This is a genomic window from Photobacterium galatheae (genome assembly GCF_000695255.1).
Classification (GTDB): Bacteria; Pseudomonadota; Gammaproteobacteria; order Enterobacterales; family Vibrionaceae; genus Photobacterium; species Photobacterium galatheae.
The window spans coordinates 57,672-115,342 of record NZ_JMIB01000005.1 but is presented as its reverse complement, the minus strand read 5'-3'; the positions used below and the strand labels follow the sequence as shown (position 1 = coordinate 115,342).

The 57,671-nt window shown below is 50.4% G+C and carries 61 protein-coding genes (2 of these 61 cut by a window edge); 10 read left to right on the top strand and 51 right to left on the bottom strand.

The window, feature by feature from the left end; all coding sequences use genetic code 11:
• The 5 genes from EA58_RS03875 to EA58_RS03855 form a co-directional block, all read right to left on the bottom strand.
• Positions 1-186, bottom strand: partial view of an FdhF/YdeP family oxidoreductase gene (locus EA58_RS03875; protein WP_036749117.1) — the start only. 2,088 nt of this gene lie to the left of the window's left edge; the window shows 186 of its 2,274 coding nt (coding positions 1-186); the start codon lies at positions 184-186; its stop codon lies beyond the left edge, outside the window.
• A gap of 369 nt (positions 187-555) precedes the next feature.
• Entirely contained in the window at positions 556-801 is a 246-nt protein-coding gene (gene moaD, locus EA58_RS03870; protein ID WP_036749114.1) for a molybdopterin synthase sulfur carrier subunit, read from the bottom strand.
• Positions 802-847: 46 nt separating this feature from the next.
• Positions 848-1,366 carry a molybdenum cofactor biosynthesis protein B gene (gene moaB, locus EA58_RS03865; protein ID WP_036749112.1) on the bottom strand — a complete coding sequence of 173 codons (519 nt, stop codon included), beginning with the start codon at positions 1,364-1,366 and terminating at the stop codon, positions 848-850.
• A 12-nt stretch (positions 1,367-1,378) separates the two neighbouring features.
• Entirely contained in the window at positions 1,379-2,383 is a 1,005-nt protein-coding gene (moaA, locus tag EA58_RS03860) for a GTP 3',8-cyclase MoaA (protein ID WP_284694869.1), read from the bottom strand.
• A gap of 245 nt (positions 2,384-2,628) precedes the next feature.
• Positions 2,629-2,814, bottom strand: coding sequence for a DUF2474 domain-containing protein (locus tag EA58_RS03855; protein ID WP_036749109.1), 186 nt, complete (start codon positions 2,812-2,814; stop codon positions 2,629-2,631).
• A gap of 527 nt (positions 2,815-3,341) precedes the next feature.
• Between EA58_RS03855 and EA58_RS03845 the strand changes: the two genes are divergently transcribed.
• The 3 genes from EA58_RS03845 to EA58_RS03835 all read left to right on the top strand — a co-directional run bounded on the left by EA58_RS03845 (position 3,342) and on the right by EA58_RS03835 (position 7,362).
• The gene (locus EA58_RS03845; RefSeq protein ID WP_051641887.1) at positions 3,342-5,216 is read left to right on the top strand and encodes a monovalent cation:proton antiporter-2 (CPA2) family protein; all 1,875 of its coding nucleotides are present in this window, start codon (positions 3,342-3,344) and stop codon (positions 5,214-5,216) included.
• A 451-nt stretch (positions 5,217-5,667) separates the two neighbouring features.
• Entirely contained in the window at positions 5,668-6,156 is a 489-nt protein-coding gene (locus EA58_RS03840) for a hypothetical protein (protein ID WP_152547931.1), read from the top strand.
• A 222-nt stretch (positions 6,157-6,378) separates the two neighbouring features.
• Positions 6,379-7,362, top strand: a complete 984-nt coding sequence (locus tag EA58_RS03835) for an LLM class flavin-dependent oxidoreductase (RefSeq protein ID WP_036749099.1) — start codon at positions 6,379-6,381, stop codon at positions 7,360-7,362.
• A gap of 1,005 nt (positions 7,363-8,367) precedes the next feature.
• On the opposite strand, the gene EA58_RS03830 is transcribed toward EA58_RS03835, so the two are convergent.
• Positions 8,368-9,288 carry a DMT family transporter gene (locus EA58_RS03830; protein ID WP_036749097.1) on the bottom strand — a complete coding sequence of 307 codons (921 nt, stop codon included), beginning with the start codon at positions 9,286-9,288 and terminating at the stop codon, positions 8,368-8,370.
• Positions 9,289-9,381: 93 nt separating this feature from the next.
• On the opposite strand from EA58_RS03830, the gene EA58_RS03825 reads away from it, so the two are divergent.
• Positions 9,382-10,284 (top strand): LysR family transcriptional regulator, encoded by a 903-nt coding sequence (locus EA58_RS03825; protein WP_036749096.1) that lies wholly within the window; start codon positions 9,382-9,384, stop codon positions 10,282-10,284.
• Positions 10,285-10,342: 58 nt separating this feature from the next.
• Here EA58_RS03825 and EA58_RS03820 read toward each other — a convergent pair whose 3' ends face one another.
• Genes EA58_RS03820 through EA58_RS03810 form a run of 3 tightly spaced genes read right to left on the bottom strand, consistent with a single transcriptional unit; the run spans position 10,343 to position 15,145 of the window.
• On the bottom strand, positions 10,343-10,678 hold the full coding sequence (locus EA58_RS03820; protein ID WP_036749094.1) for a hypothetical protein: 336 nt from the start codon (positions 10,676-10,678) through the stop codon (positions 10,343-10,345).
• Entirely contained in the window at positions 10,675-13,857 is a 3,183-nt protein-coding gene (locus tag EA58_RS03815) for an efflux RND transporter permease subunit (RefSeq protein WP_036749091.1), read from the bottom strand. Before EA58_RS03815 ends, EA58_RS03820 begins: the two co-directional genes overlap by 4 nt.
• Positions 13,858-13,870: 13 nt before the next feature.
• A complete protein-coding gene (locus tag EA58_RS03810; protein WP_152547930.1) occupies positions 13,871-15,145 on the bottom strand; it encodes an efflux RND transporter periplasmic adaptor subunit in 1,275 nt (424 codons plus the stop codon).
• 365 nt (positions 15,146-15,510) lie between these two features.
• On the opposite strand from EA58_RS03810, the gene EA58_RS03805 reads away from it, so the two are divergent.
• Positions 15,511-16,422 (top strand): AraC family transcriptional regulator, encoded by a 912-nt coding sequence (locus tag EA58_RS03805; RefSeq protein ID WP_051641886.1) that lies wholly within the window; start codon positions 15,511-15,513, stop codon positions 16,420-16,422.
• A 31-nt stretch (positions 16,423-16,453) separates the two neighbouring features.
• On the opposite strand, the gene EA58_RS03800 is transcribed toward EA58_RS03805, so the two are convergent.
• From EA58_RS03800 to yghU, 6 genes are all read right to left on the bottom strand, one after another.
• Complete coding sequence (locus EA58_RS03800) at positions 16,454-17,590, bottom strand: NADH-dependent flavin oxidoreductase (protein ID WP_235199554.1); 1,137 nt, start codon at positions 17,588-17,590, stop codon at positions 16,454-16,456.
• Between the two features lie 142 nt (positions 17,591-17,732).
• Entirely contained in the window at positions 17,733-18,662 is a 930-nt protein-coding gene (locus EA58_RS03795; RefSeq protein WP_235199553.1) for an AraC family transcriptional regulator, read from the bottom strand.
• Between the two features lie 52 nt (positions 18,663-18,714).
• Complete coding sequence (locus EA58_RS03790; protein WP_036749084.1) at positions 18,715-19,341, bottom strand: flavodoxin; 627 nt, start codon at positions 19,339-19,341, stop codon at positions 18,715-18,717.
• Positions 19,342-19,421: 80 nt separating this feature from the next.
• The gene (locus EA58_RS03785) at positions 19,422-20,351 is read right to left on the bottom strand and encodes an alpha/beta hydrolase (RefSeq protein ID WP_036749082.1); all 930 of its coding nucleotides are present in this window, start codon (positions 20,349-20,351) and stop codon (positions 19,422-19,424) included.
• Positions 20,352-20,414: 63 nt separating this feature from the next.
• On the bottom strand, positions 20,415-21,329 hold the full coding sequence (locus EA58_RS03780; RefSeq protein WP_036749080.1) for an alpha/beta hydrolase: 915 nt from the start codon (positions 21,327-21,329) through the stop codon (positions 20,415-20,417).
• 249 nt (positions 21,330-21,578) lie between these two features.
• The gene (gene yghU, locus EA58_RS03775; RefSeq protein ID WP_036749078.1) at positions 21,579-22,436 is read right to left on the bottom strand and encodes a glutathione-dependent disulfide-bond oxidoreductase; all 858 of its coding nucleotides are present in this window, start codon (positions 22,434-22,436) and stop codon (positions 21,579-21,581) included.
• Between the two features lie 217 nt (positions 22,437-22,653).
• Between yghU and EA58_RS03770 the strand changes: the two genes are divergently transcribed.
• Entirely contained in the window at positions 22,654-23,778 is a 1,125-nt protein-coding gene (locus EA58_RS03770) for a hypothetical protein (protein ID WP_036749075.1), read from the top strand.
• 105 nt (positions 23,779-23,883) lie between these two features.
• Here EA58_RS03770 and EA58_RS03765 read toward each other — a convergent pair whose 3' ends face one another.
• Positions 23,884-25,131 carry an SGNH/GDSL hydrolase family protein gene (locus EA58_RS03765; RefSeq protein WP_036749191.1) on the bottom strand — a complete coding sequence of 416 codons (1,248 nt, stop codon included), beginning with the start codon at positions 25,129-25,131 and terminating at the stop codon, positions 23,884-23,886.
• A gap of 549 nt (positions 25,132-25,680) precedes the next feature.
• On the opposite strand from EA58_RS03765, the gene EA58_RS03760 reads away from it, so the two are divergent.
• Positions 25,681-26,667 (top strand): zinc-dependent alcohol dehydrogenase family protein, encoded by a 987-nt coding sequence (locus EA58_RS03760; protein ID WP_036749188.1) that lies wholly within the window; start codon positions 25,681-25,683, stop codon positions 26,665-26,667.
• Positions 26,668-26,762: 95 nt separating this feature from the next.
• Here the strand turns inward: EA58_RS03760 and EA58_RS03755 are convergent, their stop codons facing one another.
• The 6 genes from EA58_RS03755 to EA58_RS03730 all read right to left on the bottom strand — a co-directional run bounded on the left by EA58_RS03755 (position 26,763) and on the right by EA58_RS03730 (position 31,835).
• Positions 26,763-27,149, bottom strand: a complete 387-nt coding sequence (locus EA58_RS03755; protein ID WP_036749073.1) for a hypothetical protein — start codon at positions 27,147-27,149, stop codon at positions 26,763-26,765.
• 91 nt (positions 27,150-27,240) lie between these two features.
• Positions 27,241-27,882, bottom strand: coding sequence for a hypothetical protein (locus tag EA58_RS03750; protein WP_152547929.1), 642 nt, complete (start codon positions 27,880-27,882; stop codon positions 27,241-27,243).
• A gap of 27 nt (positions 27,883-27,909) precedes the next feature.
• On the bottom strand, positions 27,910-28,653 hold the full coding sequence (locus EA58_RS03745; RefSeq protein WP_036749069.1) for a hypothetical protein: 744 nt from the start codon (positions 28,651-28,653) through the stop codon (positions 27,910-27,912).
• 560 nt (positions 28,654-29,213) lie between these two features.
• Positions 29,214-29,810, bottom strand: coding sequence for a cysteine dioxygenase (locus EA58_RS03740; protein WP_036749065.1), 597 nt, complete (start codon positions 29,808-29,810; stop codon positions 29,214-29,216).
• Positions 29,811-30,148: 338 nt separating this feature from the next.
• Positions 30,149-30,715: a hypothetical protein gene (locus EA58_RS03735; RefSeq protein WP_051641885.1), complete on the bottom strand. Its 567-nt coding sequence runs from the start codon at positions 30,713-30,715 to the stop codon at positions 30,149-30,151.
• 694 nt (positions 30,716-31,409) lie between these two features.
• On the bottom strand, positions 31,410-31,835 hold the full coding sequence (locus EA58_RS03730; protein ID WP_036749062.1) for a GNAT family N-acetyltransferase: 426 nt from the start codon (positions 31,833-31,835) through the stop codon (positions 31,410-31,412).
• Between the two features lie 158 nt (positions 31,836-31,993).
• Between EA58_RS03730 and EA58_RS03725 the strand changes: the two genes are divergently transcribed.
• The 3 genes from EA58_RS03725 (at position 31,994) to EA58_RS03715 (ending at position 35,254) form a co-directional block, all read left to right on the top strand.
• Complete coding sequence (locus tag EA58_RS03725) at positions 31,994-33,028, top strand: IS110 family RNA-guided transposase (protein WP_036749059.1); 1,035 nt, start codon at positions 31,994-31,996, stop codon at positions 33,026-33,028.
• Between the two features lie 397 nt (positions 33,029-33,425).
• The gene (locus EA58_RS03720; protein WP_036749056.1) at positions 33,426-34,487 is read left to right on the top strand and encodes a hypothetical protein; all 1,062 of its coding nucleotides are present in this window, start codon (positions 33,426-33,428) and stop codon (positions 34,485-34,487) included.
• A complete protein-coding gene (locus tag EA58_RS03715) occupies positions 34,487-35,254 on the top strand; it encodes a protein phosphatase 2C domain-containing protein (RefSeq protein WP_036749053.1) in 768 nt (255 codons plus the stop codon). Before EA58_RS03720 ends, EA58_RS03715 begins: the two co-directional genes overlap by 1 nt.
• Positions 35,255-35,729: 475 nt before the next feature.
• Here EA58_RS03715 and EA58_RS03710 read toward each other — a convergent pair whose 3' ends face one another.
• The 29 genes from EA58_RS03710 to EA58_RS03570 all read right to left on the bottom strand — a co-directional run.
• Positions 35,730-36,734 (bottom strand): contractile injection system protein, VgrG/Pvc8 family, encoded by a 1,005-nt coding sequence (locus EA58_RS03710; protein WP_036749045.1) that lies wholly within the window; start codon positions 36,732-36,734, stop codon positions 35,730-35,732.
• Positions 36,725-36,931 carry a tail protein X gene (locus tag EA58_RS03705; protein WP_036749044.1) on the bottom strand — a complete coding sequence of 69 codons (207 nt, stop codon included), beginning with the start codon at positions 36,929-36,931 and terminating at the stop codon, positions 36,725-36,727. The genes EA58_RS03710 and EA58_RS03705 overlap by 10 nt, the downstream gene beginning before the upstream one ends.
• Positions 36,906-37,307 (bottom strand): phage tail protein, encoded by a 402-nt coding sequence (locus EA58_RS03700; RefSeq protein ID WP_036749041.1) that lies wholly within the window; start codon positions 37,305-37,307, stop codon positions 36,906-36,908. The genes EA58_RS03705 and EA58_RS03700 overlap by 26 nt, the downstream gene beginning before the upstream one ends.
• Positions 37,307-39,409: a phage tail tape measure protein gene (locus EA58_RS03695; RefSeq protein ID WP_200872151.1), complete on the bottom strand. Its 2,103-nt coding sequence runs from the start codon at positions 39,407-39,409 to the stop codon at positions 37,307-37,309. Before EA58_RS03695 ends, EA58_RS03700 begins: the two co-directional genes overlap by 1 nt.
• A 103-nt stretch (positions 39,410-39,512) precedes the next feature.
• The gene (locus tag EA58_RS03690) at positions 39,513-39,782 is read right to left on the bottom strand and encodes a phage tail assembly protein (protein ID WP_235199552.1); all 270 of its coding nucleotides are present in this window, start codon (positions 39,780-39,782) and stop codon (positions 39,513-39,515) included.
• Between the two features lie 93 nt (positions 39,783-39,875).
• Complete coding sequence (locus tag EA58_RS03685) at positions 39,876-40,391, bottom strand: phage major tail tube protein (protein WP_036749032.1); 516 nt, start codon at positions 40,389-40,391, stop codon at positions 39,876-39,878.
• Complete coding sequence (locus EA58_RS03680; RefSeq protein ID WP_036749028.1) at positions 40,391-41,857, bottom strand: phage tail sheath C-terminal domain-containing protein; 1,467 nt, start codon at positions 41,855-41,857, stop codon at positions 40,391-40,393. The genes EA58_RS03685 and EA58_RS03680 overlap by 1 nt, the downstream gene beginning before the upstream one ends.
• Positions 41,858-41,945: 88 nt before the next feature.
• Entirely contained in the window at positions 41,946-42,527 is a 582-nt protein-coding gene (locus tag EA58_RS03675) for a tail fiber assembly protein (RefSeq protein WP_036749026.1), read from the bottom strand.
• Positions 42,524-44,317, bottom strand: a complete 1,794-nt coding sequence (locus tag EA58_RS20810) for a phage tail protein (RefSeq protein ID WP_051641883.1) — start codon at positions 44,315-44,317, stop codon at positions 42,524-42,526. The genes EA58_RS03675 and EA58_RS20810 overlap by 4 nt, the downstream gene beginning before the upstream one ends.
• Positions 44,314-44,922: a phage tail protein I gene (locus tag EA58_RS03665; RefSeq protein ID WP_036749024.1), complete on the bottom strand. Its 609-nt coding sequence runs from the start codon at positions 44,920-44,922 to the stop codon at positions 44,314-44,316. Before EA58_RS03665 ends, EA58_RS20810 begins: the two co-directional genes overlap by 4 nt.
• A complete protein-coding gene (locus EA58_RS03660; RefSeq protein WP_036749021.1) occupies positions 44,915-45,802 on the bottom strand; it encodes a baseplate assembly protein in 888 nt (295 codons plus the stop codon). Before EA58_RS03660 ends, EA58_RS03665 begins: the two co-directional genes overlap by 8 nt.
• Complete coding sequence (locus EA58_RS03655; protein ID WP_036749018.1) at positions 45,799-46,137, bottom strand: GPW/gp25 family protein; 339 nt, start codon at positions 46,135-46,137, stop codon at positions 45,799-45,801. The genes EA58_RS03660 and EA58_RS03655 overlap by 4 nt, the downstream gene beginning before the upstream one ends.
• Before the next feature lie 5 nt (positions 46,138-46,142).
• Positions 46,143-46,433: a PAAR domain-containing protein gene (locus EA58_RS03650; protein ID WP_036749015.1), complete on the bottom strand. Its 291-nt coding sequence runs from the start codon at positions 46,431-46,433 to the stop codon at positions 46,143-46,145.
• Positions 46,421-46,903, bottom strand: coding sequence for a hypothetical protein (locus EA58_RS03645; protein WP_036749013.1), 483 nt, complete (start codon positions 46,901-46,903; stop codon positions 46,421-46,423). The genes EA58_RS03650 and EA58_RS03645 overlap by 13 nt, the downstream gene beginning before the upstream one ends.
• A complete protein-coding gene (locus EA58_RS03640) occupies positions 46,903-47,571 on the bottom strand; it encodes a phage baseplate assembly protein V (RefSeq protein WP_036749012.1) in 669 nt (222 codons plus the stop codon). Before EA58_RS03640 ends, EA58_RS03645 begins: the two co-directional genes overlap by 1 nt.
• Positions 47,564-48,094 carry a hypothetical protein gene (locus EA58_RS03635; RefSeq protein WP_036749010.1) on the bottom strand — a complete coding sequence of 177 codons (531 nt, stop codon included), beginning with the start codon at positions 48,092-48,094 and terminating at the stop codon, positions 47,564-47,566. The genes EA58_RS03640 and EA58_RS03635 overlap by 8 nt, the downstream gene beginning before the upstream one ends.
• Positions 48,087-48,704, bottom strand: a complete 618-nt coding sequence (locus EA58_RS03630) for a phage tail protein (protein WP_036749009.1) — start codon at positions 48,702-48,704, stop codon at positions 48,087-48,089. The genes EA58_RS03635 and EA58_RS03630 overlap by 8 nt, the downstream gene beginning before the upstream one ends.
• A complete protein-coding gene (locus EA58_RS03625) occupies positions 48,667-49,020 on the bottom strand; it encodes a head-tail joining protein (protein WP_081819542.1) in 354 nt (117 codons plus the stop codon). Before EA58_RS03625 ends, EA58_RS03630 begins: the two co-directional genes overlap by 38 nt.
• A complete protein-coding gene (locus EA58_RS03620) occupies positions 49,017-49,343 on the bottom strand; it encodes a DUF2190 family protein (RefSeq protein ID WP_036749007.1) in 327 nt (108 codons plus the stop codon). The genes EA58_RS03625 and EA58_RS03620 overlap by 4 nt, the downstream gene beginning before the upstream one ends.
• Before the next feature lie 55 nt (positions 49,344-49,398).
• Positions 49,399-51,447, bottom strand: a complete 2,049-nt coding sequence (locus EA58_RS03615; protein ID WP_235199549.1) for a ClpP-like prohead protease/major capsid protein fusion protein — start codon at positions 51,445-51,447, stop codon at positions 49,399-49,401.
• Positions 51,371-52,897 (bottom strand): phage portal protein, encoded by a 1,527-nt coding sequence (locus tag EA58_RS03610; protein ID WP_051641881.1) that lies wholly within the window; start codon positions 52,895-52,897, stop codon positions 51,371-51,373. The genes EA58_RS03615 and EA58_RS03610 overlap by 77 nt, the downstream gene beginning before the upstream one ends.
• Complete coding sequence (locus tag EA58_RS03605) at positions 52,894-53,109, bottom strand: hypothetical protein (RefSeq protein ID WP_152547928.1); 216 nt, start codon at positions 53,107-53,109, stop codon at positions 52,894-52,896. Before EA58_RS03605 ends, EA58_RS03610 begins: the two co-directional genes overlap by 4 nt.
• On the bottom strand, positions 53,100-55,229 hold the full coding sequence (locus EA58_RS03600; protein ID WP_036749001.1) for a phage terminase large subunit family protein: 2,130 nt from the start codon (positions 55,227-55,229) through the stop codon (positions 53,100-53,102). The genes EA58_RS03605 and EA58_RS03600 overlap by 10 nt, the downstream gene beginning before the upstream one ends.
• Positions 55,229-55,735, bottom strand: coding sequence for a DUF1441 family protein (locus EA58_RS03595; RefSeq protein WP_051641880.1), 507 nt, complete (start codon positions 55,733-55,735; stop codon positions 55,229-55,231). The genes EA58_RS03600 and EA58_RS03595 overlap by 1 nt, the downstream gene beginning before the upstream one ends.
• A gap of 199 nt (positions 55,736-55,934) precedes the next feature.
• A complete protein-coding gene (locus EA58_RS03590) occupies positions 55,935-56,168 on the bottom strand; it encodes a C2 domain-containing protein (protein ID WP_036748999.1) in 234 nt (77 codons plus the stop codon).
• A gap of 105 nt (positions 56,169-56,273) precedes the next feature.
• Positions 56,274-56,585: a hypothetical protein gene (locus EA58_RS03585; RefSeq protein ID WP_036748997.1), complete on the bottom strand. Its 312-nt coding sequence runs from the start codon at positions 56,583-56,585 to the stop codon at positions 56,274-56,276.
• Positions 56,586-56,636: 51 nt separating this feature from the next.
• Positions 56,637-57,062: a M15 family metallopeptidase gene (locus EA58_RS03580; protein WP_036748994.1), complete on the bottom strand. Its 426-nt coding sequence runs from the start codon at positions 57,060-57,062 to the stop codon at positions 56,637-56,639.
• Positions 57,063-57,087: 25 nt separating this feature from the next.
• Positions 57,088-57,405 (bottom strand): phage holin, lambda family, encoded by a 318-nt coding sequence (locus EA58_RS03575; RefSeq protein WP_152547927.1) that lies wholly within the window; start codon positions 57,403-57,405, stop codon positions 57,088-57,090.
• Between the two features lie 106 nt (positions 57,406-57,511).
• On the bottom strand, positions 57,512-57,671 hold the 3' end of the coding sequence (locus EA58_RS03570; protein ID WP_036748989.1) for a hypothetical protein. The gene runs 512 nt beyond the window's last position; only the last 160 of its 672 coding nucleotides appear in the window; the start codon falls outside the window, past its right edge; it ends in the stop codon at positions 57,512-57,514.

Below are 57,671 nucleotides of genomic sequence, written 5' to 3'. Positions count from 1 at the left end.
CTTGTCCGGCCATGCGCACCCCGGACAATCAAAGCCATCCGGCTGATTGGTCCGTAAAAGTGTCATCGGGGCTTTCACGGTATCCATTTGCTGTCTCACAGCAATCGCCGTGGCTTTCAGCGCCCCCCATCCGCCTGCCGGCGCTTGATAGTTTTTCACACCCGGGACTTTCCGTTGTTTGACCATGTGCTCTCCTTACCCGCCAATCACCTCAAAAACGACGGGTGAATCAGAAACCGGCTCGCCAGAATACGAACCTCACGATGAAGATGTTTATTGGGTATAGGTACGGTGCTGGCTGACGTCAAGGCTGTGCACCCGGCCAGACATCAATGCTAACGCTGAAATAAAGCAGAGACAGATGAACCAAAAGTGTGGATCCATCATGGGTGATGAAAAATGGAGAAACAAAAAAATCGGCGCCTGTCAGTGCAAACAAGGCGCCGGGAAAATGATGTGCGTATTTTCCAAAAAGTGAGAGTTCGGAAGGTGATTCAGTCCTGTTCTGTCCGGATATCAACAGGTTCTGGACTGACCCGGATTCATTTTTGCATCTCAGCCTCCGGTCACCGGTGGGAATAGAGCCACTTCATCCCCGGATTTCAGCAGGTAATCAAGCGGCACCATGGTTTGATTCACCGCCGCCAGCAGCTTGCCCTTCTCCAGCGCCAGCGCCCAGCGGTCGCCCCGTTCAGCCAGCGCTGCCCTCAGTTGTTCAACGCTGTCGTAGTTTGCTTCCAGTTGTAACACATCACATCCCGTCAGTTCCCGGACCTGCGCAAAAAATAAAACGTGAATCATCATCTCTCCAAATCACACAACGGTCTGAAGCTTATCCGCGGTTTCATCACGCCACTGGCTTCAGATGCGGGACAAACTGACAGGGACGCGTCCGGGCATCCAATTGCGGGGCAATCAGTTGCTCCCATGCCAGACGGCAGGCACCGGTTGAACCCGGCATAGCAAAAATCAGCGTTCCATTGGCCATGCCAGCCAGCGCGCGAGACTGCAAAGTACTGGTACCAATATCATCCCAGGACAGGCGACGAAACGCTTCTCCGAACCCCTCAATGTCCCGGTCAAACAAAGGTTGCAGCGCTTCCGGCGTCGAATTTTTTGCGTTGAACCCTGTACCGCCATTCACCAGCACCACCTGCACTGTCTTTCCGGCGATCCAACGCGACACGATTTCACGAATCGCATATTTGTTATCCGGGACAATATATGATTCAACCACCTGATGACCAGCTTCGCGACTGACCTGCCGGAAATAATCACCGGACGTGTTATTACTGCTATCCCGGTGATCCGACACCGTCAGTACTGCCACACAGACGGGTATGAATGAAGATTCTGTTTTGCCCATGGTTGCCTCCTGTCAGCCGCCAATAAACGACAAGTTCTGCGTGATCCCTGTCTTGCCCTGATGTAAAAAGTGCGTTTGTTTTTTCTGCCCGAGGCTGCTGGCGATACGCGCCTGTAATTCAGGCAACTGGTCATCAGACGCCAGTAAATCGCGAAGGGGAACACCGTGATCACCAAACAGACACAGATGCAGGTTACCCTCCGCCGAGACCCGCAGTCGGTTGCAATTGGCGCAAAAGTGAGTGTCATAAGGCATGATCAGACCGATCTCTCCGGCATAATCCGGATGCGAAAACACCTGCGCCGGACCATCGCTGCGACCACGCGGCTGCAACTGCCATCCCATCTCGATGAGCTGGCGACGAATGACGTCCCCGGAAACATGGTGCCTGCGAAACAGATCACCGCCATCACCGGTTTCCATCAGCTCAATAAAACGTAACTGAATCGGGCGGGGACGTATCCAGTCTAAAAACGTTTTCAGTTGATGGTGGTTCATATCCCGCATCAGCACGGTATTCACTTTGACCTTTTCAAACCCGGCATCAAACGCTGCATCAATGCCAGCCATGACCTGATGAAATTTGTCCTGCCCGGTAATCGCATAAAACTGGCGGGCATCAAGACTGTCGAGACTGACGTTAATGGATGTCAGACCCGCTTTCCGCCAGGCCGCAACATCCCGGGCCATCCGGTAACCATTGGTGGTCATCGCCAGTTGTCGGATAGATTCGTTTTCACGGACCGCGGCAATAATGTCGATAAAATCGCGGCGCAACGAAGGTTCACCGCCGGTCAGGCGCACTTTATCTGTCCCGGCCATGGCAAACGCCCGAGTCACCCGACGAATTTCATCCAGCGTCAGAAAGCTTTTGTGATTGCCGTGACCTGGCCGGTAACCATCCGGTAAACAATACGTGCACCGAAAATTACACACATCCGTCACAGACAAACGCAGGTAATAAAATTGGCGCTGCCATGTATCTTCAAACTGGGCCACTGACACGATTTGATCCAGCGTCTGAAATAAATGAGGTGTACTCACGGCCCCCTCCTTTTCTCTTTCGTGATGCCGAAAAGAGAAATCAAATTTGTCCGGTCAAATCACCCGTCAGATCCATTTATTTTTATCTGACTGGCAATGAACATGAACAGGCTGAATAAAAGAAATCAAGATATGGATAATATCCTTTCCATCGAAAACAGTATCGATATCCTGATTCAGGCGGGTTGCAAATCAAATCTGATTTCAACTCAGCACCATCAATGCATTTTCATGCCGGCAGCCATCATGAATATCCGAATCAAGCTGGCGATTAAGGCTAAAGCCAGCACACTGCCCGCCCACAGGTAAGCCATCCAGAACCAGCGTTTCCAGCCATGTTCTGATTGATTCTGCGTGTTTTTTATCTCTTCAGAATGTTCGGTATGAACCACAGATAGTTTCATCTCAGCAACTCCTTCCATCAACAAATGATGAAATATTGATTGAAAACAACATCAGGTGTTATCGATTTATTTATCATTTTAGAGACTCGGATTGTCGCGTCAAATCACTGTTATCAATAGCCTCATCGACAGCATTGATGAGGCCATAAAAATGTCTGATTTCATGCCTTTTTCAACGAATCTCGCCCTCTTTATTTCAGATATAATTTGATGCGCGTCGACGACTGATTGCCCCAATGATTTGCCTGCCGTGTTCAACGCTGAACAACGGACAGTTACCCCGAAATTTTCCCCCGAAACAAAAGTCTTGAATGCAGAGAAATCGATTTCAAATCGCCATGGAACCAAGACAACATTTCTTGCTGAAAACATCTTTATTTGTCATAGCCCTGTATGCAAAAAAGACTTAAATTATCTGTTCTACACTCAAGAGAATCGCTTGTCTTTGGTGCCGCTGAACGATCAGACAGTGGACCTCCACCGGATGACACTGAGTTGCCGACATCGCTGCTGTTCAAGGAAAAAACATGACGGAATACCTGATCTATGCCTTTATTTATCTGATTGCTGCCGTCATCGCTGTGCCGCTTGCACAGCGTTTTGGGTTAGGGTCTGTACTCGGCTACCTGATCGCCGGTATTGTCATTGGTCCCATGGTTGGCCTCGTCGGTGAAGAAACCACCACCATTCAGCATTTCGCTGAATTCGGTGTCGTCATTATGCTGTTTCTGGTCGGTCTGGAGCTGGAGCCGAAATCGCTCTGGGCCATGCGTCACCGATTAATCGGTCTCGGTGGTTTGCAAATCGGTCTCACTGCTCTCGCCTTTACGGGACTTGGCATGCTGTTTCACCTACCCTGGTCACTGGCGCTGGCAATCGGGCTGATCCTTGCCATGTCTTCAACCGCCATCGTTCTGCAAACCTTTAATGAAAAGGGACTCGGCAAAACAGAAGGCGGAAAAAATGCCTTTTCCGTATTGCTGTTCCAGGATATTGCCGTCATTCCCATGCTAGCGCTGTTGCCCTTACTGGCACTGCCGGAACTGATTGAACAAGCGCAGGCTGCAACGGCCGCCGCCGCAGATCATCATGAAGAACTGAGTCTTGTCGCGGGCTTGCCCGGTTGGGCTTATGGTTTGGTGATTACAGCCTCCATCGCCTTTGTGGTTATCGGCGGCCATTATCTCAGCAGACCCTTGTTCCGTTTTGTGGCGAATTCTGGCTTGCGCGAAATTTTCACAGCCACGGCTCTGATGCTGGTTCTAGGTGTCGCAATTTTAATGAGTCTGGTGGGACTCTCTCCGGCCCTGGGCACCTTTCTGGCAGGCGTGGTTCTTGCCAACAGTGAATTCCGGCATGAGCTTGAATCCAATATCGATCCCTTCAAGGGGCTGCTGCTTGGACTTTTTTTTATCACGGTCGGTGCTGGCATCAACTTTGACATTCTGTTTGACGAATTCTTCACGGTGATTGGCCTGACGCTAGGGGTCATCGCTTTAAAAGCCTTTGTGCTTTATGGACTGGCTTTCATCTTCCGCATCCGAAACAGCAACCGCTGGCTGTTTACTCTGAGTCTGGCGCAGGCCGGTGAATTCGGTTTTGTGCTGATCAGTTTTACCGTCCAAAACCATGTCCTGCCCACCGGTTTAGCCCAAATCCTGTCGCTGGTGGTTGCCCTGTCGATGATGCTGACACCGGGGCTGTTTATTTTATTCGACAAAGTGATCCTGCCGCGTTTCGAGCAATCCTCCAATGAGCGCGAAGCCGATCAGATTGATGAACAAGGGACGGTCATCATTGCCGGGATCGGCCGTTTTGGTCAGATCGTCAACCGCCTGTTAATTGCCAATGGCGTCAAAACCGTCGTACTGGATCATCAGTCCTCTATTGTCGATACCATGCGGCGTATCAACACCCAGGCTTATTTCGGCGATGCAACCCGCCCCGATCTGCTCCACACCGCCGGGATTGAACAAGCGGCCATGGTCGTGATTGCCATGGATAACCCGGAAAGCAGCATCAATCTGGTGAAATACATCAAACACAGCTACCCCAAAGTCAAAGTGTTAGTCCGGGCCTATGACCGGGGACACATGTACCGGCTCCGTCAGGCCGGTGCCGATATCATTGAAGCCGAAACGTATCATTCCGCACTGGAAATTGGGGGTGCAGCCCTGCGGGAACTGGGCTATCCGCCCCGGCTGGCACAACAGCAGAAACTGGCTTACAAGCGGGTAACCGAAGAACTGTCAGCCAGCCTTTATGCCGCGTGGCTGGGCGAATCCGGTGGCGGTGAGCGCTTCGACAATAACTACCTCAAACTCTTCCTGCAATTTGAAGAACGCATCAAAGAAGAAATGGCGTTTGAGCGTTCGAATCATGAAAACGAAGGCAAGCCCTGAACTTAAAGTTTTCGAACAGGCGCACGACTCAATTCACACTGAGGTTGTCTCATGAAGCCATGCAAAGGCGTCTTGAGTCAGCCTGATTTCGGTAACAATTCTGACACCAATTTTTAAGGTGATCTCAACCGCAAAAACAATTGAAATTATTGATTGAGTTTATTCAAACAGACCTGAACTTAAGTTGATACACAGTGGAAAAACAAAGACTTTAAATAACAAAAAACCCAGTAACTGTTAGATGAAAAACAAAAAAGCATCAAAAGACAATTCCCGAAAAAAAATATCTCCTGAATTTTATTTTAAGACGTCTATAGTCAGAATAACTCCAGCAAACAGACCATTCATTCTGTTAAGCACGCCAATGAAGTGGAGTTCTGGCAATAGTTTTTATTCACCTGAAACATCAACGTGGTTTCTATCTGAATGACAATCTAAGGATAAGGAGATTATGATGACTCAAGCACTTACCAACTTAACAATCCAATCTGTTGATACTCGAGGCCCATTGTATGAGCGCGGCTGGGAATTCTACTCTGTTGATCTGAACTCTGGTGTGGGTGGGAAGTATATTTATGTTGGTTTCCAGAAAGACGATCAGACCAGCACCCCGATTACATCCGTGACATTCAAAGCTTATGATACCAAGCAAGATAACAGCATGCCGGGCTGGGAGTGGTCTCCAGATGATTTGAATGCAGGTGCGGGTGGTAAATATATTTATATGTACTGGAAAAAAGGTGAACCCAACAAACAACCGGTTACCAGCCTGATGTTTATGGTACTTGAAGAAAGCACTCCGCCAACCATGGGTGGCTGGGAAGTGATCCATCAGGATTTGAATGAGGGTTCAGGCGGGCCTTATATCTGGCCTTATTATTCAAATGAATTTTCTGGCAATCAGTTGAAATTAAAGGTCAATAAAAACAAACCCGCATAAATCACCGGTGATTTACTGAAATACTGTTGAACTGGACAGGTGCAATCAATTGATTTATTTGCACCTGTTTTCTTTTCCGATAATCTTTCATTCAGCTGCTTTTCACTATTTCGATCAAGCGCCACGCAAGAGACCTTCAAAGCAATATTCTGACCGTTTACCCGTTTCAAATAAACGGGCATAGTCTGAGATTCATACATCATTCATCAGAAAGAAGGGTCCATGACACTACCGCCACGCTCAATTCTTGATTTAGCGCCTGTTGTCGAAGGTGCCGACTTCTCAACAACTTATGCGCGTTCCGTCTCATTAGCACAGCATGCTGAACAATGGGGTTACAAACGGTTCTGGCTGGCTGAACATCACAACATGCCAGATATCGCCAGTGCTGCGACATCAGTATTGATCAGTCATATTGGTGCCAAAACATCGTCGATTCGTCTGGGTTCTGGCGGGATCATGCTGCCCAACCATGCGCCGCTGGTGATTGCCGAGCAATTCGGCACGCTGGAAGCCCTGTACCCGGGCCGGATTGACTTGGGTCTGGGTCGTGCGCCGGGGACCGACTACCCCACCATGCATGCGCTGAGACGTGACCCGGAACACATGGATCCAAACTTTGATGAACTGTTAGAAGAACTGCAATTTTTCATGGGTCCGATCTCGCCCAACCAACCAGTGAAAGCATGTCCCGGCGCCAATTCCGAAATCCCGCTCTGGCTGCTTGGCTCCAGCACTTACAGCGCCCGTCTGGCCGGCATCAAAGGGCTGCCATTTGCTTTCGCTTCTCACTTTGCACCGGATGCGATGATGAGCGCGATCCAAATCTACCGCGATCATTTCCAGCCTTCAGAGCAACTGGAGCAACCCTATGTGATGATTGGGGTGAACGTGATCGTGGCCGAAACGAATGAAGAAGCACAGTATCTGGGAACCACCGAGAAGCAGAAATTCCTCAATATGATCCGCGGGGTTCAGGGCAAGATCCCGCCACCGGTGTGGAGCATGGAATCTCTGTGGCTACCCCATGAAAAACAACAGATTGAAAAACAGTTACGGGAGTCAATCCACGGTGATCCCGAAACCGTACGCAGGCGTCTGCTGGATCTGGTCGAGCGCACCCAGGCCAATGAGATCATGGCCAATGCCCTGATCTTTGATCAGGAGAAAAAGCTGCGATCGTATGAGTTGCTGGCGGGGCTTTGATTGAGAGGCTATTTCCATCGGAGCGCTGAGCCTCCCCATACAAGCCCTACGAAAATTGGAATTATTTTATCAAAAAATCAATATCTTACCGTCATTCCCGCGCAGGCGGGAATCCATCGGGCACGAGATGAAAGTAATCTGCCAGAATCATTTTTCCCCTCATTTTCCGTGTCGTTCTTCCTCAAAAGTCACTGGGTCCCCGCCTTCGCGGGGACGACGGAATAATCGGGATTTATACCATTAAATTCAACAACTTAATCTCATTCCCGCGCAGGCGGGAATCCATCGGGCACGAGATGAAAGTAATCTGCCAGAATCATTTTTCCCCTCATTTTCCGTGTCGTTCTTCCTCAAAAGTCACTGGGTCCCCGCCTTCGCGGGGACGACGGAATAATCGGGATTTATATCATTAAATTCAACAACTTAACGTCATTCCCGCGCGGGCGGGAATCCATCGGGCACGGTTGAAAAGCGACATATCCATGAAAGGTTTTCCTCTTGGCGCCGTGCTCGTTTCTTTTCTTGAACGTCACTGGGTCCCCACCTTCGCGGAGACGACGAAATAATCAGGATCGATACCATACAAATCAACAGCTTATCGACATTCCCGCGCAGACAGGAATCCATTGGGCACGATTGAAAAGCGACATATCCATTAAAGGTTTTCCTCTTGGCGCGTGCTCGTTTTCTTTTCTTGAACGTCACTGGGTCCCCGCCTTCGCGGGGACGACGGAACAATCGGGATTGATACCATACAAATCAACGACTTACTGTCATTCCCGCGCAGTCGGGAATCCATCGGGCACGAGATGAAAGTAATCTACCAGAATCATTTTTCTCCTCATTTTCCGTGTCGTTCTTCCTCAAAAGTCACTGGATTCCCGCCTTCGCGGGGACGACGGGATAACCGGGATTTATATTATTTAATTCAACAGCTTAACTTCATTCCCGCACAGACGGGAATCCATCGGGCACGGTTAAAAACCAGACACCGCATTGCTGGACTCAAACGGCTCGGGCGACTTTCCGGAACGTTAGCAACCTAGGCAGCAGCAGCCCCAGAATCACAATCGCAATACCAACCAGCTGAAGCAGCGTCACGGTCTGCCCCATCATGTAGGCAGTCAGCACCGCAAAAACCGGAACGAAATTGAAGAAGAGTGCAGCCGTCGGTGAACCCAGTGCCCGGACACCATTCAGCCATAACAGATAACCGGCCACCGTGCCAAAGACACCAATGTACACCACCTCCATCATCCCGATGGAAGAACTGCCGAACAGCTCTGCAAACGGGCGGACTTCCGGTGTTGCCAGACACATCAGCCCGATCACGGTCGCGCCACTGAGCATGCCGACAAATGTGTATGGGATGACCGGCATCCAGCGGCTGATGCCCTGACTGCAGTAAGTGTAAAAGCTCCAGGCAAACATACCGCAGAAGATCATTTTATCGCCCTGATTGAATTCCATCTTGAGCAGCGCGTCCAAATGACCGTTGGTGATCACCACCAGCACACCAGATAAACTGACCACAAGACTGAGACATTGCAGCCACGTCGGCAACGTGCGCATCGCGACACAGGCAATCAGTGCAGTCGTCAGCGGACTGAGCGCCATAATCAGCGAACCGTTGGTTGCCGCCGTATGTTCAAGCCCGGTAAAGAGTCCGAGGTTCAGACCACCGACCCCTACAGCGCTGACAGCGACAACCCAGAGCCATTGCCTGGCGGTTAACACAAACCGCTCCGCCCCCATGACCAGAATGTACAGTGCCAAGCAGGCAGCCGCGATAGCGAAACGCCAGAAGACCAAAGTGAGCGCATGCACTTCATTCAGTGCGTTTTTGCCAATCGGGAAGCAGCTGCCCCAAAAGAAGGTGCAGATAATGAGCAGGACCACTGCTTTCAGTGTTGAAGATGAATTCATCGTTTCTCCAGATGACTTGTCAGAAGATAATCGCTAGTCTATTAGTTTCACTATATGGATAAACAGGCAATACTAAGACAGTAAATCCCAAAAATGAAATCTAACTATTCTCTCGACGATCTGCGTTGTTTTTGTACGGTGGCAGAACTTGGCAGCTTCAAACTTGCCGCAGAAAACCTCGGCATGCCCTTATCCACCCTCAGCCGACGAATCCGACAACTGGAAACTGATCTTCAACTGCGGCTGTTGAACCGGGATGCTCACCGCGTTTCGCTGACGCACACCGGCCAGCAGTACTTTGAGCGTTCCAGCGCCTTATTTGATGAGTTGAGTGATATCGGGGAAGATCTGCACCGGGATAAACATGAACCCAAAGGGAAGATCCGAATCAGTGCACCGATTAATGCCGGTTCACAGTTTCTGCGTGAAATCTTTTTCGACTTCCTGCTGCAATATCCGGAAATTCAGCTCGATCTGCAGTTTTCGAATACGTTAATCGACATTGAAGCGCAAGCCATGGATGTGGTCTTTCGGGTGGGCACCCCTGTGGTCGAGAACTGGATTGCCCGGCCACTGAAGGATATCCATTTCATTGTTTGCGCACATCCGGATTACCCGGTGCAAGCCATCACCCAGCCCGACATGCTGAGCGATCATCCGTCGATTGTCTGCCACCCGATGTCAACCTGGCAACTGCTGCACGCTGAAACCGGCAAAGCCTATGATTACCAGCCCGTGCTCGGCCTACGCTTAGAAGTCGATGAAATCCGGATGCTGACCCATGCAATACAGGCAGGATTGGGCATCGGCTATATTCCGGATTATTTTGCCCTTCCCATGATTGAGCAGGGTGAACTCAGTCGGGTGTTACCCGACTGGCAAAGTAAACCCAGAACTCTGTTTATGCTCTATCGCGACCGGGATCATCTCCCCATGCGAGTGCGTTTATTGGTGGCCTTTGTGATGGCTCGGTTCGAAGCCATGCACAGGACATAGAAATCAGGCCACACACTGCATTTAAAGGTTCAGTCGTGTGGCCTGTTCTCTGTTTGTGTCAGAAGACCGTGTTTCTGCGCCCTATTGTTTCTTGGACAGCTCTCAGACATGGCCCCCCTTGTCCGCTGGCATTCCCCGGACAACGCGCTCCGGCATCCGCCCGTAGCCACAAGGACAGCCCAGCCTGCTCCGGGATGTCAGAAACCGACAGCTGCGCTAATGCTGTCGTATCAAAGAGCTGGGTCCAGACACCGTCATTCTGCGATTGCACCGCCGGAGCAGCCTCAACAATCTGAAACAGCCGCTCAGGAGACAGCGCACACTGAATCACCGTCGTCAGACTGACCACACAATACACCAGGATGCCGAGGAGTGGTTCCTGCCAGTCATTCATCCGATCGCCTCTTGAACCGTTTCCAATTCGGCGGATTCTGTTGCTGCATCTGTCTGTGTCTGTCCGCGCTTCGCCAGCAGGTAATAAAACAGCGGGGTCAGCAAGAGTCCGAACACGGTCACCCCAATCATGCCGGAGAACACCGCCACACCCATCGCCTGACGCATCTCGGCACCCGCGCCGGTTGAATACACCAGTGGTGCCACACCCATGATGAAGGCAATCGAAGTCATCAGAATGGGACGTAACCGCAACCGGCTGGCTTCCAGAATCGCGTCTTTCACCGAGTACCCCTGATCCTGCAACTCTTTGGCAAATTCGACGATCAGAATGGCATTCTTGGTCGCCAGCCCGACCAGCACGATAAAGCCGATTTGCGTCAGGATGTTGTTATCGCCGCCGTAAAGCACCACGCCACTGAGCGCGGAAAGCAGGGTCAGCGGAATAATCAGAATAATCGCCATCGGCAAGCGGACACTTTCATACTGAGCGGCCAGTACCATAAACACCAGCAGGATCACCAGCGGATACACATAGAGATTGCTGTCTCCGGTGATCATCTGCTGATAGGTCAGTTCGGTCCACTCGTAATCCATCCCCCGCGGCAGGGTTTCAGCCAGAATTTTCTCAATGGCTGCCTGAGCCTCACCCGAGCTGTAACCCGGTGCCGGGCCGCCATTGATCTCTGCCGTCATAAAGCCGTTGTAATGCATCACGCGGTCCGGCCCGGCGGTATCTTTCACATGGATGAAAGAATCAATCGGCACCATGTCGCCCTGCGCATTCCGGACTTTGATCTGCCCGACCTGCGCCGCATCCTGACGATACGCCTGATCGGCCTGCATATTGACCTGATACGTCCGGCCAAACAGATTCAAATCATTGACATACGTCGAACTCAGATAGCCCTGAAGCGTCTGGAAAAGCATATCCAGATTCACGCCCTGCTGCATCGCTTTGGTTCTGTCGACTTCGATATCCAACTGCGGCACGTTCACCTGATACCCGGAGAAAACCCCAGCCAGTTCTGGTGTCGCCGCCGCCTTTTGCATCACCGCCATGGTGGCCTGATGCAAAGCCTCAAAACCCAGCCCGTTTCTGTCTTCAATCTGCAACCGGAAGCCGCCAATCGTGCCCAGGCCCATCACAGGCGGTGGCGGGAAGACCGCGACAAAGGCTTCTTCAATGCCGGCATATTGTTGATTCAGCCGGGCAGCGATCGCATGTGCGCTGGCAGTCGGATCCTGACGCTGGTCGAAATCATCCAGCATCACAAACACAATGCCGCTGTTGGATGCATTGGTAAATCCGTTAATACTCAGTCCGGGGAAGCCCAGCGTATTCGTCACCCCTGCCTGCGCCTGCGCCAGATCAGACATTTTTTCCAGCACCGCATCGGTGCGATCCAGCGAGGCCGCATTCGGCAACTGAGCAAAAGCAATCAGATACTGCTTGTCCTGCGCCGGAATATAGCCGGTCGGCGTGGTGGCAAACTGATAGCCCGTCAAGCCGAGTAAGGCCACATAAGCCACAGCGGCGATTGCACCGGCACGAATCACTTTACGCACCACCACACCATAACCATTCGACAAGGCACCGAAGAAGCGGTTAAACGGGTGGAACAGCCAGCGGCCAAACAGACGGTCCATGCCGCGGGTCAGCCAGTCTTTCGGGGCATCGTGCCCTTTCAGCAACAGCGCGGATAATGCCGGGCTCAGCGTCAGGGAATTGATTGCGGAAATAAAAGTCGAAATGGTAATCGTCAGCGCAAACTGCTTGTAAAACTGGCCGGTCAGTCCGGTCATAAATGCCGTCGGAATAAATACCGCCGCCAGCACCAGCGTGGTCGCAACAATCGGCCCGGTCACTTCGCGCATGGCTTTCACCGTGGCATCAACCGGAGACAAACCTTCGCTGATGTTCCGCTCGACGTTTTCCACTACCACGATGGCATCGTCAACCACGATGCCGATTGCCAGCACCAGACCAAAAAGTGACAGTGCATTGAGAGAGAATCCCATCAGCAGCATAAAGGCGAAGGTACCAATCAGTGAGACAGGCACCGCCACCAGCGGAATAATCGACGCCCGCCAGGTTTGCAGGAACAGCACCACCACGGCAACCACCAGAAGCACCGCTTCCAGCAGGGTCTGAATCACCGCTTCAATCGAGCCACGCACAAAGACCGTCGGATCGTAGGCGATTTCGTAAGACACGCCTTCCGGGAAATCTTCCGCCAGACGCGCCATCGTCTCACGGACATCATTGGAGATCTGAATCGCATTCGAACCCGCGGCCTGGAAAATACCAATGGCTGCGGCATCCTGATTGTCCAGCGTAGAGCGCAGCGCGTAAGAATCCGCACCCAGCTCAATCCGCGCCACATCTTTCAGACGGCTGATTTCACCCTGCTCACCCACGCGGATGATGATGTTTTCAAATTCCTCGACCGTCGACAACCGCCCTTTCACATTGATCAGCAACTGATAATCCGAGTGGGTGGCCGGTTGCGTACCCAGACTGCCCGCCACAGCCTGCTGGTTCTGCTGACGAATCGCTTCCGCGATATCCGCCGGAGTCAGATGCAGCGCAGCGACCTGATTCGGATCCAGCCAGACCCGCATACTGAAGTTGCCCGCACCAAACGACCGGACAGAACCCACACCACTGACTTTCGCCAGTTCATCTTTCACTTTGAGATTGGCAAAGTTAGACAGATAGAGCATGTCGTAGCGATCATCCGGCGAAAACAGATGCACCACCATGGTCAGGTTTGGCGATGACTTTTCCGTCACCACGCCCAGCCGCTGTACCTGCTGCGGCAAGCGTGGCAACGCTCGGTCAACCCGGCTTTGCACCTGAGATACCGCCAGATCGACATCGGTGCCGATGGCAAAAGTAATGGTCAGCGTCATCATGCCGTCGGCAGTGGACTGCGACGACATGTAGAGCATGTTCTCCACGCCATTGATTTCCTGCTCCAGCGGCGAGGCCACGGTCTGGGCAATGACATCTGGATTCGCACCGGGATATTTTGCCGTCACGACCACGGTCGGCGGCACCACTTCCGGATATTCAGTCACCGGCAACTGCCAGACCGCAATACTGCCGACAATCACAAACAGCAGCGACAGCACCGAGGCAAAGACAGGTCTGCGAATAAAATATTGTGAAAACATAGAAGCGTCCTGATTACTGTGCGTCGGTCGGTTGGCGGGCGGTCAGCACATGGCTGTTTTCCATATAGCTGTTTTCCACATAGTTTTCTTCCACATAGCTTTCTTCCGTGCCCCATTGCTGAAGACGGTGGATATCCGCCAGTTGTTCGGTCGTCGCCATCTCAACGATTTTTGGCGACACCTGCATACTGGGCCGGATCTTCTGCAAGCCGCTGACCACGATTCTGTCGGCTGCTGTTAAACCGGACTGCACCACGCGTAATCCGGCAACTTTCTCACCCAGTGTCACGGGCTGATAAGTCACCACATTGGCGTCATTCAGTTTGAGGACATACTTGCGGTTCAGATCCGTACCCACCGCTTTTTCATCAATCAGAATGGCGTCATAGGGTTTGCTCGCCACCAGACGTAAACGGGCAAAGAGGCCGGGCATCAGCATCTGCGCTTCATTCTCAAACGTCGCCCGCATCCGGATGGAACCGGTCTGCTGATTCACGGTGTTATTTACAAAATCGATATGGCCCTGATATGAAAATCCGACATCGCCAGACAAGGCCATCATCACCGGGCTGGATTCACCGTGATCAGACACACGCAGCAGGTGATTGCGGACATAATTCAGGTAGGTTTGTTCGTCGACGTCGAACCAGGCGTACATCTGCTCGGTCGACACAATGGTCGTCAGTTCACTCTGACCGCTGGTGACATAATTTCCCTGCGTCACCTGCGCATGGGACACCCGGCCATCGATTGGAGACACCACCTCGGTAAATGACAGTTGCAGACGGGCATGTTTGAGCGATGCTTTGAGTGCATCCAGCTCTGCGCTGGCCTGCTGGAGTGCGGCCTGCCGATTGTCATAGACATCGGCTGAAATGGCTTTGGTCGCGTTCAGCCGCTTCGCGCGAACGAACTCGCTTTCAGCCAGCTTCAGTTGACTCTGCAGACTGACCTGCTGCGCTTCCAGCCGCTCGACTTCCGCACGGAACAGCCGATCATCAATGCTGAACAGCACATCGCCCTGCTGTACCAAATCGCCTTCCCGGTAAGCCACTTCCGTGACATAACCCGACACGCGCGGCTTGAGCGCCACAGTGACCGGCGCTTGCAAACGGCCCGTATATTCGTCCCACTCTGTGATTCGCTCGCTGATCACCGGGGCCACACTAATTTGCGGAAGCGGAGGTGATGCCGGAGATTCATTGCCAAACGCTGCCCCGGAGGCGGACAGCAGCATCACAGAAATACCACCCCGAAGGCGGTTTCCAAATCGGTTGAAAGTCATCATCAGGCAATCCTCTCTGACGTTGCTAGGCTGAATTCGAAAAATGCAAGGTCGTGACCGAACCCTTGCATCGGGTTCAGATTTCACCTTGTCAGTCTATGTCTCATTCAGCTTATTGATATTGTCGAAACCTCGGAGATGATTGCCTATTACTACAAAACGGAATTTTCTCTCATTCAATCAAGGGGCTTTCATGCTCAGCTTTACCCATCAAAAATGATTACCAAATCGCCCTCCCGATATGCATCTTGCCTGTTTCTACACAATCCTTGCCTATTCCTCCGAACGCCATCATTCCATAAAACGGTCGCCATAAGCTTGCCTTATACTCTATAGTCGCAAGTCGGATGAATAAGGTGAGTGACGGCATGACAACGATCCAAGAAGAATTAATCCATCTGGTGAATCGGCACATTGAGGAGCCGGGGCTGAATGACACAGTCCTGCCAGAATTGAAGCTGATGCACAGCACAGAAAACAGCTCCTGCTCCCCGACCATTTACAGTCCGATGTTGTGCTTACTGGTGCAGGGTGAAAAACGCATTACGGCTGGCGCACGTGAACTGATGCTGAACGCCGGGGATTTCTTGCTGGTGCCTGTGATGATGCCTGTAGTCGGTGAAATTCTGCGTGCCTCAGAGGAAAAGCCCTACATGGGTATCAGCATTGCGCTGGATCTCAAAGAACTGACCGATTTGCTGATCGCCATGAAAGAGCCGCCCGAAGCCATCACCAAATGTCCCTACTGCATCAGAACCGTGTCTTCTGATGAAGATATGCTGTCGGTGTTCAAACGCTTTCTGACCCTGCTCGACCATCCGGAAGATATTGCCGTCATGCTGCCGCTGCTCAGACGGGAACTCATGTACAGGCTGCTCAAAAGCCCTGCGGGGGTACAGCTTCGCCAGTTCCTGCTCAGGGACACGCAGGCCAACCGCATCAGCAAAGTCGTTGAAATGATTCAGCAGCGATACCGGGAGCCGATCCGGGTTCAGGAACTGGCCGATATGGTCCATATGAGCCAGTCCTCATTGTTCAACGCTTTCAAAGCCGTGACATCCATGACGCCGCTGCAATTTCAGAAACAGCTTCGCCTCAACGAAGCCCGCCGGATCATGCTGCAAGACGGCCTCGACGCTTCCGCCGCCAGCTATCGTGTCGGCTATGAAAGCCCGTCCCACTTCAACCGGGAGTACAGCCGGCTGTTTGGCATCCCGCCCATGACAGACATCAGTCGCCTGCGAGGTCACAAACCAACGATGGAAGGCCGGGTGTCATAAAACGCCCCTGTCCGGGGCGATTCATTCAAACTTATTTTGCCAGCGGGAACCATCCCGGTGTCTGTTCAATCACCTGCCAGAGCTTATCCGGGATTGTGAGATCAGGTTTCACATCCTGCGGCAGCGTTTCCCGGATAAAAGCCGGCACTTTGCCTTGTGCCATCTCGACCCATTCAGGATTGATCACCAGACTGCGGCCAATCGCGACCATGTCCACGCCGAGTTGCAACGCCTGCTCGGCCTGCTCAGGGCGATTGATCTGACCTGCGGCAATGACAGGGACTCGCCGATTCACATGTGCGGCCACCAGCGATGCGGTCGGGAGACCATCCCGATCATCCATTGGTTTATCGGCCAGCAAATCCTTGAGCGACACATGAAGATAACTGATCCCCTGCTCTATCAATCGGTTAATCAAAGCGAAGCTATCGCCTATCCGCAGCCCGCCCAATTCCGCTTCTTCCAGAGAAATCCGGTAGCCGACCAGAAACGGGCGTTGCGCGTACTGCTTGACCACGCGCTGAACTTCGTCCACCACCGCAAGCGGGAAACGCATGCGATTTTCCAGTGAACCGCCCCATGCGTCGGTCCGTTGATTGTAATGAGGCGAAAAGAAGTTCTGAATCAGGAAACCATGCGCACCATGCAGCTCAATGCCATCGAACCCGGCCTCAATAGCCCGACGGGTCGCCTCACCAAAAGCCTGAATCACGTCATGAATCTCTTCATCGCTTAAGGCGCGGCTGGCTTGCTGCCCGGTATTGAATGGCCCGGGTGCGGCAGCCAGTTCACTCGCACTGACGATTTCACCCTTGGGTGTCAGTTCAGGCACCGCTTTGTTGCCGGCATGGAACAGCTGAAGCACTGCAGGCGCGCCACCACTTTTGGCCGCATCGGCTAACCGGGTCAGACTAGGCAGAAAATAATCATCCCAGGCCGCAAACTCATCGGTAAAACCGATCCCATTAGCCATCACATGAGAACAGCCGGTAATAGCCAGACCCACACCGTTCACACGCCGACGATAATACGCCAGTTCCTGTTCGGAAATCGTGCCATCAACATTCGACGACCAGGTGGTCATCGGGGCTAAAGCAACACGGTTTCTCAGGATGAAATGCTTTTGAAAATCAAACGCAGAAAATAAGGACTTTGTTTGCTCAGACACTTGGAACCTCTCTTGACCAGACATCATGCTTTGAAAACGTAACCAGACATCTGAAGAGCGTACCGAATGGTCTCTGAAAAGATTTGCCGATTTTGACGTTGATCTTGCCTGATCCGACGAATGCGCAATGCCGAACAACAGTCTAGCTGTTATGTCTCAGCCTGCGGATATCCTTCTGAGGCGGGGCACCAAACAAGCGACTGTATTCCCTGCTGAACTGGGAAGCGCTTTCATAGCCGACCATCGCACTGGCGCGACTGGCATCCATCTGTTGATTCAACATCAACTCTCTTGCTTCCTGCAACCGGAGCTGCTTCTGGTATTGCAACGGACTGGTGCCGGTCATCGCCCTGAAATGCTGCCGGAATGTAGATGCACTCATGTGCGCCCGGTTCGCCAGCTCATCCATGCTGAATGAATGAACAAAATTTTGTTTCAGCCAGGTCACCGCTCTGGAGATATGCTCACTGGGTGAGCCTTCACTGACCAGATGCCGCAGGTGCAAGCCATGTGGCCCGGTGAGCAGCCGAATCACGATCTCTTTCTGAATCAGTGGCGCAAGATGCGGTTGCATCTCGGGTTGCATGGGTAACTGAAGCAAACGAATAAAAGCATCGCAAAGCTGAGCATCAGCCTGTTCAATCGACACCGATTGAAACGTGTCCCCTTTATGGGGACGCGATAAATCCAGCTCAGTGTTCACCGCCAGAATCTGAGCAATATCTAACTGAAACAAAATGCCCAGATAGGGCTGGTGACGCCGCGCTTCAACCACATGAGAAACCACAGGCAAATCCAGCGTTGTGATCATGCTCTTGCCCGGACCCAGTTCGTGCACCACATCCCCGATTAAAACCTGCTTTCCGCCCTGAATGGTCAGCGCAACACTGAGGGTATAGATACAGTGCAAGGGTTCAGACGGTTGATTCCGGCGATGCAGCGACAATCCGGGCACATTCGTGACGTGATCCCCTTCTGCCCGGGCAAGGCTACTGACCAGCTCTGCCAGCACGGCAAGCTTGGTGGACAGCGATAAGTATTCGGCATTTTTCTCATTCATCATTGGTTTCATCTGTCCTCACACATGAATACGGGGGAACCGTTTACCGCTCTGAAAGGAGCACTCAGGGCCAATCAAACTGCTGATCGAAGTGTCGCAGCATTTCCTCTGTGGACAACTGGCTTCCCATTCGGCCCCTTAACACCGCCACATGTTCAAAAGATTGCGCGCCATTTGCCTTCACCAATGTCTCAAACGCATCAATATAACTTTGCTCAAAATGACTGTTATAAGTATTGAACAAGACAATATGCTGACCAGAAAACCGAGTATTCGCCGCCAACTGCCAGACCGGCGGTGCCGGACTGTATAACCAGATCGGTGCACCCAAAAACACGGTATCAAACTCAGACAAATCAATCGATTCCGGCGTGATGACGGCGGTTTTGCTTCGTGCATCTTTCATCGCATTGACCCACCCCGGTAAGCCGGGCGCATAGGCTTCCGCCTGAATGAAAAGTAACGCGCCTCCCGTCTTTTCGGCAAGATGACGGGCCAGTACCGCCGTATTTCCGGAGCGGGAAAAAACGATAACAGCAACCTTATCCGGGTTGGTGGATTCAGGCTGAGGTTCATTCAACCGGATCAGGTTTTGCTGAACTTGCTGATTTTCAATCCGGGTGACCACAAATGGCACCAGAAAAGCAACCAGCAACAGAACACAGAATATCAACACAAACCATTTCATCATCAGCGTTCACATCTCTCATTGAGCAAAAGCCTGACGCTTCAATCAGCATCAGGCCACCAGAGCTGAACCTCTTCAGAAACTTACAAGTGTTCCCGGAAGAAAGGCACGACCTTTTCCAGTGCAAGAGCAACCGGCTCAGGCTTGTCATATAAATCGTAGTGAGACCAGCCTTCCGCGACAAAAATCTGTTTCTTCTGCGATGCCGCACGACCGTAAATTTCCCAGCCATCACGATAAGCACCGAAACCACCGGGTTTGTCGCCAATCACCACCAGCAGGGGCTGTGTCAGCAGCACTTCTGCATGAAGGAATGCATCCCAGCCCATCGCGGCACTGTTGAATGAGAACAGACCGCTGGTAGCGCCATTCGGTTGCTGACCACGTGCGGTTTTGTAGTATTCCGTGGCTTCGAGCACATCAATATCATTCAGGCCCATTTGCTTGCCTGCTTCAACGGAAGGCGGTAAATAATCAATCACATGACGTGCTGCACCCTGAGCTTCTGCAGTCCTCTGCTTGCCCATGGCCTCCATCGCGCCGACCGGATTAAACTCACTGAATGCCTCACGAATCAGCCGGCCGAAATTCACCCCGGTGATCGACGTCAGTGCCCGAATCCGGTGATCGGTCATCGCGGCATGAATGGTATACGCCCCGCCCCCGCAGACACCAATCGCGCCAATGCGATTCTCATCGACATAAGGCAGCGTGACCAGATAATCAATGGCAAAACGAATATCGGACACCCGAATCGCAGGATCTTCAATCAAGCGCGGTGTTCCGCCACTGGCGCCCTGAAAACTGGCATCAAAAGCCAACACGACAAAACCCGCTTCCGCCAGAGCGGCAGCATAAATATTGCCTGAGGTTTGTTCTTTACAGCTCCCAATCGGGTGCGTGCTCACGATGGTCGGATACTTGACGGATGCATCGAATGCCGGGGGTAAGTACAAGTCTGCGGCAGATTCCCAGCCCAGATTCTGATAAGTTACAGGTTTAATATTACTCATGTTCATCGCTCCGAACAGGATCGGTATGATTCACCGACCCTGATAAATTCAATACAGGGGAAATTACAGTTTGGACTGGAAGAAAGGTGCCAGTACCGAGACTGCTTCATCCACATACTGAGGCACGTCATACAAAGACATATGATTCGCACCGTTCACAACGTGGAACTGCTTGTCCTGACTGGCTGCACGCGCATACATATCATCACTCATCCACTTACTGCCCGCTTCACTGCCCGCAATCACCTGCAGCGGCTGAGTCAGGAATGCTTCGGCTTTGTTGTACGCATCGTAAGTGATGATCTGGCTGATGCTTCGGGCCGTCATGTAACCCGGTGCCGTCGGAGACTGGCAGCGAGGGGTGTGATAGTATTCCCAGGCTTCTTCCAGCTCTTTGTTCGGCGCATCTTCTTTGCGCATCGGGGCCAGCGGCAGAATCTCTGAATCGGGTTTGCCTGCATCACTGGTTCGCGCCTGAGAACCATGCTGAATGAAAGGAATCGCATCCTCATCTTTCACATTGTTGTCCCAGCCATTTCGGAACATCGAGCCAATGTTTACAGCGCTCACAGAACCCACCGCTTTGATCCGGCGATCATTCATTGCAGCATTTGCGGTATAACCCGCACCGGCACAAATCCCCATCGCACCAATCCGCTCCGGATCCACATAAGGCAGGGTGGTCAGATAATCAATCACAGCACTGATATCTTCCGTACGAATGTATGGGTTTTCCAGCTGGCGGGGTTCGCCGGTGCTCTCCCCCTGATAAGAGGCATCGTAAGCGATGGTCACCAGCCCTTGCTCAGCCAGCTTTTTCGCGTAGAGTCCGGAAGCCTGCTCCTTCACACCACCTCCCGGATGAGACACCACCACAACCGGATATTTCTTGTGCTCATCAAATCCTTCCGGAAAGTTGATCACAGCGGCCATGGTGACACCCTGACCATTCAGATTCTTGAATTTCACCTTATCCATAACGCTCACCTCTTACCATTGTATTCATCGGTATTGCTTGTCTTTCAGGCCGGGCCTGTTCAAGCGATGGAATGAGTATGGTCAAGAACCCAAGGGAGCGTTTGCCTGTTCAGATGCGATCTTTGCCTAAAATGATGACTGAGGACGACGATCAGCTGAAGTCATTGAGAGGAGTAGTAAATTTGTATTCAGTTGCCCAGAAAGAAATGTGGCAGACGAAGCTGCCACATTGAGAATTTATTCGCAGGATTACGGTCGTTGCTTCAATGCTGCATCAATATCTGCGGCACTGTGGCGTTCAGGGACCGCTTCCCAGGCTTCCCCTGAAGTCTTGTTGACGATACGGCCACGCTGAACTGCCGGACGTTCCAGAATGGCTTTGGCCCAGCGCTGAACATGCTGATAGCGCTGTACATCCAGAAATTCTGCCGCATCATAGGCCAGTCCCAGCGCAACATTGCCGAACCAGGGCCAGATGGCGATATCGGCGATACTGTAATTCTCACCGGCGACATAGGTGTGATTCGCCAGTTGTTTATCCAACACATCCAGCTGACGTTTCACTTCCATGGTGTAACGGTTAATCGGGTACTCATACTTTTCCGGCGCATAGGCATAAAAATGACCGAAACCACCGCCAAGAAATGGCGCTGCGCCCTGTAACCAGAAGAGCCAGTTCATGACCTGCGTTCGTTCCGCAATCTCTGTCGGCAGAAAATGGCCGAACTTTTCTGCCAGATAGACCAGAATTGAACCAGATTCGAAAACATTCACCGGTGTCTCTCCCGAGCGATCAACCAGTGCCGGGATCTTGGAATTCGGGTTCACCCCCACAAAGCCGGAAGAAAACTGATCGCCGTCGCCAATGTTGATCAGGTGAGCGTCATACTCGGCACCGGACTCTCCCTGTGCCAGCAGCTCTTCAAGCATGATGGTGATCTTCTGACCATTCGGCGTACCCAGCGAATATAACTGGAGGGGATGCGCACCAACCGGAAGTTCTTTCTGATATCTTGCCCCTGCATCTGGTCGGTTAATACTCGCCCACTCACCACCATTTTCGCAATCCATGGTCCAGACTTTCGGGGGTACATATTGGTTTGCCATCCTGATTTACCTCACTACGATTGACTTATCTGTTCAATATCGGGGCGGCGCGTGACGGATCAAAGTTTACGGCCGTGATTCATTAGAACGGTTAGTGATAGAAAAGTCACAAAAAATATATTTTGATGAACTTTCGCGAGTTTCCGGCAAGTGATATGGGTGCACAGTCAGCTTCGGTGGACCGCACTTCTCAAAAACAACGATAAAAAGGAAAACAGTGAACACAATCTATGGGTTGATTGGCATGCTCGGACTCGGCACCGGCTTTGCCCTCGCAAATGACACCACGACCCTGAATAATCAGGATCATTCTGTGGTTTTAGACCTCAGACGAGATGTTGCCTGGACCGACAACGCTTTCTGGCTCATGACTCAAGCGGACAATATCCAGCCGTTCATCACGCTGTTCGAGCATCGAAACTCAGTCGTGCCCTTGCAGATCCTGACGCATGACACCGTGCCGCACTGGTGCGAACTCGCCAATGATCCCGAAGTTTGCGACGATGCAGGCATCCCGGGAAGCTGGGAGCAGCAAGCCGACCCCCTATTGTGTCTGACGCTGTCTGATTATCCGACGCTTGCCAGCCGATTGCCGGAGACTGAAACACTATGCCTGAAATTTTCCGGCGACTTTGATTATCCCGAAGGCCAGCCAGAACCCGACTTATTCGCAAGCTATACAGCCACCATTGGCAACATTCAGCGTTCTCAGAATGAAACACAGGTTGCTGATCTGCCTGTCCGGTTAAGCCTGAAACACACCCGAAGTCTTGCCCGTCTAAGTCATCGTTGCTTCGGTGAAACCTGTGTAGGCGATCTTTCCGCCCCGAAACAAAATAGCATGCAAAAAAACGTGCAGAAACATTCTTCAAGCACCACGACTCAGCCGCAGCAATGGCAATGGCTGAGCGGAGACACATCCTGCGGTTATCTTCGACATCCGGACTGGCCTGAAGGTATGACCGCGATGCAGCACAACGGGCGTATTGTCCGGTTTGATGTTTCCGGTTCCAGCCCGGCACTGACGGAGTCGGGCGTCGGTCTGGGTGATTCCGCGGCAGCCGTTAAAAGCCGGTACGAACAACCGCTTGTGTCTCAGGAACATGAATATCTGGGTGCATTTGGCGGTTATCTGACCGCCTGGTCTGAAAGAGACGACAGTCCAGAGCAATACTCAGAAAAAGATTCAGAACATGATTCAAAACATAGCTCAGAACATGACTCAGAAAAAGGCTCAGAGAAAAACGCAGCCGGCATCCGCTTTGTCTACAACAACGAAGCGGGTGTCACCGAAATTTATGCCGGCAATCGAGCCATTCTGTTGGTCGAAGGCTGTCACTAATCACAAACAACGCCCTCAATACAGGCAGTCCCGCCCGTCCTGGAAAAACGAAAAAATCAGGCAGAACGACAGATGCTGAGTCGTCCCGCCTGTATCATCAGCAGATTACGGCTGGATATTAAAAGAAGACACCGCAGGCAGATACATCGCGTTGGCAATGAACTGGTGCGTTGCCGTTGTCGGATGCGTCACGCCCCAGAACACATACTTATCTGAGCCATGCGTGGCACACTCAGCAGTAAAGCTGTGACTGTACAGATAATCCGCGGCTGAGTTCCGGTTGATGTCCAGACAGGCATCTTTCGCGTTTGCAAAGCCGTATGCCTGAGGCTCTGTTGTGATCTTTTCAAACAAGCTGTACGTATCAAACAGCACCACATTCACGCCTTTGTCCTGATACGCTTTGGCCTCGGTTTTGATGAACGCGTTAAAGGCCAGAATCTTGGCCTGAACCTTATCAATCTCGGCCTGTGTCGCATACTTAAACTGCGGCGCCCGGGTGGCATCCGGCAAGGTCATCAGCAAAATGTTGTTCGCGCCAGAAGCAGTCAGGCGCTGCATCGCTTCGCTGTAATCTGCTTTTGCATCTGCCACCGTCCGGTCGTAGTTCATGAAATCGTTCAGGCCGAATTCCAGGGTGAACAGCGTATTGGTCGGATTATAGTTCTGCGCCAGTTTCATGTATTCCAGATACGACGTTACCTGCTCCGTCACCCCGGTCAGCGCGACATACTGGTTCGAACCGGCTGCGCCACCAACTGCCCAGTTATACAGCGGCAGATTCAAACTCTCCGACAGATATTCCGTCCAGACAAAGCCATTAGAGAAGTGACCCAGGAACCAGGAATTTCGGTTCGGGAACACCCACTGTGAGGCGTTGAACAGGTTGCCGGTATCCGACAGGCTATCGCCGAATGCCACCACTTTATTGATGCCATTCACCGGTGCCTGATCGTTCGTCCACACCGTGTGGTTATACGACCATCGGTTATCTGCCGCATAAAACAGCATGTCTGCTGTGTCGTGAGTCACACCCAGTGTTTGTGCACAGCGCTGCTGAATTTCAGACTGCGATGTATTCGTATAAAACATATTCTTGAACGACCAGCCCGACCACCAGTACCCATTCAGTTTGTAGTAATCGCCATTGGTCTCTCGCGCCCACTCCCAGGTGGTTGCCGGATCATCATGCGACTGCGCCGGACGGTACCAGCAACGGACATAGGTGTAGGTGTTACTGCTTTGCACCTCCTGAATTTGTGCAGCGGTCAACGGTTGGATGGCATTCGCAGCTTCAGCGTCCTGCGCAAGAACTGAAAATGGCAAAAGTGTTAGTAATAATGTTTTTTTCATCATGAGCCATACGTTAATGATCTGTGGTAAGAGGTATGACCTATAGATGAGGTTAACAAGATGTGTCAAAAATGCACTGCAACTAGAAGCACAAAAATGGAACCAAGTTCAAACGACGATGGATTTATAAGCAATTTTTTGCAACGAACAGAAAGGAGGGATGCTTCACATTTGTGACATTTTTATGATGAAAAACAACCAGATACACACAATAAAAGTCAGGTCTTTTGACGACTGATTTTCCGCTGTATAGCGCTCAATGTTAATAGGGTTCTGCGCTCCAACACCGCAAATTACATGATGATTTTATTTTCATCTTGATAACATTTTGATCGCCGGGAAAAGAATGGCCTATCAGTCACAAATGATCGTTTGTTTTTCTATCCGAACATGTTGTACATCAGTCATGTGCCAAAAATGAAATCGTGGTTGAGTGTGATTCAGGCAGAACAGGCGACTCTCTTCACTTCGATTTCCGCCGTACACCAAGAGCACTTCTTGATAGAATGGTCGCCATCTATTCGGCGCACGACAGAAAAACTGCCATCTATGACGCACCACACAGGCAACACACGAATCAATCAGGTCAGTTTTGGTGAACCCAAAGATGTTCTGGTTCTGGAACATCTTCCCTTCGCACCACGGGACAGCCGTCACGTCAGAGTTCGGATTGAAGCCGCAAATATCAATCCCAGTGATCTTCTGTCGATTCATGGTGTTGGCCAGTACCGACGAAATCATCAGCCGCCGAGAGTACCGGGGTTTGAAGCGGTGGGCCATGTGGTTGAATCCGATTGTCCCCGGTTTATTTCAGGGCAAAAAGTGCTCGTCGCAGCACAAGGGACCTGGCAAAAGTATACGGATGTTCATCCGGATAACTTGTTTCATCTGCCGTCAGATATCGACAATGGCTATGCAGCCCAGCTCTATATCAATGCCTTCACGGCCTGGGTCCTCACTACAGAAGTGGCCAAACTCACGCCAAATGATGTCGTCATCATTAATGCGGGCAGCTCTGCAATTGGCAAGATCTTCGCGCAGTTATCCTCTACCTTGGGGTTTACTCTGATTGCCATCACCTCACGACCTGAATCCTATCCCTACCCGAGCGTGTCAGTCTTCAGTGCTCATGAGAATCTGGCTGCACAAATCAAACAAGGTGGCCTCCCACAACCCAATGTGGCACTGGATGCCATCGGCGGCCCTGCGGGTACAGAACTCATTCAGACCCTTGGTGCTCAGGGCCGGTATATCACCTATGGCACCCTGTCGCTGGCTGTGTACGAAAAACGTTTTTTTGAATATCAGCAGCGACAGCAGATTCAGTTCAGCAATTTCTTCTTACGCTACTGGGAAGATCAGGCTGGAAAAGCCATCCGCCGAGAGAAGTTTGAGATGATGCTCAAGCACTTTTTGTCGAATAAAATTGCGCTGGATGTCGACCAGTATGCTCCTTTGGAACAGTTTCAACTGGCTTTGAAGGCCATTGAAAATCATCGTTCAAGTTTAAAGGGGAAAGTGATTTTGACGATGTGACGGTGTCGTTTCATTCAGCAATCTTGACGAATTAGCTCAATTATTCAACCACCACCAAGGTGGTTGAATAGAAAACAGCTTGCACCGAAAAATCGTCAGACCAGCAGGCAATGTGATTCAATCTCAGGAATGATTCGATACTCGGTGATCACGCCCTCTTTGATGAAAAACACGAGCAGATGGCCTTGACCATACAGGCTTTGTCTATCTCCACCAATGAAATACGCCAAATCATGATCGTACTCATAATACCCCGTCGGTTCCCCAAGAAAGCCAAGCAACACTTCCCTATTCATCCCGATCACATCATGCGATTCAAGAAATGAATCAACCATCTCCCCTCTGGTTGAATCATCAGCCACACGCCATGCAGCCTGACTGAAAGTTTCATTCCCCAAACTGAACAGTGTGTTGTTCCCTTGTGGTTCGGAGCATGCTGAGAGTGTGAGAAGAACCGACAGAAGGTAAAATTTTTGCCACATCTTGTTCCCTACTGAATAGACAATCTGGAACTTAATCCAGACTCTGACAAGCACTTGAAAACAATCCCTCTGAAACACGAAATCACAGGCATCATGCGTGATCGTATTGCTTCTCATCGGATTGAACAGGCAAAAAGTCGATGCCAAGTTCAGCATGAATGGCTTCACTTTTTTTATCATTCAGCCCATTGAGCGCGACGTCGGCGTTCAGGCCGATATTGCAGGAACCATAAATACGACCGATTTTTTTCATTGTTGCCGTTAATTCAGCTTCACCTGTGTGTGTCGGTAAAACTTCTAAATCATAGCTCTCAAACATTTGGTGTCGTTGAATAAACTGAGCCGACTTCGGTTCAAACTTCAGACTGAAAAGCGCCGAAGACGATTCCGTTCTATTCCAGGTGAGTGTCAGCATATCATTCGCGGTCATTTCATATTTGATTTCACGCCACACCAAAAAGTTACGGGTTCGGTAACCCCATTGCGCCTCGTTGACACGCCAGATAATTTCTCTTTCTCGCAACGCAGACCACAGCGCCAACAAACCACATGCCCACTGCAAGGGTTCAAGGGATGAAAGAGGCAGAAATAAGACGATTGCAACCACCATCAACCACCCAAAAGGCTTATGCCAGACCTTTAAGTTACAGATGACACTATCGTCTGTGTGTTCTGTTTGCTTTATCTGTTCTATTTGCTTTGTTTGCTTTGTCTTTTTTGTTTGTTTGGTCATTTTCATCTCATATGTCATACGACAACATCATTGGCGGTGTTCTGCCGAGTTCGTTTCATATTTCATGTGTTCAGGCTTCAGTCTGTATCGCTTCACTTCAAAATAAGCGGCATTCATATCCCTATCACCCAACGCTTCATCAGTATGCTTGAATGCTTCATCCAAAGGGATGCGAGTCGGATCTAAACCAAGCGCTGTTTTGATGGCGATATATCTTTCATCGTCCAGATCGGTCAATCCAAAGGCAATTTTGACATCCATATTACTGGCACGGTAAATCCCGATAATTTGTTTCATCATCTCCGTTAACTCAGGCGCTTTGGCATCTTGATCGAATTTTTTTAATCGATATTGAACTCCAGCTTGATATTCAGATTGACCATCTGGATCAAACCGACTGGCTTCCGGTTCGAACTCAAGTTCAAACCAGCCATAACGCGTCATGATCGTGCCATCTCTTTCTTCCTCGACAGGCTTTTCGTAATACAAAATCAATGCATCGCGGTCTGTCATCTGATGGCTGGTCTGGCGCCACAAGAAAAAACGCCGAACTCGGTAAGACCACTGACGCTCCCTTTTTCGCCAGACCATTTCTTTCTTGCGTAATACGGACCAAAGGCTTAGTAAAGCCGTCAGGTACTGAACCGGGAAATAAGGAAATAAGGCAATCAATACAGCAGATACAATAAAAATGACCAAGCCAAATGGCCTGTGCCAGAGACTCAAGTTACAAGTGACGATATCGTCTTTGTTGTTTTTTTGCTTTACCATGCCAACCTCACTGCTCAAAAGACAGCTTCACTTTCAATGCGCTGCCGATTCTATTCAACATTCCTATTCTTCACGGTGACACCTGGTACGTTGAGTCCTGATTGATATAACCCGCCCAAAGAAACCACACTCAAGAAGTTCAATTAAGATTAAGGCGACATGATGACGTCATTGATTAATAAAATCATCCCTAAACTTTCACTAAATTTACAGGCTTCATCTTCTCACTTCCAATTTTAATACACGCCCTATTTGCAATACTTTCACATGAGGACTTACTGCGCTTTACTCGTTTTAATATACGAATTAAAACCTTTCCTGTTGAAGATGGCTATTAAACCAACAAAAAATCCATATCAAGGGAAAAATAGCAGGACAAAATTAACGAAACAGACACTTTAAAGTGTGACTCTGCTGATGTGCTTTCCCTCAACCATGATTGTTTTCACCATACTAAACAAAACGGCAGTCCTAAGGGCCGCCGTTCTTTCTGCGTGAATCAATCAACATCTGCTTTCAACTGACTTGTTAGCGCAGACAGCGTCACCCGCCGAGTTTTTTCAGATTTCATAGAACCAAGAGTCATGCTGAAGATCCAGCAACACTGCTGTCCCGCTTTCAAGTTGGTAGAGATAGAACTGTTTCAACGGTGGGGAATAGATGTGCAGTGTCACCAAAGGTTCATCACCACCTTGCAGATTGGATATCTGGTGAATATCACTGTCGTGACTCACCGTCACCTCGCCGCTTGGATAGTGAGTCGACTGGGTCGCGTAAATGTGGCCATTCGCCGCTGGCTCAAACAGGGTTTCTGTCGCCTGCCCATGCAGAATTTTGACCCCACAAGCGCTGCCAATGTGGTCATGTATTTTACTCCGCTGACCATTCAGCCAGCTTAGAATCAACACTTCACAATGCTCATTGCCAAACAGACGGCGCCTTGAGTACGTCTCCTCATCAAACTGCACCAACTGCTTTACCTCGTCACTGTTGAATTCGACTTTTTCCAGCATAAAGCGAATGGTGGCCAGAGACAGCGGTTTGTCGGCTAATTCAACTTGAGCCAGTAACTCCTGATAGTTAAAACGATAGTCTGCGTCCAGTAACGCCGTGAGAGCGGATGTCATCTGATGATGTTGTATCGTTGAAGGCTGCATTGTGATCTCCTAACCTGTTATTTTATTCATTATTGTTATTTCTTATTCCTGATTAACATAGTCAGTAAACCACTCTCTTTCGCGTTCAGTTTGCTGAAGTATTGAATTCGGTGAAGACAGTCACGACTTCGCACGTAATTAACAGTTCTAAAATTTGCATGCAGTCTTTGAGGAGAAAACAAAAAGGCATGAACGAGCAAGTGGTGAAATGCCGGGACAGACACTTTAAAAAGCCGTTAATGTGTCTGTCTTGTAAATTCTAGTCACATATTTTTCAGAGAAACTAAAATTCTTTAAAACGGGTCATTTTATTCCGTTCAAGCATTCACCATCAAGAGTCAAATGCCAATCAATGTTTTCATCAGATTCAAGATAACGTTTACTCTATCGATGAATCCTACATCAATTTTAATGTTTTGGTTCCAAAGCAAATTACTCGGCTCTACATCGAAGTAATAGATAAAAGTCGATGCTGGGTATTCTTTACCTTTATAACTCACAGTGACCAGTCTCAATCGCTCATTCAGGTACCCAATCCGGGTTCGATATTGACACATAAAGCTTTCATCGTTTTTCACATCCAGCTCTTCATGAAGGAGCTGGATGTTCACATGTCTTCTTTCAAACGTTCCTCCATAGCTATAATCAATCAAAAGAGAGTTATACTGTCCTTCATAGTCCCTATAATCGAGCTCAACCTTATCCGGGTTTTCATATCTCAGTACTGATTCAAAATTCGGATAAATAAGCTTTCCTGTTTTAATATTCGTGATTTTATAATCAGGAAATGCTTTATACGCAAGATCCTTACATGTCCTCTCTAACTTAGAATTGATTACAACATCTTCTTTGATTAAATAAAGAGATGCCAACAGAAGAAAAGCAATCAATAAAGCCTTTTTCATTTATTTATCCGTCAGTTATCAACATAAAGTTCACATCCTACTCAAGAATGAATACATCACAATAGAGACAGTAAGCTTAAACAAACGGCCAGCATCCATTAAATACATTAATGAGACACCTGTTCAGGTTTGCTAATTTTCATTATTCACAAAATACGACAGCTCACAGCAAGAAGACAGAAGACAGAAGACAGAAGACAGAAGAGTCTACTAAAGAATGGAAAATAAAGGCATTGCTAAAAACGCAGACAAAGGAAAACGGCTTACATGCGATAGTCTGTAAGTCGTTGATTTTGATGGTGCCCCGGGCAGGACTTGAACCTGCACAACGCGAACGTCGAGGGATTTTAAATCCGGTGGAATGTTGTTTTTAATCATAGAGATAGCTAAAAGTTCAGAATATACACTTAAATTTCCCTCTTTATGATTCAATGACTTAGACCAGAATCTAACCCAATATTCTGAAGGTTTACCCTTTGTAAGACTTATCTCATCAGGCGATAAAATCCGAACAAGATATAGATAGAAATGAGCCTAACTGAAGCTTGCCTATCAAGTCGGTGGCTATTCAGTTTAAATTCTGGTCTAGCTTGGAATGGGGTAAAGATGAGCCAGCATAGATCTCGTTGGCTCGAAGGTGGGCAAGGCTATCAATCAAGGCAGTTAAGGCTAACTTGTCCCTTTGAGGCGCATGTTATAACTCTTTTACAAGGCAGTATGTTACATGGCCTTTAGGGTAATCGGGTAACTCACCAAAAATTTTATAGCCACGCTTCTCATAAAAAGGCTTTGCTTGAAAGCTAAGTGTTTCAGTTCGCATATAACTGAAGCCTTGTTCTTTAGCAAAGGTTTCAGCAGCATCCATTAATTTGTTTCCGACTCCCTGACCTCGGGTATCATCAGATAACCATAATAGCTCAAGGATGCAATAGTTCCAGAAAGCACAAGCCCTAACTCCGCCTAGTACATTTCCATCATCGTCTTTTGCAAAGGCCGCAAATCTTGTGTCTGGCTCAAATACCACATCATCAGGTATGTGTTTTTGATTAAAGGATTGAATGCCTTTACTTATCGTTTCAAGGTCGTTTTTATTTGGAGAAGTGGTTACTTCTATTCTCATTGTACATCCGTAATTTTGGAGTTATACCGCCCATTATGCACAGATAATCAGTAAATAGTAATGGTAACCTGTAGTGATGTGATGGACGCCCCTCCCTCGGCGTCAATGCGCCAGAATTAAGTTGCTAACGCTTAGTTCAATGTAAAGGAGCGTCCGTCATGGATATTAAAGTTGTAGGTATCGATTTAGCCAAGAATATTTTTCAGGTCTGTGTCTGGAAACAAGACGGCACTGTTGCCTGGAACCGTAAAGTAACTCGCAATAAATTGCTTCATACAATCCGGCAGTTCCCTGAAACAACGTTAATTGCCATGGAAGCGTGTGGTACCGCCCACCACTGGGCTAGACAGTTTATGACGTTGGGCCATGATGTAATATTGATCCCTGCACAGCATGTAAAACCACTTGTTGGGAATCAGAAAAATGATGCAAATGATGCCCTTGCGATATGTGAGGACGCTTTCAGGCCTGGCATACATCCTGTGCCGGTTAAGAGTATCGAACAGCAAGATATCAAATCACTCCGTTGTGTCAGGTCAAGACTGGTTGAGCAGCGCACTGCTACAGCCAATCAAGTTAGATGTCTGGCCGCTGAATATGGCGTCTCTTTTCCGGTAGGGATAAGAAATTTGAAGCACAAACTTCCAGAATGTTTGGAAGATGCTGATAATGGTTTATCGTTTGTTTTACGCCGGCTACTACAGGGGCTGTACGACGATATTGTGCTTCTTGATAGAGATATTGAATACCTAACAGATGAAATTACTAATCTGTGTAAAGTTCAGCCTCGATACAAAGCATTACTAACCATTCCAGGATTCGGCCCCATTGTGGCTGCGACATTTATGAGTGAAGCTGGTACAGGTGAACAGTTTCATAATGGTCGACAGCTTTCTGCATGGTGCGGATTAGTCCCTAAGCAGGCTAGCTCAGGAGGCAAACAAAGCCTTAGAAAAATTACCAAAAGCGGCAACTCAGAGCTCAGAATGATGCTCATCCATGGTGCCCGGGCCGTGGGACGTTTTTGCAATAAACGGCAAGATACTCTCTGTTGCTGGTTTAACTCTCTGGTGAAACGGCAAGGTAAAGCTAAAGCAATCGTCGCGCTGGCGAATAAAATAGCCCGAATTGGCTGGCGTATTCTCGTCGGTAACGATGATTTTAAGTTATCACTCGCATTTAGGAGTGCATAAGTCTCAATTTAAGGAGTGACTAAAGGTTATAACGTTTTCCTGTTTATAAGTTTGCAATCACTGATGAACAAACGGTCAATCGTCCCTATCAAAACCTGAAGTTGACCATGGCTGTTGAAGCCGTTGTAGTGATTAGGAGATAGGGTTCGGATTACATCATGGCGCAGGTGAAAAACGCCTATCAAGACGTCGAATATATGGAAGCGAGCCGCCATTCATCAACCATTGCAAAAAACGGGGCGTCCATCACATCACTACATTACTATGCGTAACCTGGACTAGATTAAGGGGAGAAGGTCAAACCCAATGCACAAGATTAGTTAGATGTTATTGTAATTGAATCAGTAGGAGGCTAATTTTTAAGTTAATAATTGATTTCACGACAAGGTTCAGGTTAATGGATAACGTACATCTTGATCTCACAAAATTTTTCAACTCTAATGATTTGAACAAAAGTGAACAGATAGCCTCGTTAGCTAAAAAAATTGCTTTGGGCGCGAATGATGATACACCAGCATTCAATGCTAGTTCTCTCTTAGACGTAGTAAAAGATCCAAAAGCTAATGAAAACTCTAAATTTTGTGCGTGGTACACGATATTCGTACATATGCGACGAAATAAATCCTCGACTACAAATCTCATGAAGTTTGTAGAAAATTTTAGGCATATGTTCAATCACCACCCTCTATTTATGATAGCTTTATCGACGGTATATATGTTAAACCATTGGTTTGACAATGCATTGAGTCAAGTTGAAAAAGCCTTGTGTTTGGATAGCACTAACTTAGGATTTAATGCTACTTATGTAGATATCGTACTCTCATGGGCTAATAGTAACAACGAACATAAACAAATTGGGATTAGCACATGGACTAAAACCAAGGGTATCATTCAGTTTTTAATAGATGAGAACCCCAAGTATGCCAAGTATCACTACTTCTATTCTCAGTATCTGTTGTACGAAAGAGACTTGGAAGAAGCAGAAAGACAAATTCTTCTTGCCATAAACTTTGAGGATGAAGAAAGTAATGACTATCTTCTTCGCATTTCAGACTATCAGGCTCACCATCTAAAATTACGCACCGTGCAACTGGAAACATCAATGTCTAGTGAAATGGAAGCGATATCGCATGCCCATATGGAATTAATAAAAGATCAAAAGGCTTTTGAAGATCAGATAAACTCCATGCGTGAAGAGATGAAAGATAGCCAACGACACAACCTTCAATTTATTACGGTGTTTATCGCAGTTATATCTATATTGCTTGCATCAATTAAAGCGACAAGCATTGCTAATACTAAGGATCTTATTGACTTCATGCTAATACTTTCGATGACCTTGCTTCTATTTTTTAGCGTTTTATTTGGACTCATCGGTACCAAATCACATAGGTTACAGGTATTTTATACCTTACTAGGCATAGCAGTTTCTTTTATTACGATTAATTGGATAGTTTGATGAAAGTAGAAGATTTTCAATGTGATAACGTCCAAAACGGTACAATGCTAGATAGGGTTGGTATAGGAACTAACTGCATGTGGGTAATTGATGGCGCATCAGAAGTGGTGAAAAGTGATGAGGACTCTAAAGCAACTTGGTTGATAGATACTTTAAATTCAGAGCTTCAACATCATTCTCCTGGTGGAATTAAGCAAACCCTCAGTGATAGGATGAATTATATTCTTTCTAAGTATTCTTTGGCTCAAGAGCTGAGTTCGCGCCCAAAAGAAAATCAACCTTGTTTCACTTTGGCTATGTTAAAAAAATATGGGGAAAAGTTGGAAGTGGGAGTCATTGCAGATGCCTCGGTGATCTTACTGATGTCAGACGGTGAGATAAAGGTGATTACAGATAAACGAATAAATCCCTTTAGTGATAGAACTCTTTCGTTCAGAGATAAAACTAAACAAAAAGAGCAAATGATTGAAAATCGACGATTTATGAATCAACAAGGCGGGTATTGGGTAGGAACATCGGGACTCGATTGGGTACCAGAAACAAAAGTCAGTGTCTTTTCAGTTCAAGATGTCGAAAAAGTTCTATTATGCTCAGATGGATTTACTAGAGTGTTTCAAAATGGTTTGGTTTCGTATCGGTCAGTTCTCAGTGGTAGTGTTGATATTGGAGAAGCTTTAGAGCTATTAAGAGAAAGAGAAAAAATTCACCCTCTAAAAGAAGTGAAGCAGCATGATGATGCTAGTGCTATTTTGATTTCTGTAAAATAAGTCGGCTTACCGATTCACTACAAAAGTATTGATCTGTCCTTACTCCTCTCCTATCTAGATTCTTACTCTAAATGCAGTGGCGTAGTGAATTTGACCGCACAGTTAAAATTATTGATATAAGGAAAAGTAAGTCCAATTACGGAAATTGAAATCAAGTTCAATTCCGCACTGGCACACAATGGGGCAAAACCTTGCTAATCACCTAACCATCCACATCCAATAAATCGAAATATAGAATTCCTACTAACCAATTCATCTTTCAATCAAGTAAACGTTAATCAAGTCACGTTACGCACAACGATTTTGAGGTTCATCAACAAAAACGGTCGCTCTGGTCACCTGTTGGTGATGACCATAGCAGCCGAAAAATTTTTCTATCGCGGGAGTTGGCCTCGTTTGCAGGGCTATTGCCTTCAGAAGAACCTATGTTGTTGGCATATCGCCACTTGGATTAAATGCCTCTCAAACAATCACCTTATTCGCTAGCTCCATGATCACCCGAAAGCCTCAACTGCAGCCCACTTTCACTGAGTGACCATTCCACCATTTTATTTCGCCAGGTTCCGTCTTCCACATCGCCAAACCCCTTCAAAGTCAAATGACCTTCCGCAACCAGATTCATCAGTGAACTGCGCGCTGGCATTGTAATATCCAGCACATCACTCCCCGAACGCACTTGCTTTGCTCTGGCCATGACTGCTGCTTTGGCTTCTTCATAATTGGAGTATTTGAAAACGATCTTGAACTCTGGGTCACCTGTCCCGGTAGAAACCTCTTTCGTGTCCCCGGATTCAACATCATGGTAAGTCGCAACCACCCGGCGAACATCATTACGACTGCTGAACCGGCATTGCCAGGTTGTAACCTCGTGAAGCTCAATCGTGATATCAGTAATTTTCTTTCCAGATGCAGATTTCCCTTCTCCTTCTTTCAGAAACAACCAGAAACCATTTGCAGGCTTACTGACTGCGCCATAACGCTTGGCCAGCCGGGTGACCAGGTTCATGTCACTTTCAGCTACCTGGTCAATATGAGTAATTTGGATGCTTTCCAAAGTAACACTGACTTTCGGGATCAAGCCGTGCTCTCCAGCAACGGTTTTTATAACATCACCCAGCCTGACATCATCCCAGCTACGGGTTTTCTGAGTCTGCAATGAGCCAGGTTGCTTTCGGTTATCCATCGGGGCGGCATTCGCCACAATCTGAACCCGCCGGGGCGGGCCGCTGATTGTAACTTCATCCACCACAAACCGACCTTTATCGACCAGCTCACCATTGAACCCCAGCCCCAATCGGAGTACTGCCCCTTTTGTCGGGGTCGGCGCCGAACTGGGCCAGCTGAGGTCTAACGCCAACCGATCTGATTCATTGCCTGCATTATCGGTCAGAGTCAGACTGATCAGATTCCGCTGAATCAAAGTCGTAATATCATTCCCGTCCGCAGACAGAGAAAAGTCCGGACGAAAATCTAATCCCATAAACTTACCGCCTCTTCACTGACCGGCACAGCCAGGTCAGGCAAAATGATTTCAATCCCGCTGGGTAACAGCGGGCCAAAATCAGCAAGGCCGGGATTTGAGGTCAGCACGGCTTCAACCGCACTCTCCCGACCATAATGACGCCAGCAAATATCATCCAGCATGTCCCCGTCACGGGTTCTGTAAGTTGTTGCCATAAAACGCCAGCTCCACTGTAAACGACTGAGCGCGGGGCAAGCCACCGCTCACGAACTTGGTATTTGACTCGCTGAGATCAATCATGACCCAGTAGCCCAGAATATCCCCCAGACCACTCACCAGCAGATGAGGCTTCTGCTCATCCCCCAACCTGGCCAGCTTGTCTATCTGCCGGGTTCCGACCTCCCTGAACAGCGTCGCAATCTGGCCGTTCAGGGAGATTTTATTGGCCGCTTTCCCGGTGAACTGCAGCAGGTCTGACTGACCAATCCGGGACTGAGACTGCCAGCGCCACTGCCAGGTTCTGACCAGCTCGTTATACGCTGCAGCATCGATGTTGAACTTAAAGCCGCCATAAGACATCATCACAGCCATTATCCTGCCTCCGGTAAATCATACAGCGCGCTGTTCTGGTATCCGCCCAGTTGGGCATGAACTGCCCTGCCAATGTCTTCCGGACTCTGTCCCGGCGCCGCATAGACCTTGATTTCATCCACGCTCTGGTGAACCGTGGCCCCTTTACTCGCCGGATAAGAGTTATTGACTGCCGCCATTGCCCTGCTGGGTGCCATTTCAGCCTGCACCTGGTGATAGGACTTCACTTTCATTTCCGGGGTATCACTGTCCCAGAACTTGATTGAATCCATCCAGCCGCTGACCGTATCCCAAACGCCACTGATTCTGGCGATGCCTGCATCAAAAATACCCGTGACCCCGCCCCACAGCTCCGTAAAGAAACGGGTCAACGGTTCCCAGTTGTTGATAACCAATCCGAGCGGTGACCAGTCAAACGCAGTTTTAATCGCATTTGAAACTGCAGGGAACTCAGTTTGAAACCAACTCAGCTTTTCACTGAACCACGCAGTGACGGCATCCCAGTTTTTATAAAGCTCAATTCCGACAAAAATCAGGGCTGATACGGCTGCAACCGTGGCCCCAATCGGGTTCGCTGCCATCACCACGTTCAGACCGGCCATGCCAACCTTCATTGCACCCAGCGCTTTAACCGCTGTGAATACGGTTTGCCCCAAACCAACCAGCCCCAGCACCAGCTTCCCGGCCAGTAAGGATGCAACGGCCAGCCCGACGGTTTCCCATCCCCCAAAAATCTGGACAACACGATTCACCGCTGAACCCACATTCCAGATGGCCACTGCAAAGTCTTTTGCGCCATACACCAGGCTTTTCAGTGTGCTGGCAACCGCTTCTTTGTTTTCCCGGACATACTGGCCCACGGTGACACTCAGAGTTTGAATATCACCGGCCATCTCCCCGCCGACAATCCCCGCAATCTCCTGCCACGCACTGGTGATCACTGTTTTCAGGGTTTTGAAACTGTTCCCGTAGGCAACTGCGCCTTTCGCGCCCTCATCGGTCAGCAGGTTAAACTGACGCTGCTCCTTCAGCAGATCATTCAGGCTTTTGCCTGAGTTGCGGATATAAGTGATGACTTTATTGCCCTCACCACCAAACAGCATGTCCGCCAGTGATGCGGCCTGCTGCTTGTCCGCCACGCCTTCCAGTCGCTTCATGATGAATTCAAACTGATCCGCTGCCGCCAGCCCGTCCAGCATGGATTGCTCAATCCCCAGCGCACCAAACACATCCGAGACCGATGATTGCTCACCCAGCGCCTTGAACTCACCGAACTTATTGCTCAGTTCTTCAATCAGATCCCCAACGTGCTCACCTTCCAGACCGGCTTTGTTCGCCACACCACTCCAGGCATTGAATCGCTCGATGCTCATGTCGTAGGCCGTGGCCATACCCACCATAGTGGCCGTATTCTCATTGGTAACGGTCATCAAGCCGGTCATGGCCGTTGTTGTGGCCCAAATACTCCCTACGGCCGCAACACCTGCTGTAGCAATGCCAGTGAATTTATCCTGAATATCGGCGGCTTTACTGAACCCATCAGCCTCATTTGCAGCCTTACGAATATCAACACCAAGACGTTCATAACTATTTTCGAGTTCATTGATATCTTGAATGTTTTCTCGGAGAAATTTAGATTTCTTCTCAAGCTGCTCCTGAGCTTTTTGATTTTTCTTAATTTCACCGGTTAACTTATCTCGAACGGATACCTGATCATTAATTGATGCCTCTAGCTGGGCGTATCGGGCATTAATTTCAGCCAAAGCTTTACTTTCACCATCCGTCTGAGATTCCCGAGCAGCGTCGAGTTTCTTTAACTCACGTCGCTGACGAATGATCTCTCTGTTGACGCCTCGACGACTTTCTTCTAGCTCAGATATCGCCTGTATCGCATCCTGTTGGCTCTTCTCAACCAGGGACAGCTCATTGGCTGCTTTCTTGCTCCGATTAATAGTTTTTGTAAGCTGGGACTGCTCTCTTTCCAGCTCTTTGACCGTCTTTGTAGCCCGCCCCATGGATTCATTGAACGCGCTGCCAATCTTGCCAAAGGAGTTGTCTACCGTGCCGCCCAGCGTAACAACGGTTTTCAGGTTCTGATTCATTTCGCATCCTTCTTAGGCAGCAGTTCCAGAAACTGAATAAACGTGATGTAAGGTAGCTCCAGAAGCTCACTGATCTGCCAGCCGGTATGGCTGGCCAGAACAATCATGCCGCGCTGGATGTCTCGCTCTCCGAGTTCTTCGGCGGATTCTTCTTGCGAAACCCCAAAAAAACCTGTTTCACTGCTTCATAATCATCCATATCCAGCTCTTGAATGACTGACGGGTCAACTTCACACAGCAATGCAAAGAGGTGGATTTCTTTATCTGAATCATGCTTGTTTTGTTTATCTGCAATCATCTGATCTTTCACCCGGGGGCGGCGCATCTGCAGCCCAGTGATTTCCGTGGCGCCGATTTTCACCGGATATTCCAAAGTAATTTCAGTTTTTGTTGATGGGTAAGCCATGAGTTTTTATTCCTGTAAAAAAGGCCGCAAAAGCGGCCTGTTTAATTCAAAGTGAGTAAATTACGACAGACGCAGAATGGCCCGAATACCTTCCAGCACATCGATGTCGCCAATCTTCCGGACGTGGTTGATCGGGTCGATTTCAATCAGCACCAGACCGGAACGAGAAACCTTGTAGTAATTGAGCTTCATGGTCACCTTCATGGCCTTCTCACGCTGACTGCCGCCATCCTGAGTATCCCGCTCAATCTTGGTGATCATGCCGCCCAGCTCTTCAACCAGCTCATAGCTGTTGCCTGACAGGTCGCTGTAGGTCGAGCGAACGGAGACAACCGTCCGGGCGCCCTGACGCAGGCCAAACAGCGGCAAGACGGTCACATCCACTCCGAACAGCGAAAATGACGCCTCCATCGGTGCCATACCATCATCAACCGGAATAGCCATATCCATGTCTCCGGCCTGAAAATCCGTGGTTAAAACTTCCAGTACCGGCGGTGTGTACTCCTTGGCATTCCCGGCCTTGCCGACACCATCCACCCAAATGGACCAGCGGCTCAATAAGTTATCAGCAGCCATTAGCTAAATACCTCTTCCAGATAGTTGTCATTCAATCGGCTTCGGAACACCACGTGCTCAGCCGGATACGGCGGGCAGAAATCAAAGTCAAAATAGACGATGCCTTTCTTAATCGTTTCTGGGGAGTTCAGGTCCGGATCGGCCCAGCACTCACCACCCAGAATGGCCCCCAGAGATTTCAGCTCACGCAGGTACGCGTTCACTCCGCCAACTACATCATCCACATAGGACTGAGTGATGTTTCGGTCCACGGCCCACATATGAGAGCGCTGCACACTGTCATTGATGATGTCAGCCGTCCGGCGGGTCTGCTCGAACTGCCATTTGGGATCCACGCTGCAGGTACGGTTCCCCCAGTGGCGAAAACCACCCTCGCGGATAATCGTGCTGACCTTGTTTTCATTGAGCATGTTGGCGGTGGTGTTCGGATCGCCCAGCGACCAGTCCACAGGCTGGGATGTGCCCACAATGCCGTAAATAGGATGATTCGACTTCGACCACCAGAAGCCCTTCTCCGCATCAATCCGGGCACGCAGACCGGCCTGACGGGCTGAGGATGGACGGTCAACTTCCTGGGCCTGCTCCGTGTCAAAGACCCGGACCCACGGCCACATCACTTCAACCCGCTCGCCGAACCGGCGCGCCCGTTTCATCGCATCGGTGTAACTGGCCGTCCGTTCACAGTCCACATAAGTAATGGCCCGCAGACGGGTGGCTTTCGCTTCCATTTCTGCAGCCACCGCATCCACCTGGCTGAACTCCGGCGCAACCAAAATCCGGGGCATGTACCCGGTTTCCGTCTGACTATCCAGCCAACCCTGCATCCCTTCGATGATGTTGGCCTGGGTTTGGGCATCCGTGGCTCCTTTGTCCACCCTGACCACAATGACCAGTGCGCCGGTCTGATCAAAAATGTCATCAACTGCTGCAGGCAAGGTGCCGCCCTCACCCAACCCTTTGGCGCGCTTTCGGCTTCCGGCCACTGCAACCGGAATATTTAGAGGAAACGACTCATTTTCACCGCCCATCAGGTAAGTGCGGGCGGCCGGAGCCACCTCGCCGGAGCCATCACCCAAAAATGACGCTGAGACCAACGCACTGGCAGCCGGTGATGCCTGAACAGCAGATCTAACTTCCTCCGCTGTAGACGAAAGAGCGCTGTCTGCACCGGTTTCCAGACTGATGCGGATTTTGTTGCCATCGACAGAGACCGACAGGGTTTTACTGGTAGCAGCCGGATCAACCAGTTCCACACTGATTGCATTGCCCGCCTTGCCTGCCTGAGAAGCCGTGAACACCAGACCGTCATTAAGAACAGCGCTGCCGAGCGTCAGGCTTGCCGCTATGGCGGCGGCTGAGTTCGGGGCCGTACCAATCAGGCCAATCACCGCCGATTTCACGGTCTGAATGGGACGTGTTCCATCATCAATCTCGATGACTTCAACACCGTGGAGAAATTGCGTCATAACCGATTCCTATTCGTCGGATAATAAAAAACCCCGCCGGTGCGGGGTTTAATTTCAGATGTAAAAAAGCCCGCATACTTGCGGGCTGTTAGGATTGAGGCGCTGCGGGTGGTTCCGGCCAGGGGTGATCCAGTTTAATTTTCTCGTACCACTCCAGCGCCTGCAGCTTTGTTGCATCGGCTACAGTCACTTCACCCAACTCACGCAACATCAAAGACTCACTCAACAGCGGGTCTGAAATTTGAGCATACTTCCGTCGCCGGATGTCATTCACCGCTTTCACATCCGCTTCGAACCGGGCCTGTTCGTCAGTCTGCCAGCCAGTTTCAGTCCAGTAGTCAAACTGGGTCTCGGGTTGCTCCGTGGTGTAATCGTCCGGAACGGACGATACATCATCAAATTGCTTCGGCCTGCCGGATGACATCTGCCACGCCGTGACCTGAACCGGCTCCGTCCGTATCTCCCAGCCCCCATGCTGCCAGCAACGGGGGATATTCCCGGACTCATCCCGGTACGAGAAAAATTCACCGGGTTGCAGCCCATTTTCAGGGGGAGCTGTCGGGGTGTGATAGCCAGGGATCAGAAACTCACCGGGATTCATCTCATCCGGATGAGCCGTGGCTTGCTCGATGTACCGCCCATTAGTAATGGAATATCCATAAATGATCACACTGCCACCTCTCCGTGGAAAATATAAACATAGGTGTTAATTGTGTCGGGGCGGGTTTCATTCGCCCAGTTACCAACTATCTGACCGGTATCATTGCCCGATATATATCCAACATCGTCCGTCACCGCGATATGACCATTAATTGGCCAGGGGTTTAACGAATCATATTTGTTCCAAATACGCGTTCCGTCCGGCATCAAGTCGGGGATCCCATACACTTCAAAGTTGTATTCTGATGCACCCGTGCCAGTTGGCAGGTTGTGGTAGTGATACTCAACGGCATGACCTTCAGTCTGACCAAACGCCACCCCATTTTTTGCACCCCGCCGGAAGTGACCCAAATGATAATCCGGAGTCGTGAAGGTGGTCGTCCCGTTCCCCGTGCCATAATGCGCCGCATAGGTTTTCGGGTCTGCATCAATGACAGCCTGAGCGGTCAGGTTCGACGCGTTCTGAACCACGGCCCACAGCTTCGGATAGGCACTGCGGGACAGCTCAATCCGTTGGGCTTTAACATAGCCAGAGCGCGGCTGGTTTGTTGAAAACTCTACAACCGAGCCAACCAGCACATCCAGAGGCAACTTGCTGTCAGCCTTATGATTGACGGAATTCAGCCCGAGGGTGGTTTCCTGATCCAACGCGTCAATATCTGCCGCCGTCTGCTGCGCCAGTCCATCAATGCTGGCAGTTGTCTGTTGGCTCAATGTATTAATTGACGTCGACAATCCAGATAACTGGCTGGACAAGTCCGGGATTTTTTCAATCAGTGGGGGGAATGATTCCGAGTAATACTGTTTCCCACTTGCATCTTTCACATTCGAAGACGCTAACGACACAATCGTTTCTTTCACTTCCGGATTCGTTGGCGGCGCTGTCACGGGTTCGCTGGAATCATAGGTAATTACCTTGAATTGATATTCCGGCGTATAGCCTGCCGTAAATACCCCACGCTGGCCAACAAAGGTGACATCGGCGTCCTGTGCGTTTCCAGACAGACTATCATCATACAATGCCAGCCATTGCTCCCCCTCATATTCCAATACACAAAAACGCAGGGGCCAGTCTTCCCGATACTTCAACATCGTGAAATTTGTTGAGTGGTATGAGCTTTTGATCGACAGCTCAATATCCATCAGACGCTCGGAATATTGCTCTGCCCCTCGGGCAAATGTCATCCGGCCACTGACAAAAGACTTGCCCAACTTGTTGCCACTTTCCGCATACGGAACTAACAGAATGGCCATACGCTGAAAGTGGAAAGAAAATCGAAACTTTTCTTTGCCAGCATACTGTGGGAACGGGTCAACCGCTGTCACCAGGCTGTTATGCAAATCATCCACATATTTCCGGGTGGCCAGAACCACGGACGGGTCAATTTTCAGCTCCACAGAAGCGGTTGAACTCACCTGCAGCACCACACGGATGGTCTGCGTCCGGCCCGATCCTTCACTCAACACCGGTTTGTAGGTTTCCGGGAAATTACCAACCGCTATCAAATCCCCGTCCACGTCATAGATGCCGACTTCGCGGATCGTCCAGCCCCCGACATTTTCCGGAATGACCTGCTCACAAATGATCCAGTTCGGGTTCTGATCGTCCACATCAATCAGGTTCAGTGGCTCCCGGCGCAATTCACGCACCAGCACCGTCTGATTCTGGTTTGGCGTCGGCAGCTGGCCATTACCGTCACCGATTGCCAGTTTTGCAAATTTCACGGTCTGGCCCAGCGCCGTGGCATTCGCCAGTTTGGCCTCTCCGACCTTGGTTAAAATAGTAAAAAACGTACTCATCTTGGATACACGCTCACGCTGTCGATGGTGTGCTCGCGTCCTGCGTGATAGTACACGCCGGAAACGCTGACAGTTCCTGGTTCATATGGATAAACGGTGGTCATATCACCGCAATAGGTGGCTGCGCCGAAATACAGGCTTCCCCGAGTTTCTGCATAAATGGCCAGCCCGGTTAAATGACTTCGGAGTGGCTTGGCATCGTAAATCAGGTTAACCATCTGGCTGTACATCTCATCAGTGATGCCTTTATCCAGTACGCCCACGATCAACTCGAATGTATGGGGCGGGCCTTGGGGGGACTTCTCCCACCACTCAATGACATCAATCAGAAAGCCCAGCGGCTCCACGACACGACGCACCGCCGCAATGGTGCCTTTGTGCTTGTGAACGAAAAACGCCGCATCAATTGCGGCGCGTTTCTCTTGCTCACTCCAGTTGGCATCCCATCGGTCTACAGAAAAACTCTGAGCCAGATAGGGCAAAAATGCCACCGGACATTGCCACGGATCCCATAAATCCCGGACAGTTACCGGAAGCTCCGGCGTAATTGCGTTCGCAATGGCGACTTCTGCCCGGGTCGCATTGGGGGGTAGAATGTTATTCATCTTCTCCCCCGTAATTCACCGTAATATTGATGCAATACCCGGCCTGCTCTTTTGAAATTACAATGTCTGCCGCCGGCTGATGCAGCACGACATTTTGCACACCGGCTGCATGCAGGGCGGCATCAATGGCGCTGCGGCGAATATTGCGGCCCAGCCGGAACTGTTCAGTGGTATAGGCGGCAATCCGCTCCTGCGCTGCGGCCAGCACCGGTTCTGATTCCGGTCCGGATGCCAGATACAGGGTGGCATCAATCTCATAACTCACGATGTCCGCTGACTGCACCGTCACTTCATCCGTGAGCGGTCGGATATCTTCCGCGCTGAGAGCTGACGTTACAGCGTCCAGAATACCCTGCTCAGCACTGCCGTTCCCTTCCCGGGAGAGGACAGTGATCAACACGCTGCCGGGTGTTTTCGAAATGGCCGTCGCATCCGATACCAACGGATGCGCCGACAATGCATGAAATCGGTACGCATTGGCCGGACCTGCAACTGACATCCCCTCAAGGGCTAGTTGGATCCGGCGCCGGTAATCATCATCTGGCTCCATCACTGCAGGCGTCGGCGGGACCGTTGAATCATCTGCTGGACTGATTTCCTGCCGATAGACGTTATACCGGGCGCCAATGTTATCCAGGTCATTTCCCTGCGCATAAGCCAGTAGGACAGCCAGCGCAGCCTCATTGACCCGCTGCCTGTCCAGCATCCGAAAATATGCCGCCACTTCCAGCACTTTATAAACCGGATCGGACTCCGTCATGGCCGTAAAGGTCGGATCATTCTCAATCAGCTTATCCCGCATCTGAGCAAAAATAGCCTCAAAGCTCAGCGGCTCCAGCAAGTCCGGAGGCGGGAGCTGCGTTAAATCCTGCATACTCATCGTATTTCAATTCCCTCCAGAGTAATGGGTTGACCATTGGGCAGGTATTCACCATCAATCGACAACTCGATACGGCCCGGGGCGGCTGACTGAACGATCACCCGCTTCACCAGAATGCGAGGCTCCCACAACCTCAGCGCTTCCGCTGTGGCTGCAATGATATCTGCGATGGTTTCCGGGTTGGTTGGATTGTCAATCAGGTCAAAAAGTCGGCTGCCATAAGCCCGGCGCATCACCCGGCTGCCCATGGGGGTGGTCAGGAGATCCCGCACCGACTGTTTAAGATGTTCCACCCCACTCAAAGTCCGACCTGTGTTTGCATCCATACCACGCATGACAGTTACCCTCCTGCAAATACGTTTGATGAACCCGCCGCTACCACTGATCCACAATCCACAGCATCACCGACACGCCCTAAAGGCTTTCCATTAACGAAAACAGTGGATGAACCACCGGACAGTTCACCTGCATGACAAGACAGAGAAGGATCGCAATGCACTCCCCAGGCATCACCTTGGCGGTGAACAGGAACGCCATTACAAAACACATTACCACTGCCTGCGGTACTTGTTCTTGGAGGGAACGCGCCGTGGCCTGTTCCTCCGTCACCTTGTCTGGTTACAGCTGGCATCTCATGTACTCCAATAATTTCTGCTTACCAGAGCTGTAATCGTGCAAAATGACCATTGTCCAGCTATTGGTGTACTTAGCTTCCACGCTCTGACTGGTGAAAGGATCTGTTGCTTTCACCATGACCGTCACCGTGATGGTGTAATCTAATTGACTAACGCTGCTTGGTTTAAACTCCACCAAGTCTTTACAGGGCGGAATTTCTGACCAGTCGGAAGCTCTCAACACCTGATCACCATCCCGATAATCAAGGAAATTCGGCTTAAACAACCCTGATAAACTTGCAGCCTGAAGTCGAACACCACCCCCATCAACAGAGATGGTAAAAGGGTTTGGGTCTGCTGGTGAAATCGACCAGGTATAGCTCAGAACCGTTTCGCCTTCTTCAACCTGATGGTATATCAGGTAATCAAGGTTTACCGCTGTGTCAGGCAGTTGAAACAGCCCCGGTTCAATAGGATTCCAACTCATCAGTTCAGATCCACCCGAGAGCCAGTGACTTTCACATTACCGACTGCCTTAATTTCGACATTCCCTGACGAATCCAGCATCAAATTAGCGCCAGTTTTAATGGTGAGATCTTGTAAGGCTTCCACACTCAATGTGGCATCAGTTTTCACCGTCGTTGCTTTGGCCACTGTCACGTCTGCTGTGCCATCAATCTGAGCTGTAACATTTCCTTCTGTATGAAAATCAGCATTACCTTCGATATGACCCGTGACATTGCCCTTAGCATAAAATCTCATATCACCATGAACATCAACGGTCAGGGTGTGCTCTTTGCGGTTATATGTCAGTGTGGTGCCGTCTTCATAACGGCTGACATGCTCATCCGGCGAGGTGCTGGGCACCGGGCTTTGCGCATCTGGTATTGACGGCATGACGACACCGGCTGACAGGTCACCACTTTCAGACAGGATGATGACCTGCTCCCCGATATCCAGCGGTTCCCATTGGGTTTTAGAACTCGATGCCCGCCCACCCATCCAAGGCAGCCAGCCAGTCACCGCTTGCCTGTCGTACTCGACCCGCACCCGAGGCGGTGACATCGTGAAATCCACACTGTGTACCCGCCCCCGCTTGATCATATTGGCCAACCGCCGCTGCAGATCTCTGACGATGTACGCCATATCACTCATCGCCCACCACCTGCTCATATTTATCAGTATTGGCCGGGCCGATATCCGGTGAATATCCCACATGCACGGTGTGCGGTGTCAGGCCCTCCGGCTGATAGACATCCTGACCGATTTCAACATCCTGGTTAAAGCGGATCGACCAGACCGCATACTCATCCAGCTCCGGATTAAATCCATCCGGTTCAGCGGACACAAAAACCGCCGGATCGACAGGCAACCCGAACCGGCTTTGCTCGATGGCCAGACCTATGGCCATAGCCGCATTTCGGACTTCCAGCTGATACTGCGCATCAGCCATCCCGAGAACGGCGAGGATTTCACAGTTGAGTGTCACGGCCAGCTGGCCGTTCATGGGCTGGTTGTCAGAACGCTCCCAGTCCATCACACCAAAAAACACACAGGGCGTTTTCAGCGCCGTCTGGGTTTCCGGATAGTGCTCTATGGTCTTCAGCCATGACAGATTTTCGCTCAGCCACGTCTTCACCGCCTGGTGATAATCATTGAGATGAATCCCATCACTCACGCCAGTTCCTCCTGTTCCGCCCCATTGCCACCCGGCCTTTCAGATCCGTTTCAAAATGCCGCAGGAAGATATCCGGCAGCTGGTCAAAAATTTCATCTTCAATCGTGGTGTGAAGCGAATCAGAAACAGGCACCCGGGCTTCCTGAATTGGATACCGGCTTTCTCCCTTCCGGGTAAAAATAGAGCGCCGGTTGTACCGGTTGGCAATAAAGCCCTGCTCATAGTGCTGGGCCTGCATTTTGCCTTTGGGCGTAAAAACGGCCCCCAGGGGATTTCGCCTTGTTCCTTTCCGTTTGATCCGTCCTCTGAGATAACCCACGGGCATCTCATTGAGGCCGAACCACAAACGCAATTCGTCCAACTTTTTCTGTTTGCTGGGGCTTCTCAGCCGAAATTGCTGGAACCTCTTTCTGATGGCCTTGAGGCTTTTCACCTGCAGGTCATCTCTGATTTTTTTGTTCGCAAGTGAGCGCACCGTCCGTGCCGTGCGACTCAATGCCCGGTTATATGCGGCCTTGACCTGACTTTCAGTGGCACCGACTATCTGCTGAATCGCTGCCAGCTCATCCAGGTCAATATTGAATAGAAGTTGTTGGGGATTGTTGTTCATCATGACGCCCTAAAATCAGCTTTGTCATACCCGTTCCATCGGGTTCCGGTGGCTTGGTCACAATCCATGTCAGGCCCGCAACGGTGAGAGTGTCACGTTGCGATATTCCGTCGGCATCCGTTTGCAACACATACAATTCAGGCTCACTGTCAGCGACATAACCCCCACCAGCAATCTGGCTCAAACTTGCAGGGTTGTTAAAAATCCCTTCAATTTCTCTGACACTCTCGTTGAGGTGGATTGAGACCTGAGTGCCGAACCGTTTTAAAAAGCGGGCATTGGCCCGCTCCAGTTTTGACGCCCAACGCCCCATCATTTGCTCCCGAAATTGATACCAACCCAGACAAAGCTTTGTCCTGCTGGCGCTTCAAGCCATGCCTTCCCCGCATAGACGCCAGTGTTATCATCACTGATTGCACCGTCTTTCAGGTATACGGATGCACCTCGCAGGATCTCAACGGCAGAAGCCTTACCCAATTCATAGACACCGACGGTATGGCCCACCCCGATATCACCCGCAACCACATCCGTATGTGCTACGGCAACCATGTCACCCACCGCAACTGGGCTTCCCGCTGCAGTATCCACCGTTGCCGTAAATTCAATGGAGTGGCCCATTTCTACAAAATTCTTCGCCATGTATTTCTCTCTCAAAATCCGGACATAAAAAAACCGGGATTACCCGGTCGGTGTGTTAGCTTTTTGCCACGCCTTTGGCTTTGACCATGCCTCGATAATCCCGAGGGGCCACACCGGCATCGATACGTACTTTGGTGACCACACCATCGACATTAAATCCCTGCTGTTGCTCGATAAACGGGGTTTCCACGCCATTCAAATAAGCCACTTCAATCGTGTCACGGCCCCGGGCCGCGGTCAGATACCAATCCAGGGTTGCAGCATCATCCAAACGTGGCTCCGCAATCACTTCCGCGAAGTTTTGCAGCGGGTTGACCACACCGGCATTCACGTCTGCCCCTTTCACACTGGCAGACTTGATCACCTGATTGGCAGTTGTCTCCAGTGCTGTGGGTACCAGAACATAACCCGGACGAATATTAAGGTGACGCTCACCACTTTTCTGACTGCGCATCATCTGGCGGCCTTGATCCAATCCGGCAATGTCCATCGCGGTGGCTTTACTGATGTAGTTCTTGTGCTCTGCATCAAACAACTGCTTCCCATCATTCATTTGATAGCCATCCAGCAAAATGCCGTAGACAAGATCGCCAACGGTCGCCTTCGCAGCTTCCCCCATCAACATAGGCAGCTCAGTCAGTGCCTGGAGGTCATCATTGATAATGGTCTGGCGATCAATGCTGAACATCTCCCCATAGGTCGCCAGAGCAATTTTCTCACCACGCTCTCCTACCGTAGCGAACTTGTACTCAGCCCCAGGGCGCACTTTGCGAAGATTCGGGAACGCCTCCAGCCCTACCCGATGGGCAATCTTGAAATCCGTCAGCGTGCCTTTCATCGTCCAGCGCTCGAACGTTTCCTCTGCACTTTCCCAACCCTGAAGCAGTGATTTGTGTGCGACATCCAAAAGGATCTGGCCAAAGTCACTGGTGCCATGGGTGAAGGCCATACCGACCATTTGCATCGGGTTATAGCTGGCCACCCCAATACCGCGCTCAGTCAAAGACATTCTGGCCAGCTCCCGAAGGGTCATGTGCGTATACGGGTTGTCACGGGCATCAGACGGCGCTGTACCATCGGCTTGATGGCCTGCGCGCATCATCAGTGCCGCCCGCATCGCATCCCCCACTGCATTGCCGTTTCCGGCAAAAATATGAGGGGAAGCACTGACTGTGTTTGTCGGCTCTGTGCCCTTCCCTAACGCTTCCAGCAGCTTGTCTTTGACCTGCTCTTCGGACAACGAGACGTCAGCCAGACAGTCATTCATCAGTTCCATGTGCTTGTTCCCGAAACTGGCAAACAGGTTTCGGATACTCGTGTTCCGCGCCTGAATATTGGCAAGGAAGTCGTGACTGTTATTTTCTGGTGCAGGCGTCTGCGTTGGCTCAGGCTGACTCACAGGAACTTGCGGTGCCTGGCTACGTGGATTCATCAGGTTTTTCAGGGTGTCAGGCATTTTTTCAAAATCCTTCATACGATTAGAGTTAAAACATGCTGCGGCATGTAAGGGAGAAACCAGGGAATCGGCAAAACCAGAATCCACCGCCTCAGCGCCGCTGAGCCAGGTTTCTTCATGGAGCAGAGCTGCAATCTCTTCAGAGGTTTTGCCCGTTTTCTTGGTGTAGGCAGAAATGAGTGTGCTTTCAACTTTGTCCAGCAGTTCAGCGTAACGGCGCATGTCATTGGCATCCCCGCCCTGAATGCCCCAGGGTTTATGAATCATTAACATCGCGTTTTCAGGGATCTGCACTTCATCCCCCACCATGGCGATCACTGATGCCATGGATGCCGCCAGACCATCTATCTTGACGGTGATTTGTGCCGGGTGTTGGTCCAGCAGGTTATAAATTGCCATGCCTTCAAACACGTCACCGCCTGGTGAATGAATATGGAGCGAGATGTTTCGGATATCGCCCAAGGCTTTCAGATCATTGGCAAATTGCCTTGCGGTGATCCCCCAGCCTCCAATTTCATCGTAAATCCAGATGTCTGCGGCTTGGTTCCCACTGGCCTTGATTTCAAACCAACTATTCATCACTGGCTGTGCTGTCGCCGCGCTGGCCATTGCCCTCGGCACCATCAGCGCCGGTCGCTTTTTTCTCACGGGGCTCTCCTGTTGTGGTATCAAATTTCAAACCTTGTTTTTCGAAGTAGTCACGCTCGGCTTTGATTTGCCGGAACACTTCATGTGGGTTCTTGCCACCGGCACGTATCCACTGTGCATGGCTGGCACCGCCACCCATCACGCGTTCCTTCCAGGCATCAACCTCTTTGACCGGATCGATCCAGGGCATCACCGGCCCGAGGTAAACCGCATCGAACAACGTGCTGCGGTCCACTTCGTCTGGAATATCCAGACCGTTCAGCAGCTCCATTTGCAGCCACTGCCGATAAACAGGACGGGCCCAATGCGCAATAAACCACTGCTGCAGGACGGTCACCCCATCCCAGCTCTCCACCAGCTCCTGCCGCTGAGAAGAAAAAGTACCGTTATAGTCTCGGGCAACGCTGGAATAACCAGAGCGAGTGCCGGCGGCGACCATACGAATCTGGCCATTACGAAACTCTGATAAATGAACATTCGGGCGGTTTGATTCGACCATGCCCAAATCTTCCCCGGGCTTGAGGTCATCGAAAATCATGCCGGGGGCAATGTCGATTTTCCGAGGGGTCTGAGCAGTGGATGAATCACTATCAAACAGGGCACCATCCCCTTTTTTGATGTAGAACCCCAATGCTGCAGCTATCCGAGCAGCGACCCTTTCAGCTTCCTCATAGTCTTTGATGTCAGAAAGACGGGTGATCACCCCATGAAGAATGGAAACGCCCCGCACCTGGTGAAGCCGACGCCGGAAGGCAAGATGTAACATCCGGTCCGCTGGCACGGCTTTGGTCTTAAAGCGGATCCCTGTAGCATTCCCTGGATGGTCGTATAGCTTCAGGTACTCAATGGGCTGGCCCCAGCCATTGAGCCGGATACCATGGCGAATGCCTTGACTCACTTCACTGAGGTTGTAAGGCACAAAGTCTGGCTCTAATGCTTCAATTGAAAAAGCTGTGCCGTTAGGATTCGGATGAACCAAACCTGCAGCCTTTCCCACTACCAGCTGGCCAAAGCATTCCCCATCCCGTAAAGCAGTCCGCAGTACTAATCGCTCAAGTTCCGGTCGCGCAAAGACGCCCGTCACTTCGGGACGTAAAGACCAGGCAGCCCATCGGCGCCTGAGGGCATCCGCCAGTTCATTATTAACGGTTCCATCGGTGTTCAAAGGTTGAGGCTCAACCATAATGCCATCCGCCCCAATCACCCGATCTTCCAGCTTATCGAGCAGCCCGATCACCAAGTCATGGTTTTCATCCAACCAGCGGGACTGCTCTCTGAGACTTTGACCGGCCATCCCCAACGCATTATCAGCGCTGCGGCTTTCCCGTTTCGCTTTATGTAGCCTTGACGGTGTCGCCGCCTCATACGCCATGATTTGCGCCCGGGCTTTCACCCGGCTGGCTGCCCAGCTCGGAAAAAGGGGCGCCAGGGCTTTATCAATCAGATTCATGTAAACCTCGCCAGCGCGTATTGCGGTCGCTTACCCCGTTGAAAAACAGCCAGCTTGGTTTCCCACTCCTGGCGGGCTTTTCGGATATCACTCAGGTTCTCAAGGGTCAGCGTTCTGCCTTCAAAGGTTGTTGATTTTCCGTCTAAAACGTCCAGCTCCGCCTGAATACAGGCTTCAATCATCTTTTCACAAAGCGCTCGGTTTATAGCCATCCGCCACTGCCTCCGGGACTTCCGCCATCGAGCCAGTTTGATGCAGTAACCACTGGCTCCTGAGGTGCCTGTGGTTTGCGTAACACCGGTGTCTCGTCGGGGAAATTATCTTCAATAAATTCAGGAATATTTTCTGCTGAGAACACATGGGGATTAACTGCCCACTCTGTGGCCCAGGGCTTGGGCTCATCCCAGTTCATTTTGTCATAGCCGTTCAGAATCGTGATTGCATCGCAGTAACACAGCAGGTCAAACGCTTCGTTTGCTCCCTTGCCGGGTTTGCGCCATTTGCCATCGGCACCACGTTCTTCATAGGTGAGTTCATCGAAAAACCATTCCCCCAACCAGCGGGGAAAATGCACATACCCGGGGCCAGGAGTGGTCCTTCGTAATGCATTCGTAATTCGGTCTTTTAATTGATCGGTTTGAAGTAAGTAGAGCGGAACATCACCCCTTGCCTGCGCATGACGATCGCCCCGGCCCGTGTTGTCCGGGTAAGATTTCGTGATCACTTTCTGGCGCCGGGTAGAGTCCCCTTTGAACAGATAAACTTTGCGGTGGATCCGGTTCCTGCGGCACCACCGCCAAAAGGCGTACGCGTTATCGGAAACGCCATCTTCGCCCCCGTGGTCAACGGCCATGGCCATGACTTGCATTTCCCGGCCACTGCCATCATCGAGCTGATATGTTTTGAACAGAACCTCTTCTGCCAGCAACTTCCAGTCTTCCGGATAACCACCGGGATCAACCGGTTCGGCAACCCCGTCCTCATCACAGCGCTTGCTGTGTCGGATATTCCAACGGTCAATGACCCAACGTTCCCCGTTTTCGCCGTAGCCAATGAACTGGCAGACAAAACGCCTGTTCTTGCCCCCCTGAACATCCACTGCTGCAACGATGAATCGAACACCTTCAGGCACCGTTTTCTTTTCCCACTTTTCAGCCCGAGCCATCAGCTCTTCACTCTGGCGTTGCTCTAAGGCTGCTTTCGGTAAGTAAGGTCTTCCCCAGTCGGTATTGACGACCGTTCGCAGGGTTTCTTCACTGCCGGTCCGGTCATATTCCTGTTCAGCGGTCAGCAGCTTATAAACCAACTGCTGCCAGCTCTGGTAACCCGCTGCGGGACCTTCCATCCAAAAGGATGCGATACGGGAGCGCCTGCCCTGTCCTTCAACAGATTGGGTTGCCTTGTTCCAGGTCTGGCCATCACGCAACCATATCCCTTTCCCATTCAACTCCCGCTTTTGATCCGGCTCTATCAGGCCCTGACAATGAGGACACTGAACCCTCGCCGATTCACTGGCCAGCACCGGATCTTCAATGCCTTGATAGCCGGTCATATTGTCCAGCTCCGGGCGGAAAGCATCCTGACAGTGCGGACAAAGCCAGTACCATTTGCGCCGATCCCCCCGGTTGTACAAGGAAAGAATGCCGGTGCAAGGCGGGGCTTCATGTTCAGATGCCTGTCGCCATTTCAGATCTTTGACATCCTTACCAGGCGAGGACTCAGCCAGCGTCATACCAGAGGACATAAAAGTGGTGGTCCGCTTGGAGCCCAGAGAGAACCCGTCCCCTTCGCCATCAATGCTGTCTTCCCAGCGGTCATAGTCCGTGATGGCCACAAACCGGTAATCAGACGAAGACATGATGTTGACTGATGGCCATCCAATCTTCAGATAGTTTCCAGCCCGGAACACCTTGTCATGAACGTTGTTATCGTTTGAGCGAGGGCTCAGACGCTTGGCCACTTCAGGGGAAACACGAAACATCCGCTCCAGTCGCTTCCGGGAATATTCCCGCGCTTTTTCTTCCGTCAGCTGAACCACCAACATGTCGGAAGGGTCACAAACCACGTTGTAAGCCACCCAACCATCCACCAGTCCGATCGTTTTCCCGGTTCGGGCCGGTCCGACAAAAATGACTGCATCGTATTCGCGGCTGGTGAGGCAGTTCATTGGCTCAATCACATAGGGCGTGGTTTGCGGGTCCCATTGCACTGAGTTCCCCCCGCCAATCGGCACTCGCATATACTTTGCGACTGCATCAGCAACGGGCATCCGGTTCGGCGCTTTGAATAAATGAGAGACATCACGACGAATGTCAGCGGCACTGGCAAGCATTAAGCGGCATCCTCTTCGTCTTCAATTGCACCCGCTCGGAGCGCCATCTGATCACGTAAGTCATCAATGGAACCCTGCACTTTTGAAACTTGTGACGGTGTCAGACCGCAGTCCCGTTCCAGGACATCCGGCAGGGTATCGAGCACCTGAATCACAGCCTTTGCCATTAAAGAAAATTCACGTGCAACATCGCTGGAATCCAGAAGGTTCCCGAGTTCCCGCTCCAGCTTGACGCGCTCGTTTTCGGACTGGAACCAGGCTTTCCGTGTTTCGGGGGCCATCTCATCCGGATCATTGATCCCCGTCGCTTTTGCTGAATCTGCAGCAAAAATCGCAGGCATTGCATCTTTCAGGGCATAAACGAAATTGCCCTTTTCTTTCCGGGATGGATGGACATGATTCTCGCGAAGCCGTTTGGCAACCGTGTTCCGGCTCATGCCAAGGGATTCCGCGATTTTCGAAATAGACCACTCAAAGGCGCCAGAAATCTGAGTTATCTCACTCACAAGTCATCACCTTGAGGTTGTTTTAAAAAAGGAAGTCAGAGTGCAGGTTGAGCAGGTCGGATCCCGCATAAACACTGGGATTACCCCCACCTGCTGCTGCTCTCCCTAGATGTGCAAAAAAATCAGTTTTCCCGCGAGTATGTACCCCCGTGGTGTTTAGGCTCCGGGGGAGTACCTCCCGCAACGTAAGTTATTGAAATTAAAGGCCAATATAATACTCACCAACACACATATTCAACGCTTCGATATACAGATTCAGATTGGTAAAAGATTGCTTCGGATAGTACACGCCACCATCTGGCGTTGTGTACCATTCCAGCTGAGGCGCCACGGGCTTACAACTGACGCTCGTCTTCCCGGTCAACTGACACCCTGCCAGCAGGCTGGCCGAAGCGGTCAGAATGAGTATCCATTGGGCGCTCTTTAACTTCATCCAGCCGTTTCTCCTTATCTGTGAGTTTTCGCTGTCGTTCATGTCGTTCCCAATGCCCAGCCACACGATTTAAAAGCGTGAGTAGAGCCGTCAACCAGGCTGGCATCACTTGGTCCTCAGCACTTTCCGGGAACGTGGATCATTGAATGTTCCATTCGAACTGTGGCGGGCATTCCCTGCAGCCCATTCAAGGAAAGTAATGAGCCAGTTCGGTAAGACCGACATCGCATCTGGGCTGATGAACTGCCGAACAATGGTCCAGGTGTAACCCGCCACGCAGATACCACCGAAAACAACCGTGCCCCAATACTCGCCAAGGAACTGCTGCAACAGCTCAGAAGTTTGTGCGACTTCATTTGCCATGGCTGTCCCGGGGATCGCGAGTAATGCCACCAGCGATAAGCCAATGTATTTCATGGTGTTGCCCTCCGATAAAAAAGAAGCGGCCCGATGGCCGCTATGTGACTTTCAAGAGAACTGCTCAATTAATTCGAAATGTGGTCCGTCATAACTGCCCCGCTGGTGCTCATCCCGGCTATCACCGTTTTGATTCCAGTCGCCGCCCCAACATAGTTTCACACCGACTCGTTCAGCTGCTTTAAACATCGCATCTTTCACTAACGGGCATTTATCCCAGGCAGGCTGACCACCCTGCAGCGGAACCAGGTCAACCGCATGGCTAAAACCATCTTGTTGAACTAAGTGCTTACTGTTCAGTGTCCAGGTACGTTTGGGTGTGCCGTAATAGAGTTGGTGCTGTCTTTCTTTAGTTCGGACAGTTTCCGAAACAGTGAAATCAACATCAGATTCACTAATGGCGATTGCGACGCATGCAGCGAGTGAAGGGTGTAAACGGTGGAGACGGCCAAGGCTTCGTTTGCCAAGGTAATACATGTTTCCCCCTAGAGTGATTGAATCATCAAGCTTGTTCAGCTCTTTTTCCCAGCCAGCGAAGCGCAAACTCCCTGACTTTTTCCGTACCAATGAAGCCAACCATACCACCAACAAAACTTGCTGCTGATATCGGCAGGCCAATCAAATCCAGTCCACTGGTGAGCGTCAAACTCAGCAGACCGCACAGCAGACCTTCGAGAACAACCTGCCGACGTGAACCACGGCCATATATCACCCGAACAACAGCCACAGACACGGCTAACACAGCGCCATATATTGTTGGTGAATGATGAGCCAGCCACGTCAGCAATGCCGCCCAAAGGTTCGGGTCTTTGTCTTGCATTACATCTCCGTGAATTTCAGGCATAAAAAAACCGCCCCGAGAGGCGGTTGGTCAAAATGCTGTACACTTATCCATACTGGATATATACACAATAATATGCACCGTTTTAATTTTCAATAGTCACTTTAAACATTTTGCGAGCAAGGCGATCGTATTGAATGAGCTGGGAACGAATGGTTTCAACATGTTGGGACCAGTCAGACCAATGATTCTGGTAATAGCGCTGTCTTTTCTTCTGAAACGCTTCTGAGTCTTCGCCTTTATCC

Excerpts from the sequence above, each read along its gene's own strand:
- EA58_RS03740 (WP_036749065.1), bottom strand. The coding sequence starts at position 29,810 with ATGCAGCCTTCAACGATACAACATCATCAGATGACATCCGCTCTCACG.
- EA58_RS03745 (WP_036749069.1), bottom strand. The coding sequence starts at position 28,653 with ATGGTAAAGCAAAAAAACAACAAAGACGATATCGTCACTTGTAACTTG.
- EA58_RS03735 (WP_051641885.1), bottom strand. The coding sequence starts at position 30,715 with ATGAAAAAGGCTTTATTGATTGCTTTTCTTCTGTTGGCATCTCTTTAT.
- EA58_RS03665 (WP_036749024.1), bottom strand. The coding sequence starts at position 44,922 with ATGAATAACATTCTACCCCCCAATGCGACCCGGGCAGAAGTCGCCATT.
- EA58_RS03755 (WP_036749073.1), bottom strand. The coding sequence starts at position 27,149 with ATGTGGCAAAAATTTTACCTTCTGTCGGTTCTTCTCACACTCTCAGCA.
- EA58_RS03790 (WP_036749084.1), bottom strand. The coding sequence starts at position 19,341 with ATGATGAAATGGTTTGTGTTGATATTCTGTGTTCTGTTGCTGGTTGCT.
- EA58_RS03780 (WP_036749080.1), bottom strand. The coding sequence starts at position 21,329 with ATGGATAAGGTGAAATTCAAGAATCTGAATGGTCAGGGTGTCACCATG.
- EA58_RS03620 (WP_036749007.1), bottom strand. The coding sequence starts at position 49,343 with ATGGCGAAGAATTTTGTAGAAATGGGCCACTCCATTGAATTTACGGCA.
- EA58_RS03785 (WP_036749082.1), bottom strand. The coding sequence starts at position 20,351 with ATGAGTAATATTAAACCTGTAACTTATCAGAATCTGGGCTGGGAATCT.
- yghU (WP_036749078.1), bottom strand. The coding sequence starts at position 22,436 with ATGGCAAACCAATATGTACCCCCGAAAGTCTGGACCATGGATTGCGAA.
- EA58_RS03765 (WP_036749191.1), bottom strand. The coding sequence starts at position 25,131 with ATGAAAAAAACATTATTACTAACACTTTTGCCATTTTCAGTTCTTGCG.
- EA58_RS03650 (WP_036749015.1), bottom strand. The coding sequence starts at position 46,433 with ATGCCAGCTGTAACCAGACAAGGTGACGGAGGAACAGGCCACGGCGCG.
- EA58_RS03580 (WP_036748994.1), bottom strand. The coding sequence starts at position 57,062 with ATGTATTACCTTGGCAAACGAAGCCTTGGCCGTCTCCACCGTTTACAC.
- EA58_RS03660 (WP_036749021.1), bottom strand. The coding sequence starts at position 45,802 with ATGAGTATGCAGGATTTAACGCAGCTCCCGCCTCCGGACTTGCTGGAG.
- EA58_RS03705 (WP_036749044.1), bottom strand. The coding sequence starts at position 36,931 with ATGGCAACAACTTACAGAACCCGTGACGGGGACATGCTGGATGATATT.
- EA58_RS03605 (WP_152547928.1), bottom strand. The coding sequence starts at position 53,109 with ATGGCTATAAACCGAGCGCTTTGTGAAAAGATGATTGAAGCCTGTATT.
- EA58_RS03600 (WP_036749001.1), bottom strand. The coding sequence starts at position 55,229 with ATGCTTGCCAGTGCCGCTGACATTCGTCGTGATGTCTCTCATTTATTC.
- EA58_RS03750 (WP_152547929.1), bottom strand. The coding sequence starts at position 27,882 with ATGACCAAACAAACAAAAAAGACAAAGCAAACAAAGCAAATAGAACAG.
- EA58_RS03720 (WP_036749056.1), top strand. The coding sequence starts at position 33,426 with ATGGATAACGTACATCTTGATCTCACAAAATTTTTCAACTCTAATGAT.
- EA58_RS03695 (WP_200872151.1), bottom strand. The coding sequence starts at position 39,409 with ATGAATCAGAACCTGAAAACCGTTGTTACGCTGGGCGGCACGGTAGAC.
- EA58_RS03825 (WP_036749096.1), top strand. The coding sequence starts at position 9,382 with ATGAAATCTAACTATTCTCTCGACGATCTGCGTTGTTTTTGTACGGTG.
- EA58_RS03855 (WP_036749109.1), bottom strand. The coding sequence starts at position 2,814 with ATGAAACTATCTGTGGTTCATACCGAACATTCTGAAGAGATAAAAAAC.
- moaD (WP_036749114.1), bottom strand. The coding sequence starts at position 801 with ATGATTCACGTTTTATTTTTTGCGCAGGTCCGGGAACTGACGGGATGT.
- EA58_RS03805 (WP_051641886.1), top strand. The coding sequence starts at position 15,511 with ATGACAACGATCCAAGAAGAATTAATCCATCTGGTGAATCGGCACATT.
- EA58_RS03810 (WP_152547930.1), bottom strand. The coding sequence starts at position 15,145 with ATGATGACTTTCAACCGATTTGGAAACCGCCTTCGGGGTGGTATTTCT.
- EA58_RS03725 (WP_036749059.1), top strand. The coding sequence starts at position 31,994 with ATGGATATTAAAGTTGTAGGTATCGATTTAGCCAAGAATATTTTTCAG.
- EA58_RS03585 (WP_036748997.1), bottom strand. The coding sequence starts at position 56,585 with ATGAAATACATTGGCTTATCGCTGGTGGCATTACTCGCGATCCCCGGG.
- EA58_RS03640 (WP_036749012.1), bottom strand. The coding sequence starts at position 47,571 with ATGAGTGATATGGCGTACATCGTCAGAGATCTGCAGCGGCGGTTGGCC.
- EA58_RS03840 (WP_152547931.1), top strand. The coding sequence starts at position 5,668 with ATGATGACTCAAGCACTTACCAACTTAACAATCCAATCTGTTGATACT.
- EA58_RS03575 (WP_152547927.1), bottom strand. The coding sequence starts at position 57,405 with ATGCAAGACAAAGACCCGAACCTTTGGGCGGCATTGCTGACGTGGCTG.
- EA58_RS03610 (WP_051641881.1), bottom strand. The coding sequence starts at position 52,897 with ATGAATCTGATTGATAAAGCCCTGGCGCCCCTTTTTCCGAGCTGGGCA.
- EA58_RS03625 (WP_081819542.1), bottom strand. The coding sequence starts at position 49,020 with ATGATGGGGCGTTGGGCGTCAAAACTGGAGCGGGCCAATGCCCGCTTT.
- EA58_RS03700 (WP_036749041.1), bottom strand. The coding sequence starts at position 37,307 with ATGGCTGTGATGATGTCTTATGGCGGCTTTAAGTTCAACATCGATGCT.
- EA58_RS03760 (WP_036749188.1), top strand. The coding sequence starts at position 25,681 with ATGACGCACCACACAGGCAACACACGAATCAATCAGGTCAGTTTTGGT.
- EA58_RS03815 (WP_036749091.1), bottom strand. The coding sequence starts at position 13,857 with ATGTTTTCACAATATTTTATTCGCAGACCTGTCTTTGCCTCGGTGCTG.
- EA58_RS03710 (WP_036749045.1), bottom strand. The coding sequence starts at position 36,734 with ATGGGATTAGATTTTCGTCCGGACTTTTCTCTGTCTGCGGACGGGAAT.
- EA58_RS03590 (WP_036748999.1), bottom strand. The coding sequence starts at position 56,168 with ATGAAGTTAAAGAGCGCCCAATGGATACTCATTCTGACCGCTTCGGCC.
- EA58_RS03645 (WP_036749013.1), bottom strand. The coding sequence starts at position 46,903 with ATGAGTTGGAATCCTATTGAACCGGGGCTGTTTCAACTGCCTGACACA.
- EA58_RS03835 (WP_036749099.1), top strand. The coding sequence starts at position 6,379 with ATGACACTACCGCCACGCTCAATTCTTGATTTAGCGCCTGTTGTCGAA.
- EA58_RS03845 (WP_051641887.1), top strand. The coding sequence starts at position 3,342 with ATGACGGAATACCTGATCTATGCCTTTATTTATCTGATTGCTGCCGTC.
- EA58_RS03795 (WP_235199553.1), bottom strand. The coding sequence starts at position 18,662 with ATGAAACCAATGATGAATGAGAAAAATGCCGAATACTTATCGCTGTCC.
- EA58_RS20810 (WP_051641883.1), bottom strand. The coding sequence starts at position 44,317 with ATGAGTACGTTTTTTACTATTTTAACCAAGGTCGGAGAGGCCAAACTG.
- EA58_RS03680 (WP_036749028.1), bottom strand. The coding sequence starts at position 41,857 with ATGACGCAATTTCTCCACGGTGTTGAAGTCATCGAGATTGATGATGGA.
- EA58_RS03630 (WP_036749009.1), bottom strand. The coding sequence starts at position 48,704 with ATGAACAACAATCCCCAACAACTTCTATTCAATATTGACCTGGATGAG.
- EA58_RS03655 (WP_036749018.1), bottom strand. The coding sequence starts at position 46,137 with ATGCGTGGTATGGATGCAAACACAGGTCGGACTTTGAGTGGGGTGGAA.
- EA58_RS03730 (WP_036749062.1), bottom strand. The coding sequence starts at position 31,835 with ATGAGAATAGAAGTAACCACTTCTCCAAATAAAAACGACCTTGAAACG.
- EA58_RS03820 (WP_036749094.1), bottom strand. The coding sequence starts at position 10,678 with ATGAATGACTGGCAGGAACCACTCCTCGGCATCCTGGTGTATTGTGTG.
- EA58_RS03685 (WP_036749032.1), bottom strand. The coding sequence starts at position 40,391 with ATGGCTGCTGATAACTTATTGAGCCGCTGGTCCATTTGGGTGGATGGT.
- EA58_RS03830 (WP_036749097.1), bottom strand. The coding sequence starts at position 9,288 with ATGAATTCATCTTCAACACTGAAAGCAGTGGTCCTGCTCATTATCTGC.
- EA58_RS03715 (WP_036749053.1), top strand. The coding sequence starts at position 34,487 with ATGAAAGTAGAAGATTTTCAATGTGATAACGTCCAAAACGGTACAATG.
- moaB (WP_036749112.1), bottom strand. The coding sequence starts at position 1,366 with ATGGGCAAAACAGAATCTTCATTCATACCCGTCTGTGTGGCAGTACTG.